Raw genomic sequence first — 55,111 nt, forward strand, 5'->3', positions numbered from 1 at the left:
ACCCCGGCCGGCGTATGAAGCTGTCGTTTCGACGTGGAAAGGCTGATTGCCGTTGACGCGCCATGCTGTGTTAGAACAGTGTGACGCCATGAGCCAGGATCGCCCCGTATATCTCCGCCTTCGCGACATCATCGCCGAGTCGATCCTTGACGGTACGTTCGGTGATGGCGACGCGCTGCCGTCGGTGCGCGTCTTTGCCGCGCAGCATGGCGCCAACCCGCTGACCGCCGCAAAGGCCTATCAGGGCTTTCAGGACGAAGGTTTCGTCGCGGTAAAACGCGGCGTGGGCATGTTCGTGGCCGAGGGCGCCAGCGCGCGCCTGCGCCGCGAGGCCCGCGAGGCTTTCCTGCGCGACGAATGGCCGCGCGTCATACGCAGCATGCGGCGCCTCAAGATCGATCCTGCCCACCTGCTCGAACGCGTCGACAGCTGATCCTTGCCCTTCTTCGCCGCGCGCTATAGCGGCGCGAAGGTGATCTCGACCCGCACCATCCCCGCAGACGAAGCCGGCATTGCCGAGGCCGCCGCGCTGATCAGGCGCGGCGTGCCGGTCGCGGTACCGACCGAGACCGTCTACGGTCTCGCTGGCGACGCGACATCGGGCGAGGCGGTGGCGGCGATCTATGCGGCCAAGGGACGGCCGAGCTTCAACCCGCTGATCGTCCATGTCACCGATCTTGCGATGGCCGACGGCATCGCGCTGTTTTCGCCAGTGGCATATCGACTCGCTGAAGCCTTCTGGCCTGGCCCGCTGACGATGGTGCTGCCCCTAGCCCCAGGCGCGCCGATCGCGAGCCTCGTTACCGCGGGACTGAGGACCGTCGCAATCCGGGCTCCGTCGCATCCCGTCATGCGCGCGCTGATCGCGAAGGTCGGTCACCCGCTTGCCGCGCCCTCGGCGAATGCCAGCGGCTCGATCAGCGCCACCCGCGCGGAACATGTCTCGCGCTCGCTCGACGCCAGGGTAGAACTGGTGCTCGATGGCGGCGCAACGCAAGTCGGCATCGAATCGACGATCGTCGCGGTCGAGAGTGGCAGGCTGAGGCTGCTGCGGCCGGGCAGCGTGACCGTGGATATGCTTGAGCGCGTCAGCGGTCTTGCCGTAGATACCGGTGATAGCGGCACGATCGAGGCGCCGGGGCAGATGCTCAGCCATTATGCGCCATCAAAGACGGTGAGGCTTGATGCCACCCGTGCCGCAGCGGACGAATTCCACATAGGCTTTGGTGCCGTGTCCGGAAGGATCAGCCTCTCTGAGCGAGGGGATCTGTCCGAGGCCGCCGCGCGGCTGTTCGAAATACTGCACGAGGCGGACCGATCGGACACGGCAGCGATAGCCATCGCGCCCATCCCGGCCGAGGGGCTGGGCCTCGCGATCAACGATCGATTGGTCAGGGCGGCCGCACCTCGACCACCCCGTCATCCTGAAACCCGTTCAGGATGACGGGGTAGCCTATGGTCAAGCCACCGCGTTCGCCTTGAGCCGCGCAGCATAGCTCTTGCGGAACTTCGCGAGCTTGGGCGCGACGACCATCACGCAATAGCCGTTGCTCATGCCTTCGCGCGCGAAATATTCCTGATGATAATCCTCCGCCACATACCAGGGTGCGTCGGACTCGATCGTGGTAACGATCCGCTGCGGCCAGTCCGCCTGCGCTCGCCCGATTGCAGCCTTTGCTTCGGCTTCCTGCTCGACGGAATGCGGGAAGATCGCCGAGCGATATTGGGTGCCGACATCATTACCCTGGCGGTTGAGCTGGGTCGGGTCATGGACATGGAAAAAGATATCGAGCAATTCACCATAGCTGATCACCTCGGGATCAAACGCCACGCGGATCGCCTCGGCGTGGCCGGTCGCTCCCTCGCACACGGCGCGATAGCTCGGGTCGGCAACATGCCCGCCAATATAGCCGCTCTCGACTGAACTCACGCCGATCACATCGTCGAACACCGCCTCGATGCACCAGAAGCAGCCACCGGCTAGCGTCGCGATTTCCTGAGCCATATTTCCTCCGAATGTCGACGAGAAGATAAGTCGTATCAGGCGCGATGCAATGATCCGTATCGCGGGCGCCTCTTTCGCATCAGGATAACCAGAGGGCCTGTAAGCCGGGTTCTGTCCACCAGCTCGCGCTGGATGGGCGATCATTCCTCTAGGACCGGCCTTGCGCCCGGCCTCCAGCAATCAACCCGGACGACCGGGCGGAGTAGCCCATATGCCGTCCCTATTCGATCTTGCTCCCGGTGGGGTTTACCATGCCGTTCCCGTTGCCGGGTCCGCGGTGCGCTCTTGCCGCACCCTTTCGACCTTGCCCGGAACTCCGAAAAGCCCGCCGGGCGGTTTGCTTTCTGTGGCACTGTCCCTGGGGTCGCCCCCGCCGGGCGTTACCCGGCACCGTTACTCCTTGGAGCCCGGACTTTCCTCCCCGCACCGCATAAACGATGCGCAGCGATCGCCTGGCCCTCTGGTATGGCGCTGTTAGGGCGTTTTGCCGCTCGGCTCAAGCAGCGCATCGCCCTCGCGGTGGAGCAGCAGCCTCAGGAGGATTCCGCGCGTCTCGCCGTCTGCGATGCCGTCAATCGTCTCGGGGCGGAATCGGCGCTGGAAGGCGGTCACGGCCGCCGGGCCGTCGCTGACGTCATAGCCGAAGCGCTCGAGCGCGAGCAGGAAACCGCCCGGAGTCCAATGCGGGTCCTGCAGTCCGTGCCTCGGCCGCTTGAGGGCCAGCCCCAGCTTGCCGAGCAGTTCCCAGTCGAACAGTTCGCCAGGGTCCTGCTTGCGCTGCGGCGCCACGTCCGAATGACCCACGACATTGGCCGGCGCGATGCCATGGCGCTTTGCCACATCGGCGATCAGCGGCACGAGCGCATCCATCTGCGCCCTGGGGAATGGTCGATAGCCCAGCTCGTGCCCCGGGTTGACTATCTCGATGCCGATGCTTGCCGAATTGACGTCGGTGATCCCACGCCAGAACGATTTGCCCGCATGCCATGCGCGGCGTTCCTCGGGCACCAGCCGAACGATCTGACCATCCTCGGCCACAAGATAATGGCTCGAAACCTTGGCATCGGCATCGATCAGCCGCGCGATCGCGGAGGCCGCATCCTGCATGCCGGTATAGTGGAGCACGAGCATGGAAATCGGCAACGCGCGCTCGTCATGATTCGGCGACGGGCAATCGATCATCTCGCTCATGACAGTGCCTTACGCCCGCACATCGGGGGTAGCAACGCGTCAGGCGGCGCTCGCGACAGCGGCGTAGGCGGCGGGGCGGTAAACGGTGTGCATCACCGGGTCACTGACGAAGCGGTTCGAATTGCCGAGCGCGGTTTCCCCCGCGCCGAGCAGCAGCGCGCCGTCGCCCGCGATGGCGAGCGCGAGGCCCTCGAGCATCTGGCGGCGGCGCTCGGGTGAAAAATAGAGCAGCGCATTGCGGCACAGGATGAGGTCGAAGCGGCCGCCGGCTGGCGGCGGGCCGAGCAGGTTGTGGCGGGTGAAGGTGACCAGCGATGCCAGCCGAGGCTTGGTGCGCCAGCCCTCGTCAAGCACCGGATCGAACCAATCGACCAGATGACGGATCGGCAGCCCGCGTTGCACCTCAAACTGAGTATAAAGGCCGTTGCGCGCCCTCCGGACCGCCGAACGGGAGATATCGCTCCCCAGGATCTCGATTTTCCACCCGTCCCAGCGCTCGCCCTGTTCGGCGAACAGCATCGCCAGCGAATATGCCTCCTGCCCGGTCGAGCATGCCGCCGACCAGATTCGCAGACGCTTGTCGCGCTGCCGCGCAGCGGTCAGGTGGGACAGCACCTCCTCGCTGATCAGCTTGAACACGGCTGCGTCCCGGAAAAAACTGGTTTCGTTGTTGAGCAGCGCATCGATCATATCGAGCGAAAGTTCGGGATCCGTGGAGCGCTCCAGCGCGTAAGCGAGATGGTCGAAACTCTCGATGCCGCGCGCTCGGCAAAAGGGGGAAAGGGTGGTTCCGATCCGCCAGAAGCGATCCTGCGACAGCAGCTGTCCGGTCGCCTTCTCGAACAGGCGAGCGATGACGAGCCCGGCGCGGGAGCTTACTTCCACGTTGAAGCGGCCGCGCGGTTGCAGACATGGCGCGCCAGACCCTCGGGCGGCATCACCATCGAGGCAAGCCCCGCCTGCGCGACCGAACCCGGCATGCCCCAGACCACCGACGTGGCAGCATCCTGGGCGAGAATTTCCGCGCCGCTGCGCACCATCGCCTCCGCACCGATCGTGCCATCCCGGCCCATGCCGGAGAGGACGACGCCGACTCCTTCGGCGCCATAGATTTCGGCCATCGCCTCGAACATCGGATCGACCGACGGCATGCACCGGCTGGGCGCCGTGGTGGTATCGATGCGGATAACAATGCGAGCGCCTTGGCGCGCCAGGCGGATATGGCCCTCGCCGGGGGCGACGAACATCTCACCGGGCCTTAGCGCGATCCCGTCGGCGGCCACAGATGCCGGCCGCCCGGCAATGTCGCGAAGTTGCGCCGCAAAATAGGGCATGAAAGGGGGCGGCAGGTGCTGAGTGATCAGAATCGGCGCAGCGAAGCTCGGCGGCAACTGCCGAAGGAAAGCCGACAGTGCGTGCAGCCCGCCAGTGGACGCCCCGATGGCGAGGCAGGATATCTTTCCAACCTTGGCCGGCCGCAACGATATCATTGGGGTCGGCGCGTTGGACCGCGGTGCCGCGTCGCGTGCCTTGCTTTCCAGCCTTTCGGGAAGATGGCGGGCGTGGCCGATCCGCAACAGCGCGTCGATGAACTTGTGGGAGAATTCGCCGGCGAAGTTCCCCGCAGTTGGCTTGAGCAGAGTATCCGCGGCACCCAGGGTCAGCGCCCGCACTGTCGCCGAAGCACCTGCCTCAGCTGCCGACGACACGATCAGCACCCGCGCCCCATGGCTGGCTGCAAGTATCTCGGGAAGGGCGGTAAGGCCGTCCTTGCCGGGCATCTCGACATCTAGGACCACGATGTCGATCTGGTGGCCGGCGAGAAATACGATGGCCTGGTCGGCGGTGGGCGCAGCGCCGGCTATCTCGAATTCGGGACGGGCCTCGATCAGGCGCGCCAGCACGGTGCGGGCGACGAGCGAGTCATCGACCAACAGCACGCGAATGGGCCGGACCGCCGCTCGGCTGCCATCCGCAACTCCATATCTGACGCTGGCATTGAGGCCCGCCTGCGACATGGCTCAGACGACGCCGACCAGCTGAAGCTTGCTTTCGAGCGTCTCGCGATCAAATGGTTTCATCATATATTCGTCCGCCCCCGCATCGATCGCGGCGCGAATATGTGCGACGTCGTTCTCGGTGGTGCAGAACACGACCTTGGGACGATTGGCGATGGCCGCATCGCCGAGCGAACGCAGAAACTCCATGCCGCTCATCACCGGCATGTTCCAGTCGAGCAGGATCACGTCGGGCACGTTGCCGGCGCTGCAACGATCGAGCGCCTCGCGGCCGTCACCAGCTTCTTCGACGTTGAAATGCAAGGCTTCCAATATGTGACGAGCGACCTTGCGGATCACCTTGGAATCATCAACCACCAGGCAGGTCTTCATCGGGATCTTCCGTCTTGGCTATGCAGTCGGGCGACTGTAGCGGGGAACTTGTAAGCGCGGCGTTAATGCCGGTTTCACGCCGCGAGATGGACCGGGCCGGCAACCATCGCCGGAACGTCGATCAACAATAACGGCTGGCCCTGATATTCGAGCACGCCCCGGGAAAACTGCACCCACGCTGCCGAGAGCAGCGCCCGCGGGTCGGCCGCCGCGCCTTCGATCGCAACGACGTCATCGACATTATCGACGAGCAGGCCGTACAGGTGCCCGTCCACCGTGACGATCACCGCCTGCTTCTCACCTGCTGTGCTACGATTGCCGCCGAGCGCCGCGATGGTGTCGATCACGGTCAGCACGCGGCTGCGCAAGGCGAACAGGCCGAACACGTGCGGCGGCGCGCAAGGAACCGGGGCAACGTCCTCGATCTCGACCACCGATTCGACGAAGGATGCCGGAAGCGCGGCGCGCTGGCCCGCTATTTCGACGATGAGATAGAGATCGTTCATCATCATGCGCTTCGCTTGCTCCAATGCCGCCGCAGCTCAGCGGTGAGGCCGGGCCGGTCATATCGCCACAGGCTGTCGGGCGAAGCGCCGCGCTCCTCGACCGTCGGCCGTAGCCGCAGGACGCTGCAGGTGCCGATGCTGTCGAGCGGCGCGCCATCGGGGACGATCACGAGATCGGCCGCAGCGGCTCCCTCATCGCCAGAATAGATGACATGGTAGCCCGCCGCTTCGACCAGCGGCGCCAGTACTTGCCGCGTCCACGGGTCTTCGTCGGCAAGCAGGCAAACCGGACGCTCGGCGAGCTTCGCTTCAGCGCCCGCACCTTGCGCGAACAGCCAGAAAGCGTCGATGAACTCGACCGGCCGCTCCTCGACCAGCATGACGCCGGAAACCGGCCCAGCGACGGTGCTGCGCTGCAGATCGATCGTGACCGGCACGATGTCGATCACGCTGTCGATCGCATAGGCGATTTCTTCCTTGCCGTCGTGCATTCGGAGCACGCGGATTTTCGAGTCCGAAATGGCCGCACCGCATGAAACGAGCGGCACCAGCCGCCCGTCGATATTGAGTCTGGAACGGCCCGCTGTCTTGCTGATCGAAGAGGCGAAGCAATCCTCGATGCGCTCGACGAGTCCCAGCGGTACGCCGCGTTCGATCCCATCGAGGTCGCGAAACAGCAGCACCGGCACCGCACCATCTTCCTGCTGCACTTCTTCGACATCCTCGACGACGGCTTCGACGCTGCCTTTCTCCTCGCGCCGGATGCCGGCCTTTTCAGCGACCCCCGCAACATCGAGGAGCAGCATCGGGCGGCTGTTGTCCGGCAAGGTGGTGCCGCCATAGATGCCGCACCCCATCACGACGGGCGCCGCCGGTTTGACCACCAGTTCCTCATGATCATGGACGGCCTCGACAGCGAGCGCGTAGCGCGCGCCGCCGGACAGCTTAAGCACGACCAGATTGGTCTGCCGCCCCTTATCAGCGAAGCCGAGCACATCGCCCAGCGATATGACCGGCAGACGGGTACCGCGAATGAAGACAATATCGGCGCCGCCGAGCTGACTCATCTTCACTGCGTCGCCGCCGATGCGGACTATCTCGTCGATCGCCGAGCGGGGAATGGCGAAATGCTGACCGCCGCTACTGATGGTGAGCGCCGGAATGATGGTAAGGGTGAGCGGCACGCGCAGGGTCAGGCGCAGGCCATTGCCGGGACGGCTGTCGATATCGACGAGACCGCCTATTCGTTCGACATTGGCGCGCACGACATCCATGCCGACGCCACGGCCCGAGATCGCGGTGACCTGCTGCGCTGTCGAGAGGCCCGGTTCGAAGATCAGTTCGAGCTTGCGCTCCCAGCTGAGCGTTGCAGCGCGCTCCTGGCTGATGATGCCGACCGCGACCGCCTTCTGAACGAGCCTGTCCGCGTCGATGCCGCGGCCGTCATCGATGACTTCGATGAGAATCTGGTTGCCGACCTGTCGGGCGCTGACATGGAGCCGGCCTGCCATCGGCTTGCCCGCCAGGATGCGGGTTTCGGACGGTTCGATGCCGTGATCGATCGCGTTGCGCACGATGTGGGTCAGCGGATCGCGGATCATCTCGATCATTTCCCGGTCGAGTTCGACGTCACCGCCATCGATTTCGAGCTGGACAAGCTTGTTCAACTCGGCCGAGATATCGCGCACCATCCGCGGGAGCGCCGTGAAGAGATGCTCGACCCGCGCCATCCGGGTGCGGGTGATCGCATCACGCATTTCGGCAATGCAGAGCGACAACCGCTCGAAGGCGACTTCGGTCGTCGAGTCGGTACCATCGTCGCGGAGCCGCCGGGCGAGTTCGTTGCGAGCGAGCACCATGTCCGAAACGCCGGCCATCATCCGGTCGAGGAGATCGACGGGGAGCCGGATCGTGCGCGCAACCGTGCGCGGAGTCGATGAAGCGCTGGCCGCCGCCATTTCGGCGGGCAGCTGCGTCTCCGGCTGGGGATCGACGGCGCCGGGCTGGAGCGCCGCGACGAGCAGGTGATCGTCGCCTTCGGGAACCACGTGGCCGGTCTCGATCGCATCGGCAAGCACTGCGATCCGGTCGATCACCGCGAGCACCGCGCTGACGAGCCTGTGATCGGGGCGACGCCGGTCTGCTCGGACGTCGGCCAGGACATCCTCTGCAGCATGACTGAGCTTTTCGAGCCGCGGCAGATCGAGGAAGCCGCAACTCCCCTTTACCGTGTGGACGAAGCGAAAGATCGCGTCGAGCCGCGAACGATCGTCGGGCGCGGCTTCCCACGCAACGATTTCGCCGCTCAGCGCTTCGAGCGTCTCGCGGGTTTCCGCGACGAAATCGCCGAGCAGATCGTCCATCTCACCCTTCCTGACCAGTATCTGGAAACGTGATGGCACCGCTTTGGTTAAAAGCGGGTTTACGACGACAATTCTCTCGCCGCGGGGCGGTCAGCCTCCGAAGTCGCTGGAAGAGACGGAAAGGAAGGTTTGGCCTGCGCTCAGGTGTTCGGCAGGTTGGCACCGATCATCAGCACCCCTTCCTGGGGCTGCGAAATCTGCACCGTCCCACCTTGATCGCTCACCAGCACATGAACAAGCCAGGACGCCGCAGCGCGCGGACTCAGCATATCGGGGTCGACCTCACCCAGCAGCGCATTGCGCAGTTCGGGATCCAGCACGAGGCGCGGGCCCTCTGCGCGAATGACGATCTCGCCTCCCTCGGCTGCGACATCGAGCTGGCCGCCGCGGACCAGCGCATCGCCGGCGATCAGGGCCAGGTTCAGCAGCACCTTGATCGCCCCCTTCGGCAGCGCGTTCGCCTGTACCATCCAGCCGAGCTTCACCTTGCCGTTGCCGTGCAGCCCCTCGACGGCAGCGCGTGCTTCACGTGTATCGACCAGCTCGCCAAAGCCGCCCGCCGCGCCGAATGCGAGCCGGAAGAATTTGAGCTTGTTGGCGGATGCCGCCGCGCTTTCGGCAAGCAATTCCATGCAGCGCGCCCGCATCTCGGGGTCGGTCTCGTCGGCCAGGAGTTCAAGGCCGTTGTTCAGCGCGCCGACCGGGGACAGCAGGTCGTGGCACAGACGCGAACATAGCAGGCTCGCAAACTCGGCCGAACGGTTGACCATGGGGCTATTCCTTAGTGCGCGAAACGGGTCGCGTCTTTTGACAAGGGCGGCGCGGTTTCGCAATCGGCGATTATGGAGCCTAGCCGTCAGGTGCGGCAATCGCGACGGGATCGAAGCGTCCGCCATCGGCGGCGCGCCAGCAGCGTAGATCGGTGCCGGCGATGATGATCCAGTAGCTGCCAGGCTCGGCGGCGGCGGAGTCGCGGGCCGAGGGCATGGCGACGCCATGCGGATGCGAATGATAATGGCCGATCGGCGCCGCTCCGCCGACGCGGGCGGCGCGGTGTGCCGATATCAGGGCGGCCGGATCGATCTCGAAGCTGTCGCGAGGGTCGCCCGCGACATTGGCGCAGGGCAGGACCGTCTCCACGACATCATCACGCCCGAGGAGCAGGCCGCAAATCTCCGCTTCGGGACTGGCCGCCGCAGCTGCGAGCAATTCGGCTATCAACGGACTTGATATCGTCAGGCGCATCGCCACATCGCTACAGGATGACCGGGGGGAAATCGATATTGCACGCAATCGTGCCTCCGAATGCCACAGGCTGGCGGCTCGACCGCGCATTGGCGGCGGCCCTGCCCACCCTGTCGCGCGAGCGGCTGAAGGCGCTCGTCTCCTCGGGTCAGGTGGCGGCAGCCAACGGTGCGCTCGCCCGCGATCCTGCGATGAAGGTCACGGAAGGCGCGGCGTTCGCCGTCACGGTTCCGGATCCGGCGCCCGCGCATAACGAAGCGCAGAATATTCCACTCATCATCGCTTATGAAGACGAGCATCTGATCGTGATCGACAAGCCCGCCGGACTGGTCGTCCATCCTGCCGCTGGCAATTACGACGGCACGCTGGTCAATGCGTTGCTCCACCATTGCCGGGGGAGCCTGTCCGGGATCGGCGGCGTCGAACGGCCCGGCATCGTCCACCGGATCGACAAGGACACCTCAGGGCTGATGGTCGCGGCGAAGACCGATCCGGCCCATGTGGGCCTGGCGGCGCAATTCGCCAAACATAGCATCGATCGCAGATATCGAGCGATCGTCGCGGGAATCCCCCGGCCCGCCGAAGGCACGATTGACGCGCCGCTGGCCAGATCGTCTTCCAACCGCAAGAAGATTGCCGTCGTCGAGGATGGGCGCGGCAAGCGCGCGGTGACTCATTTCAAAACCATCGAAAGGCTCAAGGCGTCGGCATTGGTCGAATGCCGGCTCGAGACCGGGCGCACCCATCAGGTTCGGGTTCATATGGCGTCGATTGGCCATCCGTTGCTCGGCGATCCAGTCTATGGCCGGTCTCGGCCGGAACACCGGGAGCTGCTCAACCGTTTGAATTTCAAACGCCAGGCACTGCACGCCGCGCGGCTGGGGTTCATCCACCCGGTGACAAGCGAAGCTTTATGTTTCGATAGCGAAATTCCGCAGGATATGCTCGATTTGTTCAGCGAACTGAAAAAGAACATGATATAGATGTTACAGATCGGTACGGAGGATGATTCGAACCTGGATCGCCGTACCCCACATTGGCAATGATTCGGATGGCCTCCGTTGGGCATCGAGATGGGGAGTAAAATGATCATGGCAAGCGGAAAGAACGTGCCCGCCACGATCCCCGCGCTGGGCGGGGAGCAGAGCCTCAACCGCTATCTGGCCGAGATCCGGAAGTTTCCGCTGCTGAAGCCGGAAGAGGAATATATGCTCGCCAAGCGCTTTCAGGAGCATGGCGATCCCGAAGCGGCGACGCAGCTCGTAACGTCGCATCTTCGCCTCGTGGCGAAGATCGCGATGGGCTATCGCGGCTATGGCCTACCGGCCAGCGAGCTCATTTCAGAAGGCAATATCGGCCTGATGCAGGGCGTGAAGAAGTTCGAGCCCGATCGCGGCTTTCGCCTCGCCACCTATGCGATGTGGTGGATCAAGGCGTCGATCCAGGAGTATATCCTGCGGTCATGGAGCCTCGTGAAGATGGGCACCACTGCGGCGCAGAAGAAGCTGTTCTTCAATCTGCGGCGGATGAAGTCCAAGCTTGACGCATTCGAGGACGGCGACCTCAAGCCCGAAGACCTTCGCAAGATCGCGACCGATCTCGGCGTGTCCGAGGAAGAGGTCACGAACATGAACCGGCGCATGTCGATGGGCGGCGATGCCTCGCTGAACATGTCGATGCGCGAAGACGGCGAAGGCGAATGGCAGGATGCGCTGGTCGATCAGGGTCCGCTGCAGGACGAACGGATCGCTGATGCGGAAGAGAAGAGCGTGCGTCACAACATGCTCAACGAAGCCCTCGCCGCGCTGAACGATCGCGAAAAGCACATCCTGGTCGAGCGTCGGCTGGTGGATGAGCCCAAGACTCTCGAGGAATTGAGCCAGGTCTATGGCGTCAGCCGCGAGCGGGTTCGCCAGATCGAGGTCCGCGCATTCGACAAGCTGCAGAAGGCGATGATGCGAATCGCGGGCGAAAAGCGCCTGCTGCCCGCGATGTGATAAAAAAGGCGCCCCGGAAACGGAGCGCCTTTTCTTTGCGTGCCACGCCGACAGATCGAGCGCGACCCCGCGCTCCGATCATTCCGGTAGGAAATCAGGCACCGACAGATAGCGCTCGCCCGTGTCGTAGTTGAATCCCAGTACGCGCGAGCCCGGTGCTTCCTTCAATTTCTGCGCGATCGCCGCCAGCGTTGCGCCCGAGCTGATGCCGACCAGCATGCCCTCCTCCCGAGCCGATCGGCGGGCATAGTCCTTGGCGTCGGCCGGATCGACCTGGATCACCCCGTCCAGCAGCTGGGTGTGGAGGTTCGCCGGCACGAAGCCGGCACCGATCCCCTGGATGGGATGTGGCCCGGGTTGCCCGCCCGAGATCACCGGTGACAAGGTGGGCTCCACCGCGAACACCTTCAGGCCCGGCCAGCGTGGCTTGAGCACCTGGGCGCAGCCGGTGATATGGCCGCCAGTGCCGACGCCGGTTATCAGGATGTCGATAGGGGCGTCCTTGAAGTCCGCGAATATCTCTTCCGCTGTGAAGCGGACATGCACGTCGATATTGGCCGGGTTCTCGAACTGCTGCGGAATCCACGCGCCCGGCGTCTGCGCCTGCAGCTCGAGCGCGCGCTCGATCGCGCCCTTCATGCCTTTCTCCCGCGGCGTGAGATCGAAGCTCGCTCCGTAAGCCAGCATCAGCCGACGCCGCTCGACCGACATGCTCTCGGGCATCACCAGCACGAGCCTGTAACCCTTGACTGCCGCGACGAGCGCCAGGCCGATGCCGGTATTGCCGCTGGTCGGCTCGATGATCGTGCCGCCGGGCTTGAGCTTGCCCGCCTTTTCGGCGTCCTCGATCATGGCCAGCGCGATGCGGTCCTTGATCGAACCGCCCGGATTGCTGCGCTCCGACTTGATCCACACCTCGGCGTCGCCGAACAGGCGGTTGACGCGAACATGCGGCGTGTTGCCGATCGTCTCCAGTATCGATGCAAAATTGGTCATGCTGCTTTCTCCTGACCTGGCACATCCTCCAACGCCGCGGGCGGATCCAGGGTTCGCGCGCGTAGTATCTCCGGGAATAGTTTCACCCACAAGGCCGCTATGGCGATCGTACCGAGGCCGCCGGCCACTACTGCGGCAACCGGGCCGATGATCGAGGCGAGAAAGCCCGATTCCGCCTCACCGAGTTCGTTGGAACCCGAGATGAACAGCATGGACGCCGCCCCGACCCGCCCGCGCATGGCATCCGGCGTGTAGAGCTGAATCAGCGACTGACGAACATAAACCGAAACCATGTCCGCGGCGCCCAGCAGCGTCAGGAACAGCAGCGCCAATGCCTCGGGATTGGTCGAGCGATAGGAAAACCCGAAGCCGATCGTACCGATGCCGAAGATCGCGACCGCCACCAGCAGCTTGATTCCGACATTGTGGCGCAGCGGTCGGCGGCTCAGCCAGATTGCGACGATCGCCGCGCCCGCTGCGGGCGCCGCTCGCAGATGGCCGAGCCCGGACGAGCCGATATGCAATATGTCGCGCGCGTAGATTGGCAGCATCGCAGTCGCGCCGCCCAGCAGGACCGCGAACAGATCGAGTGATATCGCGCCGAGCACCAGGCGATTCCGTCGCAAATAACCAAATCCCTCGATCATCTGCGCCCACGGATTTCGCCTGCCGTCGAGCGATGTGCGGGGCACCGGCCCGATCAGCATCAGCATTATGGACGAGACCACGAGCAGAAGCGTGCCTGCGGCATAGGCAAGTGGCGGATCGATCGCATAGAGATAGCCGCCCAGCGGCGGTCCTCCGATAGCGCCGACCTGCCACGCTATCGAGCTGGTCGCGATCGCCGCCGGCAAGAGCTGCTTCGGAACGAGATTGGGCGACAGCGCCTGCAGCGCCGGGCCCGCAAAAGCGCGCGCGACGCCCAGCAGCGCCGCCACTGTGAACAGCGCCGGCAAAGTCACCGAATCATACCAGGTCATCAGGCCAAGCGCGGCTGCACACAGCATCTCGAGCACCGTCGTCGAACGAGCGATCCAGCGGCGGTCGATGCGATCGGCTGTCCAGCCGCTGACCAGGGTCAGCAGCATGAGCGGCAGGAACTGCGCCAGGCCGACCATCCCCAACTGCACCGCCGCCTCGCGCGGGGCCATGGTGCGGCGAGCGACATCATAGACTTGCCAGCCGATCACTACGACCATCGCATTGAGCGCCAACGTCGAGCAGAAACGCGCCAGCCAATAATGCCGGAAGACCGGAATCGATAAAGGGCCGCGCGATGTCATGCCGCTCCCTCTAGGCGTTGGCGGATATCCTGGGCAACCACCCGAGGAGACACATCGCATCAGCTGCTACTCGAGAGACAGATATGTTGCTTCAGGGCAGGCTGACGAAACTGTCGAGCACCCGCTTGCGCCCGGCATGCTCGAAGTCGATTTCGAGTTTGTTGCCCTCGATCTCCACGACAGAGCCATAGCCGAACTTGCTGTGGAAGACGCGCTGGCCGAGCGATATGTCCTTCCGAGAGGGTTGGGCGAAGCTGACGGCGGAGGCCCGGGCTTCGACGACCCGCGCAGCGGCAGACGGCTGTCCCAGGCCGCCTGTCGCAGTCGCGCGCTGCCATCCAGGCCCGCGGCCGGTGGCACGGCCCACATGGGCGAAGGGATCGGCATGTTCCGACCACTGCGCCCGCCACAGCGACTCCCCGCCGGACATGGTAGTCTCCGCCTCGATATGCGCGGGGGGCAGCTCGGCAACGAAACGCGACGGGATCGAGGAGGTCCACTGACCGTAGATGCGCCGATTGGCCGCGTGGAGGATCGTGCAGCGCCGCCGCGCGCGGGTTATCGCCACATAGCCGAGCCGCCGCTCCTCTTCGAGACTGGCATTGCCGCCTTCGTCGAGCGACCGCTGCGAAGGGAAAACGCCCTCTTCCCAGCCGGGCAGGAACACCATGCCGAACTCGAGGCCTTTCGCCGCATGGATGGTCATGATCGTAACCTTGGCGGCCTCGGCATCGGCGTCGTTGTCCATCACCAGGCTGACATGTTCGAGAAAGTCGGAGAGATTCTCATACTCCTCCATCGCCCTGGCCAACTCGTTGAGATTCTCCAGCCGGCCATCGGCCTCGGTCGACTTCTCGTTCTGGAGCATGGCCACATAGCCCGACTCCTCGAGCAGCTGGCGGGCCACATCGGCATGAGGAAGCTGCCCCAACAGGTCGCGCCAGCGAGCGACATCGCCGACCAGACTGCCGAGCGAGCGCCGCGCCTGGGGGGTCAGCTCGTCGGTACCGAGAATGCGCGCGGCAGCAAGCGTGAGCGGAATACCCTCGCTGCGGGCCAACTGATGGAGCTTGGCCACCGCCTTGTCGCCGAGCCCGCGCTTGGGCGTATTGATGATCCGCTCGAACGCCAGGTCGTCGGCCGGCTGGCTGATCACCCGCATATAGGCAAGCGCATCCCGGATCTCGGCGCGCTCATAGAAGCGAAAGCCTCCGACGATGCGATAGGGCATCCCGATCGCGATGAAGCGGTCCTCGAATTCGCGCGTCTGGAACTGCGCGCGCACAAGGATCGCGACCTCGTCGAGCTTGCCGCCGCCGCGCTCGTGCCCCTCGATCTCCTCGCCGACCCGACGTGCCTCCTCCGGCCCGTCCCATATGCCGATGATGCGGACCTTCTCGCCCTCGCCCTCCTCGGTCCACAGCGTCTTGCCGAGCCGCCCGCCATTATGGGCGATCAGTCCGCTTGCCGCTGCCAGGATATGCGGCGTCGACCGGTAATTCTGTTCGAGCTTGATCACTGTCGCGCCGGGAAAATCGCGATCGAAGCGCAGGATGTTGGCGACCTCGGCGCCCCGCCAGGAATAGATCGACTGGTCGTCGTCGCCGACGCAGCAGATGTTTTTGCGCTCCTGCGCGATCAGCCTGAGCCATAGATATTGGGCGCTGTTAGTGTCCTGATACTCGTCGACCATGACATAGCGGAACCGCTGCTGGTAATTGGCGAGAACATCGCGATGGGTCTTCAGGATCGTCAGCATGTGCAGCAGCAGATCGCCGAAATCGCAGGCGTTCACCGCGCGCAGCCGATCCTGATATTGTTGGTACAGCTCACCGCCGCGACCATTGCCGAACAGCTCGCTTTCACCAGCATCCAGATCGGCGGGAGTCAGTCCCCGATTCTTCCACCGGTCGATCAGGCCGGCGAGCTGCCGCGCCGGCCAGCGTTTCTCGTCGAGATCGGCGGCGGCCAGCAACTGCTTGAGCAGCCGCAGCTGATCGTCGGTGTCGAGGATCGTGAAGCTGGGGGTCAGGCCGACCAGCTCGGCATGGCGGCGCAGCATCCGCGCCGCTACCGCGTGAAAGGTGCCCAGCCAGGGCATGCCCTCGACCTGCTGGCCGAGCAGCCGCCCGACCCGCTCGCGCATCTCGCGCGCAGCCTTGTTGGTGAAGGTGACGGCGAGGATCTCGGAAGGCCAGGCACGGCGCGTCGCCACCAGATGCGCCAGACGCGCCGTCAATGCCGCCGTCTTGCCAGTGCCCGCGCCGGCGAGCACCAGCACCGGCCCCTCGGTAGTGAGCACTGCCTCGCGCTGGGGCGGGTTCAGCCCGCGTAGGTAGCCGGGTTCTTCGACGGGAGCGTTCTGAGTCACCCGCGAACAGTTAGGGAACGCCGCGCGCCGGAGCAAGGCCCCGGAGCGCGGCGACCGCGGATTTAGAACTTATAGCCGAGCCCGGCCATGCCCTGATATCGGGTAAAGCCGAGTTCATAATTCGAATATAGGAATTCGGTTTTGATGTAGGCCTTGCCTACATCATAGCGCCAGCCGATCCCGACGCGCGCACCATCGAGATCGGTGCTGCCGCCGGGGCCCTTCAGCCTCGCGTTGGTATAGCCGCCGAGCACATAGATGCTGAGACTGTCGGTGACGCCGACGCCCAGCTTGCCTACCGCGCTAATGTCCCGGCCGGCCTTGATCCCGAAGAAGTCGCTCTTCGACGAGCTGTCGTCGATATCGCCTTCTACCGCCGCATAGACCTTGCCGCCGAGGGTGACTTCATAGCCGAGGCCAGCTCCATAGGCGATGCCGCCATAGGTGTTGCCGGCATAAGTGACGCCGTCATATCCGCTGTGCAGCTCGATATAGACGTTATCGGCCAGTGCTGGAGTCGCGAATAGCGCAACGGCGGCCGCCGCGGTCAGAAAACGAAACATGGAACCCCTTTCATAGGATCGAGCCGATCCATCGCCCTTATCGTTACGGGCGGTTAATGAAAGTGGTAGTGCAACTCAAGCCGATCGTCCCGATGGCGGCGGCAGATCGATCCATGATGGATCAAATTGCCGCCGCCATATTGGCCCCCGCCAGAAGATACGCACTGGCGAGGACAGCGGAAGCGTCGAAGGCCGGCTTACGAGGCCTTCATGTTGTTGCTGACGTTGCTGAACGTCGTCGACAGCTGATTGCCGAGCGCGCTCATCGCGGTGATTGCGGCGACGGCGATCAGCGCGGCGATCAGGCCATATTCGATCGCAGTTGCGCCGCGGCTGTCGCGGTAAAGTTTGATAAGCTTCTGCACTGGAGCATCCTTCCCATGAATATCCAAGATTCGTCTAATCCATCGCGCCTTAAAGTGGCGTAAGGAGCGAGGGTTAATGCTGCAGGAACCCTTGCGAGCGCTGAGCGCTTCAGCTCATCTATTCACTGGATGGGAGACCAACCATCGAGATCAGCTTTGACTGTTGGCAGTCATCGTACTGGCGCCACACGTTCCGGCCAAGAAATGCTCGGCAACTGGGGCCGTTCTGGTGGGTCCGCCGGGATTCGAACCCGGGACCTCTCGATTAAAAGTCGCTTGCTCTACCAACTGAGCTACGGACCCACCGACGCCGCCTCCCTATTGGGCGCGGCTGCCAGGGTCAACCCGCGCGACGGATAAGCCGGGCCCGCGCCTGCCGCACCGTCCTCGTTCCCGAGCCTACGCGCCACAGCGGCGCGACGCGCACCAGCGGCTGCAGCACGAAGTCGCGCGTTTCGAGCGACCGGTGGGGTATGACGAGGCGGCGCCCGCCATATCGCGGCCATCGGCCTTCCGACCACAGCACGATATCGAGATCGAGCACACGCGGACCCCAGCGCCGACCGCGCCGCCTGCCGAACGCGGCTTCGACAGCCTTGAGCAGCGCCAGCAAGGCAGGTGGCTGGCGAAGCGTTTCAACGATGATGACGGCATTGGCGAAACCGCGCCCGGCCGGCCCCAACGCCGGCGTGCTGATCACCGGCGACTCGGCGACCAACGCCAACCCTGCCGTTTCCAGCACGCCCATCGCTGCACGCACCACCCCAGCCGGCGCGCCATGGCGGCCGTGGCGCCGGTTGGATCCGAGCGCAATCGCGTAACGATAGGGCCGCATCGCCTGCGCCTATCCTGCGGGGCGCGAAAAAACCACCCCAGTCGGAGACGAGCGCCTGCGTCCCTTCTGCGGCCACGCGCGGGCCGACCTGATCTATCGAGTTTGTCGGTACCGAGGGAGCCACAATCCCTATTATCCGCGCAACAGGCACACTGTTCCAGGGTCGGGAATCCCCCTCCCCCTATTCTGCGAATCCGTCTTCGCGCAGACTTCGCGCCACCGATCCGGCTTCAGGGCGGTCTAATCGACAAAAGATATCCACTTTTCAGCACCCAAGGTCGTTTAAGACTTGATTGCAGGAGTCATCGGTGATTCTGTCTTCACATGAATCGCGCCCCTCTCCTTCAGATGGCTCGTAGTGCCGTACTCCCGGCGGTAGCGATTCTCATCATCGGCTATTTCGCCAGCGCGGCGCTGATCGGCCCGAACGGATTGCTCGCGCTGGGCGGCTACAAGAGCCAGCTCCAGGTGCGCATCGGCGAACTGCAACGGGCCCAGGCGATGCGCGATCGGCTGCGCCATCACGCAAATCTGCTTGACCCTGCCCGGGTCGATCCGGATTTTGGCGACGAGCTTGTCCGCCGCTCGACCGGCCAAGTCCGCCCCGACGAGATCATCATCCCGCGGGACTAAATCAACACGGTCTCCACAGCGCGTTGAAATACGCATCCGGCGACGCTTATAAGCGGGCGACATCCTCCCCGGGACAAGGAGCAATTTGCTTGGCGAAACCAGCACAGCCGCGCGCAACCACCAAGGCAGCGCCGCGCACGCCTGCCGCACCGAAAGCGAGGTCCGCCGCCGCACCGGCCGCGCCGAACCGGGAACGTCCCGGCGAACCGGTGCGGTACAATGCAACCAAGGCCGAGATGCTCGAATTCTACCGGCAGATGATGCTGATCCGGCGCTTTGAGGAAAAGGCCGGCCAGCTCTACGGCCTCGGCCTGATCGGAGGCTTCTGCCATCTCTATATCGGCCAGGAGGCGGTCGCGGTCGGGCTCCAGTCGGCACTGGAGGTCGGCAAGGACTCGGTGATCACCGGCTATCGCGACCACGGCCATATGCTCGCTTATGGCATTGACCCGAAGCTGATCATGGCCGAACTGACCGGCCGCGCCGCCGGCATCAGCCGCGGCAAGGGCGGCTCGATGCACATGTTTTCGGTCGAGCATCGCTTCTACGGCGGCCATGGCATCGTCGGCGCGCAGGTCAGCCTCGGCACCGGCCTCGCCTTCAAGCATAAATATTCCGGCGATGGCGGTGTCGCGATGGCCTATTTCGGCGACGGCGCATCGAACCAGGGCCAGGTCTATGAAAGCTTCAACATGGCCGAGCTGTGGAAGCTGCCGATCATCTTCGTGATCGAGAACAACCAATATGCGATGGGCACCAGCGTCAACCGTTCCTCGGCGGAGGACCAGCTGTTCCGCCGCGGCGAAAGCTTCCGCATTCCCGGCATCCAGGTCGACGGCATGGACGTGCTCGCTGTGCGCGGCGCGGCCGAGGAAGCCGTCAAATGGGTGCGCGGCGGGAAAGGCCCGATCCTGCTCGAACTGAAGACCTACCGTTATCGCGGCCATTCGATGTCCGATCCCGCCAAATATCGCTCGCGCGACGAGGTCCAGGCGGTTCGCGACAAGTCCGATCCGATCGATCATCTCAAGAAGGAACTGGAGGCCGTCGGGGTCAGCGAGGACGATCTCAAGAAGCTCGAGAAGGAGATTCGCGCGATCGTGACCGAAGCGGCAGACTTCGCCGAACAATCGCCTGAGCCCGAACCGGGCGAGCTCTACACGGACGTGCTGGTGGGACAATATTGAGATGGCTGTCGATCTGAAAATGCCCGCACTTTCCCCGACGATGGAGGAAGGCACGCTCACGAAGTGGCTCGTGAAAGAAGGCGACATCGTAAAGTCCGGCGACATTCTCGCCGAGATCGAAACTGACAAGGCGACGATGGAGTTCGAGGCGGTCGACGAGGGCACCGTTGCGCAGATCGTCATTCCCGAAGGCACCCAAGGCGTGAAAGTTGGCGCGGTCATCGCGCGCATCGCCGAGGAAGGCGAAGATGCATCGGCGGCCAGGGAGGCTCCACAACCCGCGAAGGCGCTCTCCGGCGACGCTGCCAGCGCCCGCCCAAAGCCGGAACCGAAGGACGAAGGGCAGCCGCCTCAACCTGAATCCGCTACACCGCACCAGATGGAAACCGGCGCCCGCGATCTTGTTGCCGCCGTGACCGATACGCGCGACGATCCCGAGGTTCCGGCCGGCACCGAGCTGGTCAAGATCACGCTGCGCGAGGCGCTGCGCGATGCGATGGCGGAAGAGATGCGCCGCGATGGCGACGTCTTCGTAATGGGCGAGGAAGTCGCGCAATATCAGGGCGCATACAAGGTTACCCAAGGCCTGCTGGACGAGTTCGGCGACAAGCGGGTGATCGACACGCCCATCACCGAATATGGCTTTGCCGGCATCGGCACCGGCGCGGCGATGGGCGGGCTGAAGCCGATCATCGAGTTCATGACCTTCAATTTCGCGATGCAGGCGATCGACCACATCATCAATTCGGCCGCCAAGACCAACTACATGTCCGGTGGCCAGATGCGCTGCCCGGTCGTGTTCCGCGGCCCGAACGGCGCCGCCGCGCGCGTCGGCGCCCAGCACAGCCAGAATTACGCCCCCTGGTATGCCAGTGTTCCCGGCCTTATCGTGATCGCGCCCTATTCGGCGGCCGATGCCAAGGGTCTGCTGAAGGCTGCGATCCGATGCCCCGATCCTGTGGTCTTTCTCGAGAACGAACTGCTCTACGGCCAGAGCTTCGAAATCCCGAAGCTCGACGATTATGTGCTGCCGATCGGCAAGGCGAGGATCTGCCGCGCTGGCAACGACGTAACGATTGTCAGCTATTCGATCGGCGTCGGCGTATCGCTCGAAGCCGCCAAGCAACTCGAAGCCGAGGGGATCGATGCGGAGGTAATCGACCTGCGCACCCTTCGTCCGCTGGACAAGGCGACCGTGCTGGCAAGCCTGAAGAAGACCAACCGGATGGTAATCGTCGAGGAAGGCTGGCCGGTGTGCTCGATCGCTTCGGAGATCATCGCGATCACGATGGAAGAAGCTTTCGACGATCTCGATGCTCCAGTTCGGCGCGTGACCAACGAGGATGTGCCGATGCCCTATGCGGCCAACCTCGAAAAAGCAGCACTGCTGAAGGTCGCCGACGTCGTCGCGGCTGCCAAGTCGGTAAGCTATCGGGACTGAACCAGGATAAAGCGAGCCATTACGGAATATTGCGGAGAGTATAGCCGCCAAAATATGTTACGATCCTTCTGAGTCGTGAGAGACTCGGGAGAGCAACCATGCCGGGCAGAGTGACATCTTCCACCGCGCATTATCGGTCCGCGGAATCGGGCGAATCTCTGTCGGGGCGCCTTCTCTACGTCGAAGACAACCCTCAGATCGCGGAATTGACCTGCATGATGCTCGAGGAGATCGGCCTCGAAATCACGCAGGCATCGTCCGCCGAAGAGGCGCTGCACGTCAGCGGCGATGGTGAGCGGCCATTCGATATCGTTCTGACCGATGTCGTGATGCCTGGCCTCAGCGGCGTCCAGCTGGCGCGGCGGCTTAGCCGACGCTGGCCTGAGCTTCCGGTGGTGCTGGTCAGCGGGTTCAGCGAAGAACTCGCCGCAGGCTATGGAGCGCAATTCGAACTCCTGCGGAAGCCCTTCACCCGCACCGCCCTGATCAATTGCCTGCAGCGCCATCTGGACGGCGTCGTCTATCAGGCTGCCTGATCGTCCCATTCTCGCGGATCCGGAACGGCAACTGGCCCTGAGCTATGCGCCGCGGGCGCGTCGGGCCGCGCTGGCGCTGCTGTGGCAGCTGGACGAGAAGATGGCCGCGATCGTTGCCGCTGCCCGCGAGCCGGCGATCGGCGCGATGCGGCTGATCTGGTGGCGCGACGCGCTCGCAAGGCTGGATGATCCGAACATGCTCGTGCCTGCGGAACCGCTGCTCGGCGCGATCGCTGCGACGCTGCTCCCGGCCGGTCTGACCGGTAAACAGTTGAGCGCGATCGAGGAAGGCTGGTCAGCTCTGCTCGATGCGGCGGAACCGGGCCAGGCCGAGATCGAAGCGCATTCCACAGGGCGCGGCGGTCGCCTGTTCGCGCTGTCCGCCGCCTTGCTCGGTGCTACTCCCGAAGATGCTGCGCGCGGCGGCGAAGGCTGGTCGCTGGCGGATCTCGGGCACCGGCTGCGCGATATCGAAGCACGCCGCTTCGCGAGGGCGCGCGCGGCCGAGCGGCTCCAGGGCGTGGACATCGCCCGCTGGCCCGCCATGCTCAGGCCGCTCGGGCTACTGGTCGTGCTGGCGCGGCAGGACGCCGCGCTGCCGGCCGAACAGCTCCGGCGGCAGGGCGCGCCAAAACGGTTGTTTCGGGCCCTCGCCTACCGGGCGACGGGGCGCTAGGCTGCTCCCCTCACTAGGGAGGGAGAAACCGGATGTGGCGATATCTGGCGGGCGCGGTGGGCGCGCTGTTGCTCGGCGGTGGCGGGCTGATCATGTGGCAGACGCTGGGCGCCAGCCCGCCCTTGACGCCGCCGGCCCCGATGCCCGTCGCAGCGGCTGCTTCGGTGGCGCTGGCCGAGCCGCCTGCGGCAACCGAGAAGACCCGCGAGGAAAAGCGCTTCCAGCGCTATGACAAGGATCGCGATCTCAAGATTACCCGCGAGGAATATCTCGCGTCGAGGCGCAAGGCCTATGCCAGGCTCGACACCAATGGCGATGGCAAGCTGGGATTTGAGGAATGGGCGATCGTCACCGCCACCAAGTTCGCCGGCGCCGACAGCGACAAGTCGGCCACGCTGACGCCCGCGGAGTTCGCCACCACGCGCATAATCCACAAGCCGGCGCGGCCTGCCCCGTGCATCCCCGACAGCGATGGCTAGGATCATCATGCGACCGATGACCGCCGTCATCCATATCCTGGCGATGCTGATCGTAACACAGGTGGTTCGCGCTGAGGGGCCGATATTGATCGAGCGCGAGGGCGCCTATGTTCATCGTGGCAGCGGGTTCATCTTTCCGGCGGCGGCGGGCGATTATCAGCGTACCAGCCTGATCGAGTATGACGTCGCGGCGACCGACGTCAGCGCCGGCTACCAGATCATGACGCCAGGCCGCGAAACGGTGATAACGATCTATGTCTATCCGGCACCCGAAGTGCCCGCCGATACGCCGGCGACGGAGCTCGAGGCAGTGCAGGACAGATTATGTGCGAACCACTTCGAGGAGGTGAAGGCCGACATAGTCCAGGCGCATGCTGGAGCGGCCTTGATCAAGGAAGGCAAGACAACAGCACCGGCTCCGGGCAGTTTTGCCCATGCGGGCCGCCGCGCAGTCTTCAGCTTCAGCAGCGGCTTTCGGGACAAGGAGCAACCGCTCCGGTCGGAGGCGGATCTTTTCTGCTATGTGGGCGGCAAGTGGCTGATAGCCTATCGCACGACCGCGCCGGCCGCCGTGCGCTATGAGGTGGAACTCGCAGCGCTCATACACTCGCTGCGTTGGCCCTGACCGATCGTCAGCCGGTTACTCGCGGCTCCACGCTCCTGGCGAAGGCCATATGCTCGCTTGGGCCGGCCTATTTGGTCGCGTACTGGCCCGCTTCGGCGTTGAATTGCTCGCGCGCGAACGCCCGGGCAGCGGCCATCGTCTTGAACGTCTCGTCCTGCATCGTCGCCGTGACGAGAGGATAATTATACATGTTGTAGCGCGTCACACGCACGGTGAGGCGGAAAAATCCGTTCTCGTCCTTGGTTATGAGGAAGGGCTTGACGGGTATGCGGGACATAGACTTTCTCCAATGGATGGCGCGACACGCGGTCGGCAGACCGCTGCCGCGACGTCACGCATATACGGACACAGGCGCCTAGCGCGTAGCGCCGCTCGCCTTCGCGGCTTCATTGACGGTCGCACGGGCGATCGTATCGGCAGCGCTGGCTGCCATGGCTTCCCAGCTTTCCGCCGAGCGTTCGTGCATCGCGCGGCGGTTGGGTAGGTTAGTGTTGGCGGCGGCGAGGCGCTGCGCCGCAGCATTGGCACGATACAGGTCGATGTTCGTCATGATCTCCCCTTCGGGACGGTTTAGAGCGGCGCAAGCCTGGTTGTCGGGAGAAGTTCGTTCTTGCGCGCCTTGATCTGAATGAGCGCGGAGAGATTGGCCGAGATCACCGAAACCGAGCCAACCGGATCGGCCTTGGCGTTCTCGACACCAAAATTCTGGAAGTCCGCGATGCTGACGGCGAACTTGCGCTCGTTGTCATCGACAAGAGCGCTAAATGCGATATTGCGTTTCTCGACTGTCGCGCTAGCGGCGTCGATTACTATAACAGCTTCGGTCATTCGAATGGTCCTGTCGCAGGCACCGGGGCATATCCTGCGGAACCGACCGCGATCTCGCCAAAGGCTTATTGGCACCTCCCCTAGCGCCTAACGCCAGAATCTCAAGCCTAGAGTCGCCCCTGACGCTAAACTGCCATGTTAAAGCCTGCCGTTTTGGGCCATTTGGCGCTGACAATCGCCATTGCCCGAAACAATGTTCCCATCTCCTCCTCGTCGGTCAGGCGACGATAGGCGGCAGCGATTTCCTCGACCCGGTCCGGATGATGCCGCCCGAGCGCCGCAGCGCGCGCGGCAATGCCGAGCGTTCCCAGGAAGTAGCTTTGCGAGACCGGCCCCTCGATCCGGGCGCCGGCAAGCTTCGCGGCGCGGCCGAGTGCGGTGAAATCGACATGCGCGGTGAGGTCGTTGGCACCGGGGTTGCTGAAGACATCGGCATAGGCATGGGCATTGAGCGCCTGCAGTGTATCGCCGGCATCGTAATTTTCATGGCCATAGTCGATCGCCAGCAGTGCTCCGCCCTGCCGTACGATCCGTCCGGCGAGGATGCGTGCGATGGCCAGCCCGGCCGGTGATGTCTCGTAGATGCTGCCGGCTACGGCACCATGGAGATGCCGGGGCACCAGATCGTCCGTCGGTCGGTCGCCCGGCACCGACTTGAAGCCATCGATATCATGGTCGACCATCCGCTCCCGCCAGCCGGCGTAGGTCTTGACGAACTGGCGATAGGGCAGCGCATCGAAGAACTCGTTTGCGATGATGATCAGCGGCGCGTCAATCGGCAGCGTCTCGATCCCGTCGTGCCAGGTGGCGTCGGGCAGGCGCTCCCTCTGGAGCTTGCGCAGCACCGGGCTGGTCTCGACGAAATGAACCTGCGGCTGCCGGTCCTGCGCCGCCAGCGCCCTCAACGCGTCGGCCGCAAGGGTTCCGCGGCCCGGCCCAAGCTCAACATAGTGGACGACGGGCGCCTGCGAGCGGTTCCACACATCAGCAAACCACAGGCCGATGAGTTCGCCAAACATCTGGCTGATCTCGGGCGATGTGATGAAATCGCCCCGCACCCCAAACGGATCGTGAGAAGCATAGTAGCAGCCGTTCGCCGCCTCCATATAGTCGGCGACGGGGATCGGACCCTTTTCCTCGATCCTGCAGATCAGCGCTGCGGCCAGCTCCGTGGGTGTCTGCATATCTCTCGATCAACGACGTCAGATTGGCCGGAGCTTAGTCGTTCTTGGTTAGCAAAGCATTACGCCATGGCCTTGCTGCCTTTTGGAAGGGCTCTGGTCCTCGATGTTCTAGGCTACCGGAACTGCCGTCCGCTTGGATGCCGAAGCGATCAGGTAAACGCCGCCGATCACCATCGGCAGGGTCAAGGTCTGCCCCATCGTCAGCCCCCAGCTCAGCGTGCCGAGCTGGACATCGGGTTCGCGGAAATATTCGACGATGAAGCGGCTGAGCCCATAGCCCAGCAGGAAGATGCCGACGAGCTTGCCGGGCTGGTTGCGGGCATTGGTCCGCCAGAAGAAGAAGGCCAGCACCAGCCCCAGCAGCAAGCCTTCGAGGCCCGCCTCGTACAGCTGGCTGGGATGCCGGGGCAGGCCGTCGGGAGCATTGGGGAAGATGATGCCCCAGCGAGCCGTGGTGGGGCGGCCCCATAGCTCGCCGTTCACGAAGTTCGCGATCCGACCGAAGAACAGCCCGAACGGCGCACAGCAGGCGATATAATCGTGGATGCGCAGCCAGTTCAGACCGTTCTTGCGGGCCATGTAGATTATGCCGGCCGATACGCCCAGCGCGCCGCCGTGGAAGGACATTCCACCCTGCCACAGCTTCAGGATGTCCAGCGGGTTGCGCAGGATATCGGGCTGGTAGAACAGCACATAGGCGAGCCTTCCGCCAACCAGGATCCCGACCGTCGCGTAGAACACGAAATCGTCGGCATGGCGTTTCGCCATCGGCGCATTCGGCTGGGCGATCAGCTTGGTCAGGTAATACCAGCCAAGCAGGATGCCCGCGATATAGGCCAGCGAATACCAGTGAATCTGGAGGAAGCCGAGATCGAGTGCGATCGGATCGAGATGCAGATCGTTGAAATGGATCGCTTGGGCCGCAGTGGCCAGGACAGGCAGGAGCAAGAGCATTCCCCGGGGACAGGACTGCGCCTGCCATAGCGGGACGAGCGGGCGAGCGGAAGGGCTTCGGATCGTCTCGGCACGTGGCGGCACGATCACCATCCGGCCGAGCGACGCAGCGCCTGTAAGAGATGGTGCTTTGAAGGTGGCCTCAGAGCCGCATTTTCAGAATCAGCCGGTTTCGCCCGCCGTGCGATCCATAGTCGACGATATCCGCCCACGCCCGCACCAGATCGATCCCCGCCCCGCCTCCCCGGTCCGGAATCACTTCTTCGGGGTGCGCATCCCGCAGATCGAACGCGACCCCGGTATCGCTCAACGCGATCGAAACCACGCCGTCCTGACGGGTGAGCACAAGCTCGATCACACCCTGTTCGTCCACGCCGCCATGCTCGACCAGGTTGAACACCAGTTCCTCGACGACGATCGCAAGTCGCGCCGCCTGCTTCTCCTGGAGCCCGCAAGCCTCGCTGAACGCGTGCGTGCTGGAGACCGTTCGATGAACGGCATCGAGGCCATTGCAACAGATTGTTACCGACAGCGATTCCGAGTCACCCGCGCCCATGTTTGCGCTATGTCACGTCTCCAGGGCTATGGGGATGTGAGAATGATGCGCAGCGTGATTTTGGCGTTGCTGGGCGTGGCGGTTGCCGCCCAGCCGGCATGGGCGGAGATCGGCCGCGTCAAGCGCAGCGTCGGCACCGCCGCGATCGAGCGCGGCAAGGCGAAGCTCGCGCCCGGGCCGGGCTTCCAGCTGCTCGCGGGCGATACTCTGGTCACCGGCAAGGACGGCCAGATGAGCCTCACCTTCATCGACGACACCCGCTTCTCGGTCGGGCCGAACAGCCGGATCTCGGTCGACCAGTTCGACTATAACCGCACCACCCAGACCGGTAGCTTCGTCACAAAGGTCAATCGCGGCTCGCTCGCGGTCGTGTCGGGCCAGATCGCCCATAGCAGGCAGGACGCGATGAAAGTCCGGACACCGACCTCGCTATTGGGTGTCCGGGGCACTCGCTTCATCGTCGAGGTGCCGAAATGACGCGGCTGGCCCTTTCGCCGCTGCTGTTCGCAGGCCTCCTCGCCGGCTGCGCGACCCCGTCACTGACCCTGCTTCCTGGCGAGGAGGGCCGCCCCGGAGCGCTGGCGGTGCTCGAAGAGAATGGCAAGCCGGCCGTGACGCTCGTCGACCAGCTCAATAGCAAGACCAACCTGTCGGGCAGGCCGCGCACCCGGGCGATCGATCCGTCCCGGCTGAGCGCCCGCCAGCGCTCCCTGCTGTCGGATCTGCCCCCGCCGCCGGTACGCCTGACACTGTACTTCAAGGAAGGCACGACCCAGATCACGCCGGATTCACAGCCGGGTCTCGACTTCCTCAAAGCCGAAATTGCGGGACGCCCAGGCGCCGAGGTGCAGGTTACCGGCTATACCGACACCGTTGGCAGCGACGAAGACAACGACCTGCTGTCACAGCGCCGCGCCGAGCAAGTGCTGGGTGCACTTGCCGAGCAGGGTATCGCCAAAGCCATGATGAACGCGGTTGGTCGCGGCGAGCGGGAGCTGCGCGAGCCGACGGCCGACGGCGTGGCAAACGCCGCCAACCGCCGCGTGGTGGTCATCGTCCGTTAGCCCAAGTAACGCACTGCCATCACCGTCAGATCATCGGTGGGATCGCTGCCATCCTCGAACATCCGCACTGCCGCGCATATCGATTCGCATATTCCGGTAGCACTGGCCTGGCCCTCGATCGCTGCAAGCAACCGCTCATGGCCGAACAGATCATCTGCTGCATTGAGAGCCTCGCTCACGCCGTCGGAGATCAGCACCAGCGTCTCTCCCGGGAGCAGCTTCATCGGCTCGTCGGGATAGGGGAAGTCGACGATGCAGAAGGGTGGGCCGCCGTCCAGCTTGCGCTCTGCCACGCGGCCATCGACGGCGACATGCAACGGATTCTCATGACCGGCGCTCATCAGCACCAGTTCTCCGGTGGCCAGATCGATGATGCCGATCAGCATCGTCACGTTCATCGACTCGCTATTGTCGCGCATCAGCTCCTCGTTGAGGATGAAGGCGGCCTCGGCGAGGCTGGGGACGCCGCGCAATACCACGCTCTTCGCCAGCGCCTTGGACAGGGCCATGAACAGGGCCGCGGGCACGCCCTTGCCGGTCACGTCGCCGACCAGGAAAGCGACGCGATCGGCATCGAGGCGGATGAGGTCGTACAGGTCGCCGCCAATCGACTTAGCCGGCTCGAGCAGCGCGTCGACGTCCAGGCGTGGATCGAAGCTGGCGAGGTCGGAGCGGGGCGGCACCATGCCGAGCTGGATGCTCCGCGCCGCCTGCAGTTCGCCCTCAATCGCCGCGGTGGCGATCCGCTCGACGGTGAGCGTCTCGCGCAGTCGCTCGCGCTCGCGGCGCGCGTCCACGAACATGGCGCACGCAACTGCCGCCGCGGTGGTGCCGCCGAGCAGCAAAGGCCGCAGCGGATCGAACAGCAGCGACGCGGCGGTAAAGGCCAGCCAGCCCAGCGCCGGGATCGTAGCCGCAAATACCACAGGAATAAGGAGGAGCCTCCGGCGGCGGCGTGCCACCAGCAGGATCGACAGCGCGAGCAACAGGCCGGCTACCCACTCCGCCGGTGCCATCCAGCGCGGCCGCTCCAGCCAGCCGCCTCGCAGGATCGCGTCGATCGCCTCCGCCTGCACCAGTGGCCCATAGGCTTCCACAGCGAGCGGCGTGGAGACGATGTCCACTGTTCCCTCGGCAGCAAGTCCGACCACGACGATGTCTCCGGCGAAGGCATCGGCTGGAAAATCCTGCCGCAACACATCGACAGCCGAGCTGATCCGATCCGCGGGGAAGTGGCCGAAATGAAGCAGCAGCCTGCCCCGCCCATCGACCGGGACATGCCGCTTGCCAAGCGCCACCGACGTCGGCTCGGTTGCGACTGCGTCCTCGCCCAGCCCGATCCGCGCCAGTTCGAGCGAGAAGCTGGGCATCGGCCGGCCGCCAAGGCGCATCAGCATCGGCAGATGCCGCACCACGCCATCGCTGTCGGGTTGGCCGTTCAGCAGGCCATGGCCGAGCGCAGCTTGCTCGAGCTCCGGGATGTTGGAGATTGCCCGCGGCTCGTCGATCAGCGCGGGCGGCAGCTTGCCGGTAATGGAAGCATCGACGATCAACTGCGCAGGATCGCTCCCGCCGGCCTGCACGCCGGCGCGCGCCAGCACAACCGGAGCACGTCCGATCACCTGCCCCCAAAGCCGGTCCATCGGCGGCAGCGCATGGACTTCGGCGGCGGCCGATGGGCTGAGTTCCGGATAGAGCGCCGCGAAGATGTCCGGGCGGACGCGGTCGGGCTCGGGGAACAGCATGTCGAAGCCGATCGCCTTGGGCCCGCGGGCGGCGATCTCCTCTGTGAGCCGCGCCATGTGATAGCGTGGCCAGGGCCAGGGGCCGACGGCGGCGATGCTGTCCGCGTCGATCAGCACGGCATGAACTTTGGTGCCGGTCAGGTCGCGCGGAGCGAGGCGTTGCCACAGATCGAACAGCGGCCGGCGCATCGCCTCTCCGCCCCAGGCGCTGACGATCGCTGCCAGCACCAGCCCGGCTATCCCCGCCAGCCAGATTCGGCGGCTGGAGCTAAAGCTCCAGTTCGAGGCCGTCATAGGCGCACAGCACGTCGAGCTGCTGCTCGCGCCGGGTCAATTCCTCATAGCGTATGCTCTCCAGGTGCATCCGCTGAATATCGTCGTCGCTGTAGATCGGCTCGTGGTGAAACAGCGCCAGCCGCTTCGCCCCTGCTTCATGGCACAGATCGACCGCAACGATGTTCGAGCTATGCCCCCAATCCTCCTTCATCGAGACGGCGTCGGCGAGCGAGTACATCGTGTCGCAGATGACCAGGTCGGCCGCGCGGAAGAAGTGCGCGACATCGGCCTCGCCTTCCATGCTCTCGATCTTGTGCTCGCTGTCGGTCGAGAAGATCGCGCTTTTGCCGTCATCGTCGGTGAAGCGATAGCCATAGCTCTTGTGCGAGTGATGCTGCTCCATCACCTCCACGTCGACGCCGCCGATCCTGTAGGTCTCGCCCGCCCTCAGGGTCACGAATTCGATCTTGGCGCGCAGCCAGTCGAAGGCGACGGGGAAGCTGATCTCCTCCTGCTGGCGGCGCAGCGCCTGCTCGGCATCCTGATGCCCTGAATGGATGATGATCCGCGCATTGGGATCGAACGCCGGCCCGAAGAAGGGGAAGCCGCAGATATGATCCCAATGGAGATGCGACATGAAGAAGTTGTACACGCGCTCATGTCCGGCGGCGCAGCGGCCAAAGGCGCTGATCCCAAACTCGCGCACACCCGATCCCATGTCACAGACGATGAACGAGCCGTCGCCCGCTTCGATCTCGATGCAGGTGGTGGCGCCGCCATAGGTCGCACCCGTGGCAAAATCGAGTTCGGCGTCGACGAATGCCGCCGCGTCGCCCTCATCGGCGAATTTTCGCCCATCCGCTACGACCAGCGCGCGCGCGATCTTGGTCCTGATGGCACTCGCGGGCTGCGCAACCGCGATGGAGCCACGCGTTCCCCAGAATTTCACGCGCATCGACGTGTCTCCTCGAAGGCGGCGGTCACGCCGACAGAGCTGCGTCGACGGTGTCGGTCACCCCGAACAGCTTGTCGTAGCGGCTAATAGCAAGAATCTCGCGGACGATGTCGTTCGGCGCGGCGAGCAGGATCTTGACCCCGGCGCCATCGGCCTTGCGCTTGGCCAGGGTCAGCGCCCGCAGGCCGCGAGACGACATGTAGGTGATGCCGCTGCAGTCGATTACCAGCTTGGCCGAAGCCGCCGCCGCACGCTCGACTGCCGCCTCGAGGCTGGCGCCGAAGCTCGCGGCCGTGCTTTCGTCGACCTTACCCGCAGGTGCCGCCACGGCCGAGCCGCCGCGCACCTCTTCCGACCAATCCATAAGCAGCGCCCCCTCTCCCGATCATGCTAGCCACTATTTGCGCCGCAGGGAAGTTGGCGGCTACGGTTCGATCCGGTCGAGCCAGTCGGCGATCATCTTCCGCCCCGCCGTGACGGCCGCGGGGCCGAACCGATCGTGCTGGGCGCGCAGTTCGTCCACGGTAAGCCCTGCTTCGGCGATATAGGATTCACCTTCCAGCCAAGCTTCGAAGCGAGCATCCTCGCCCATCTCCGGGTGGCACTGGAGCGCGAGCAGATTGCTGCCGCGACGAAAGGCCTGATGCGAATATCGATCGGTGGACGCGAGTAGTTCGACGCCGGGAGGGAGGTCGAAAGTATCGCCATGCCAGTGCAACACCGGCACATCCTCGATATGGCGAAGCGACGAGCCTAGCCCCGCGGCGTTGACCTTCACCGGCGCGAACCCGACCTCCTTTACCGGACCGGGATACACCCTCGCCCCCATGGCGGCGGCGATCATCTGGCTGCCCAGGCATACGCCTAGCGTTGGTCGGTCGAGCATGATGCGCCGCGACAGCCGCACGATCTCACAGGCGATCCAGGGATGCTGCGCGGTCTCGTAGACTCCCATGGGACCGCCCATCATCACGACGAGATCGGGTTCGTCGAAATCGATGTCGGGAAAGGCCGGGTCGGTGACGTCGACCCGGTCGATTACGAACCCAGCCTCCTCGACGGGCGCGCGGAAACCGGCGATGCCTTCATAGGGGGTATGGCGGACGACGAGCGCGGTTTTCATGCCGCGAGACTAGCGAGCGGCAGGCGAATGCCAAGGCTATGGGTTCTTGATCGTCGCAAAGGAACTCTACTTAGGAAGTAGAGTTCGCTCTGCTACCCGCTTCATCAATCGCCCGTGAGGATGCGATCGACGAGTTGCTTCACCGTCGGCACGAAACCATTCGAGTAGAACGGATCCTGCTTGAATTTGTAGGCGGCATGCCCCGCGAACATCAGGTTCTGGTCGATCGGACCGCCATGGGCGATATCCTGCAAGGTTTTCTGGATGCAGAAGCTCCGCGGGTCGGCGAGGCGGCCCGTCGAGTTGCCTTCGGTGTCGGCCCAGGCCGAGAAGCCGCACTGGCTGAGACAGCCCATGCAGTCGGCCTGATCCTTGCGAATCACCTTCATTTCCTCGGGGGTGACAAACACCAGCGTATTGTCCGGGGTCTTGAGCGCGCTGGTATAACCGAGGCCATACCATTCGCGCGCACGGCCAAGATCGCCCAGCGTCACCCAGAAGCTCTTGCCCTTCACGCCGACGTCGAGCTGGAACTGGTGGTCGCCCGCCGCTTCCATCGAAAAGGCGATCTGCCGCTCGGAGCGCGCTTCGAGGTTGCGCAGGAAGGGATTGCGCACCGCCGACGAATAGAAGCCGGTGGGCGAGAAGCGATGCAGCAGCACATCGCCCGGCTCAATCCTGGTCAGGTGATCCTTCCACCCCTGCGGGATGGGGCTTTCCTGAGTGAGCAACGGGCGTGTCCCGAACTGGAAGGCGATCTGGCCGAGCTCCGGATTGTCGATCCACTCATTCCAGTCGCGCAAGTACCAGACGCCGCCGGCCATGATGATCGGCACGTCGTCGGAGATGCCACCGCTGCGCATGGTGTCGCGCAGAGCCTTGACCCGAGGATAGGGATCTTGCGGAACCCTCGGGTCCTCAGCGTTGGACAGGCCGTTATGGCCGCCCGCCAGCCAGGGATCCTCATAAACGACGCCGGCCAGCCATTCGGCAGCCTTGGAATAGGCACGCTTCCACAGCGCGCTGAAGGCCCGCCCGGAGGATACGATAGGGAGATAATTTACGCCATAGGACGCCGCGATCTCGCTGAGCTTGTACGGCATGCCCGCGCCGCAGGTGACGCCGGCCACCATGCCGCGGGTCTTCTCGAGCACGCCGTGCAGGATGCGCTGGGCGCCGCCCATTTCCCACAGCACGTTGATGTTGATCGCGCCCTTGCCGCCGGCAATCTCGAACGCGCGTCGAACCTGCTCGACCGCGCCGTCGATGGCATAGGCGATCAGTTCCTCATGGCGCTCGCGCCGGGTGAGCGACTTGTAGACCTGAGGAATGATCTTGCCTTCGGGATCATAGCTGTCGGCGTTCACCGCAGACACGGTGCCGATGCCGCCCGCCGCCGCCCAGGCGCCGGAACTCGCATGGTTGGTCGCCGAAACGCCCTTGCCGCCTTCGATCAGGGGCCAGACTTCCCGCCCACCATAGAGGATCGGCCGCAGACCTTTGAACAACGAGACCTCCAATACCGCGCAACCTTACCTTCGGAATCCGCGCCCTATAGGACCAAGGATCATTAAATGCGCGCAAAATCGCAGCCTGCAAATCGATAGGGGCGCTGTTACCGTCTCACGCGATCCGCCATCGCTGTCCAATATAGGTTATAGTAGCTCGACAGCATCGCGTCTTCCGAAAAATCCCGGAGCGCGACAAGGCGGTTCGCTGCACCTATCGAGCGGCGCAGCGCTGGATCTGCAGCCAGCCTTTGCAGCGCGGCCGCCAAGCCGGCCTCCTCGCATGCGGGAAGGATGAACGGCCGATTCTCGGGCGCGACCATCGCGGCAATGTCCCCGACGTCGGTCATCACACCGGGCAGTGCGCAGGACATCGCCTCCACCAATGAGATAGGGAACTGCTCGCTGTTCGACGAGAGCACGAAGATGTCGAAAGCTGCCATCATGCGCACCGGGTCGCGCACGAAGCCGGGCAGGATGACCCGCCCCGCCACGCCTAGCCGCTCGGCCTCGGCGACGATCCTGCTGCGGTCGGGGCCCTCCCCCAGGATCACAAGCCGGGCGTCGACCGGCGCGCCTTCAGCGAACACCCTGACCAGGCGAGGGAGATTCTTGACGGGGCGCAAGCCGGCGACGGTGCCGATCACCAGTCCGCCGCCCGGCTCGACACCGGGGATAGGGCAAGGCTGTGCCATCTCGGACGGTTCCGGAAGACGGATGCCGTTCGGAATGCGCTGGACGCGAGTTCCGGGTTGCCTCCAGACGTCCCGCGCAATCGCCTCGAGCCGCTGCGACGGCACCACCAGCCGTTCGACGGCCGGCAGCATCAGCCGGCGGAACCAGACCCGCGCCGGCTTCTGCCGATCCGCCTCATCCTCGTTGAAGCCATCCTCATGATGAATCAGCGGCGGCAAGCCGCGCACCGCGCCGAACAGCCGGCGCGCACCTACAACGTCCATCCCGCCCCAATTATAGCTCAGCACGAGATCGAACCCGTCGATATAGTCGGCAAGGCGGGCATAACGGGCAAGACCCGGCTTGCCGTGCAGCGGCGGTGCCTCGGTGCCGGGGAAAGACACTTTGATTCCAGGATCGATCGCGTCGCGGGCGCCTAGCGCATCGGGCACCGCACTCAGCACCACATGCTCCGCCTCAGTTCCGAAGCCGTTCATCAGCCGCACGGCGCGCGCCTCCTTGCCGCCGAGCATGAAGGTCGAGTGGCAGTGGAGAATCCTTGCCGCGCGGGGCATCTTCGTCAGCCGGCCTTGGCGACGCGGGCGAGCAGTCGATCGATCCCCGCTTCGCTGGCCGGCTCGAACAGGGTGGGCGCATGCCCGATACGCGGAAGATCGACACGGTCCATGAGCGGCAAAGTCTGCACCATGCGGTCCGCGGTCTCCGCTGACAATATGTCCGAAATGCCACCGCGGACGAGCAGGCTGGGCATCGGCTTCATCGCGTCCAGCAGCGGCCAGAGATCGCCGCCTGCCTCGTTGCCCGCCACGCGGAACGGCTCGGCGATGCCGCCGTCATAGTCCATCACGATGCGCCCCGCGGCGGTCAGGTGGCAAAGACGCTTGGCCATGTCGAGCCACTGTTCCAACGTATAATCCGGATAGGCGACGCCATGCGCTTCGCTCAACGCCCGCGCGGCGTGCAGCCATGTCGGATAGCTGCCCGTCTTGCCGACATAACCCCGAATCCGCGCCAGCCCGGCAGGATCGATCTCCGGGCCGATGTCGTTGAGCAGCACGCCGGCCACCTTGCCCGGATGGGTGGCCGTAATCAGCATCGACATGATACCGCCCAGCGACGTCCCGAACAGGATGAAGCGATCGAGCGCGATCTGCGCGATCAGCACGGATAGGTCCTCGAGATAGGTCGCGGGCACATAGCTCATCGGATCCTTGGCAGGCGCGCTCTCGCCGCGCCCCCGCAGTTCGACGACAATGATCCTACGCTTGCCCGCCAGGCGAGCTGCGACCTTCTCGAAATCCCGGACGTTGCGGGTCAGGCCGGGAATGCAGAGGATCGGAAGCTGCCGGGATCGCGATGATGCCGGATAATCCCTGTAGTGGAGGCGCAGGCCGTCCTTCGACCACCAATAACCGTCTTCCCATTCCACCATGCATTCACCTCGGGGTCCCCGCACCCGTATCGCCGGATGATCATCGCCCCGCAAGCCGCTGACTGCGCAACGCGGACGCGCCCACACGCTCTCCCTACGGGAGCGCGACCAAATTGTCCGCCCAATAGCCGATGGCATTTTATATAAATGCTTTCATTCACAAGTAAATTACAGGATGAACAAGCATCTGATCCGGAATACCGGACATCACCGCACGATGAACCCGACATTAATGGACATGTTTGGAGACATGTTCTCAAGATGTTGAGACCAAGGTGGAGTATATATTTCTCGGCTCGTCGCAAGAGCGCCGCGATTCATCGGAATGAGAGAACCTTTCGCCGCCGTCCGGGTTTATTTGGCATGAGACATCAGCCCCACCCGCTCCGCCCCGGCCTGACGGCGATCGCCGCCGCCCTCGCCCTGTCCTCAACCCCATCCTTCGCGCAGAGCAGTGAAGCGTCAGCAGCGGCCGCACCGGTGCTCGTGGCGCCGCCTCCGGTTGTCGCGCCCGCGCCGGCGGTGACGACACAGAGCGCAACGTCCGCACCCACGGCTCCGCCGGCCACCGCCCCGTCGACCACCGCTACGGCCGCGCCGACGCCCGCACCGCTCGTGTTCGACGAGGAACCCGCCCCAGCGCCGGTCGCGCATAGTCGTAAGGCAACTGCCAAGCCCGCCCCTGCGGCGGCGGTCAAGGCGGCCCCCCTCCGCATGGAAGCTGCTCCCGCGTCGACACCAGCTCCGGCTCCCGTGGTCGCCAGCAGTTCTGCGGCCGAGCCGGCCGTCCCTGCCCCAGCGGTCGCCAACCCTATCCCGGTCGAAATGCAGAGGTCGGTGACGCACACCGATGGCAGTGACGACGTCCTTCCAATCGCCGGCGCTGGGGTTGCGATTCTTGCCCTTGCAGGCGGCGCGCTCGCGCTCGGCCGTCGCCGCCGCGATGCCGATGCAGACGAGTTGGCGCTGGCGCCCTTCAGGGAAATCGCTCCCCGCGAGCCGGGCCATATCGCGCCGGTAGCGGCTTCCGCAGTGCCCGTCATGGCAAGCGATGACCGCGCGGAAAGCTTTATCGACGATGCGCCGGTTACGGCGGTCCCCGCCGGGTTCGATCTGTCACGCTTCGGCCGCCATACGCGCGCCGCTTATCAGGGGCCGACGGCGAATAACCCCTCGCACTCGCTGAAGCGTCGCCTCAAGCGGGCCAGCTTCTTCGACCAGCGCGAGCGCGAAGGCCTTGCCACGCCGGTTCCCGCGCAGAGTGCATCGCCTGCTCCGGTCCGCGAGATGGCCCGAGCCGCCCAAGGCACCGATCATCTCACGGTGCGTGCACCCGCCCGGCCACGCCCCGCCTTCCGGCCAGCCTATCAAAGCTGAGAGTGACGCCGTCATAGACCAGCAGCGGGTGGGCGCCGGCTTCGCCTCTCGATCTCCGGATGGCGGAGATCGAGAGGCGGGGCCGGCGCCCTTCCCGTAGCCTCCGACCCAGTTCAGCCACAGTCCTGTCCGCGGACAGGACTGTGGCTGAACTCCTAAGAGGAGGGTTTGATAGGTTTCAGTCAGCCCAAGCCGGTTTTATTCGGGCGAGCTGATCGGACGCACCTTCACCGGGATGGCAGACATGCGCGGCATGGCGTTGATGGGCTCGACGTTACGATCCGTGCTGACAAGCAAATTGGTGTTTGCGCCCACCTGCGTATAGGGGAGCCCGTCCTCTGGCAGTCCGCCCCAGCAATGGGTCATCGATATCGATCCCTTGCCCACGGTGCCGTCAGGCTTTGCGATCGCCTGAAGCTGGCCATGGTCGGACGCGATTTCTATCCAGTCGCCTCCCTTGATACCGATCGCAGCCATGTCCTGCGGATGAAAATAGGCTGGATTATAGGGTTCGCGAGTGCGGCACACCGGGAAATTCAACCCCACCGTATTCAGCAATTCCCGCATCCTGCGCGAAATCAGCCGGTAGGGATATTCCTTTGATGCGGAATGTTCGACGCGGACCGCTTCCAGTTCCTCAACCACATCGATAGGCGCCACCTCGAACCGGGCAGCAGGATCGCCGCCGCCGGCCTGGACGACAGTCGGCGGCACCTCAATGAACGTGCCGCGAGGATGTTTTTTCAGATGATCGAGGGACAGCGGGCCATTCGCGATAATCTTTTCGAGCAGTTCTTCGCTGGTAGGCGTCCTTTCCATGTCCATCGGGCTTCCGCAGAACGTGAGCTCCTTGCCCAGCCGCTTTGCGAGTTCATAGAATATCCGCCAGTCCTCGATCAGGTCAGATCCGGCGGGGGGAGTAGCGACCGCGGACAGCAATTGCTGATAGGGTTCCGGATTGAGAGATTCGCCTTCATGCCCGAACAGCAGGTCCCACCGCTCATATTGCATGGTGGGGGGCAGGATATAATGCGCGAACCGCGCAGTTTCCGTCATGAAGGGTTCGATCGTGACCAGCAGGTCGAGCGCCTTCAATGCCTTGAGCGTCTTCAAGTGATCGGGAAAGGCTGCCGCCGGATTGCCGCCGACCACGATCAGGGATCGAACGCGGCCAGGTCCAGGCGTCAGTATCTCGTCGGGCAGCGCAGCGGTCATCATTTCGCCGTTCAGCGTGCCATAACCTGTCGCGCGCATTTTAGGCTCCCGCTCCCAGCTGCGCTTGGGCGGATAGACCTGCGCCACCATGGTGCGCGGGCGCATCAGCCCGGCTCCGCGCACGACATCGCCTTCCCTGTTATAACGGCCGCACACCACATTAAGCACCTGGAGCAGGTGTTCCGACAGGTTGGAATGCGGGGCCATGGACGGGCCGGTGCCGCTGAAAACGCCCCCGCGTCGCGCATCATGCGCGAACATGCGGGCCGCGGCACGAACGTCTTCAGCCGACAGCCCGGTTCGCTCGGACACCATGTCGATGCTGAACGGCGCGACTGCATTGCGCAGTTCCTCCATCTGGATGACATGAGCCGCGCAAAATTCGCTGTCTTCCCACCCGTTGGCTAGAACTTCGCGCAGTAATCCGGCGAACAGCGTGACATCCTCGCCCGGCTTGATCTGCAGGTGCAGGTCGGCAAGCGCCGCGGTTTCCGATCGCCGCGGATCGACCACGATCAGCTTCATGCCGCGCTCCTTGGCGGCCTTAAACTGCTTGGTGACGTTGGTGGGGGTGACCCCCATCATGCCGATCGACACGAGCGGGTTGCCGCCCACGATCATCATCACGTCGGACTCGAGCATATGATGCGGGTCGGCGCCCCAGACGCCCAGCCGTTCAGCCGCCACGAATTTAGCCGATTGATCGATCGTCCAGGTGGTGAACATGTACGGAGAGCCGATGCAATCCATCCATCGCCGCACCATTTCCAGCAACGGGGCGTGGCTGAATCCCTGCGTTCCTTTGTAAACGGCGACGGACTGCGGTCCATCCTCGGAGATGCCGATCTGCATTTTCGCCGCGATCTCGTCGAGCGCCTGTTCCAGGGGAATCTCGTCGAACCCGCCCTCTTCATTGCGCTTGAGCGGGCGTAGGATGCGATCCGGTGCATTGAGCGCATAGACGCCCTGAAGGCCCTTGATGCAGGCGTAACCCTTGGTCAGCGGGTGATTCCTGTCACCGCGGAGGTCGATCGCCCGGCCCGTTTGGACATCGACATCAACGATCACGCCACAGTTGCCGACACAATAACGGCATGCAGAATAGCGTTGCTCGATCTGTCTGTCCAAAACCTCGTTCATTCGACCCTCCCATAGCTGTTCCGGTTTGGCCTCGGGCCTTTTAGAACCGGCAGATCGCGGGGTAATAGCCGGTCTAAGGTGAATAGCCGAATAGTTTTTGCGCAAGAGTCATCATGGTCATCGAAAGCGTTCAGCGCCACGACAGCTCAACCTAACGACGATCCGCGGCATATGATTTCAACAAGCGAAGTGTCGCGACATTGTCCAAGGCGGTTCGTGTCGATCAAAGCAAGCCGGACGCGATTCAGTTCGATCTGAACGAAATCAAACAGCTAGTGCGCTACACTCTCGCCGCCCGCCATCTGGGCTGATACCGGCGGCGTCATCTCCAGATAGGCGTCGACAAGCAGGTTCCATATTGCGTAGCCGTCCGCATTCAGGTGGATGCGATCCTCCAGGAAATAGCGGTCGTCGGGCCGGCCGTCCGTGCCCAGCAAAGGCGTGCCGACATCGAGATAGTCGAAATCGGCTGCGGCCTCCGCCCGCGCCTTCACGGCCGCGTTCACCTGCTGCATCTTCGTCCATAGTCCCCACCGGGCGTTGCCGGGTTTGAGCGACAGGAAGACGATACGCGCCTGGGGCAGATCAGATCGCAGGCGGCTGAGCAGGGTCAGCACGTCGGCGGTCACCCGCTCTGGCGCTGCCCCATGCGCGATATCATTCTCCCCGATATAGACGACCACGACGGCGGGCCGATAGACCGACACTATCTGCGGGTAATAATACAGCACATCAGGCGTTTCCGAACCGCCGAAGCCGTGGTTGACCGGGGCGAATGCGGGAAAGCCAGCCGCGACATCCCAGCGCCTGATGCTGGAGCTGCCCACGAACAACGTGCCGCCGTTGACTGTTCCAAGGTCCTTGTCCTGCCGCTGGAACGCCGCGATCTCCGGCGCGAAGCGCGCATAGGAGTCCCTCGGTGCAGCCACCGGCGCGGACTGCTCCCCGGACGCGGCAGGCACCGGTTCGGTGGCCCATGCCGGGATGGCGGGCACGGCTGGCGCGAGCAGCAGCGCGAGCAGTCGGTTGAGCATTCGATTCATCTGGCGATAAGTCTCCGGCGTGTCGCACCTGCTGGTAGCGTGGGACGGATTAACCGCCGATTGCAGCTATTCCGCGGCGAGAAGCTGCTCCGCCGCGCCCAGATCGACCGAGACCAGCCGGCTGATGCCGCGCTCGATCATCGTGACGCCGAACAGGCGGTGCATCCGGCTCATCGTGACGGCATTGTGGGTGACGATCAGGTAGCGCGTGTCGGTCTCGTTGGTCATCGCCACGAGCAGGTCGCAGAAACGCTCGATATTGGCGTCGTCGAGCGGGGCGTCGACTTCGTCCAGCACGCAGATCGGCGCAGGATTGGTGAGGAACAGCGCGAAGATCAGCGCGACCGCGGTCAGCGCCTGCTCGCCCCCCGACAAAAGAGTGAGCGAGCTCAGGTTCTTGCCCGGCGGCTGCGCCATGATCTCGAGTCCTGCCTCGAGCGGGTCTTCGCTGTCGATCAGCGCGAGATGCGCCTCGCCGCCCGCAAAGAGCGTCGTGAACAACCGGCGGAAATGTCCGTCCACTGCCTCGAACGCCGCAAGCAGCCGCGCCCGCCCTTCGCGATTGAGGCTGCCGATCGAACCCCGCAGCCGGTTGATCGCCTGGTAGAGTTCGTCGCGCTCGGCGATGCTGCTGCCGTGCTGGCTCTCGATCTCGGCGAGTTCGCTCTCGGCAACGAGATTGACCGGACCGAGCCGCTCGCGGTCGGCGGTCAGCCGCTCAAGTCGCGACGACTCCGCCGCGCCGTCGGCCACCTCGTCGCTCTGAAAGCCGATTTTTTCGGGCAGTACCGGCGCCGGGCATTCGAAACGTTCGCCCGACAGGCGGCTCATCTCCACGCGGCGCTGTTCCTGGTTCTCGTGCCGCGCCTGCGCGCCGGCGCGCGCCTCGCGCGCTGCAGCAAGCGCTTCGCCGGCCTGCGCCACATCTGTCTCGATCGCGCGCAGTTCCGCCTCCGCCAGCCGCTCAGCCTCCCGCGCGGCATCGGCCGCCTGGTCAGCGGCGCGCGCATCTGCACCCACCGTCTCGATCAAAGCCTGCAGTTCCTCGGGGCGGCCATCGAGCGCCCTGGTCTCGGTCTCGATAGCGCGCGCGCGCGAATCCATCTCGGCGATGCGGTTTGCGGCATCCCCCGCCCGGCTTCGCCAGCTCTTCGCCTCGGCGCGTGCCGCTTGCTGGCGCTGCGCGTCGGCGGAGGCGGCCTGCGCAAGGGTCATCGCCTGCCCCCGCGCCTCGAACAGCCGCGCGCGCACCATCTCGCTGGCCCTGCGCAGCCGCTCGACTTCGCTACGGCTCGCTTCACCGTCGGGCAGGGCCAGCATCACCGCCATCTGCGCCTGGACCGCCTCGCCAGCCTCGTCCGCTTCGCCGGCGGCGCGCTGCTGCCGCTCGGACATGGCGCCGCGCTGGCCGGCCAGCCGCTCGATCGCCGTAGTGGCCTGGTCCTCGTCGCGGATCGCACCCCGCTGCGCGACTTCGGCCCGGCCGAGTTCCACGCGCGCCGCATCGATTGCCGCCTTCGCTGCCTGCACGGTCCCATTGGCGTCGGCCAGCGAAAACTGCGCCGCAGCCAGATCGGCACGTGCCTTCGGCAGGGCGGCGTTGAGTTCGGCGAGCCGATTTGCCCGCACCAGCCGTTCCGCGGCGGCGGCACCGACATTGGCGGCGACGAAACCATCCCAGCGCCGCATCCGGCCGCCACGCGTGACGAGTCGCTGCCCGGCTAACAGCGGGATCGAGCCGTCATCGCCTTCGACAACGCCCACCTGGGCCAGTCGCCGAGCGAGTTCTGCGGGGGCGACGACATGATCGGCAAGATTGTCCACACCGGTCGGAAGCTCCGGGTCATCGGCCTTGTCCGCGCCCGACCAGCGCAGCGGTCCGTCCCCGCCGACGGCCGCGTCGAGATCGTCGCCCAAAGCCGCCGCCAGCGCGCGTTCATAGCCTGGCGCGGCCTTGATCCGATCAATTGCGCGATTGCCCTGCCCGACCGCGCCGCCCGTCTTCTCCAGCGAGCGCGCTTCGGACTCCAGCGCAGCCAGGGCCGCCCGCGCCGCGCCGCTCGTCGTCTCCGCCTCCTCGCGCCGTGCGGCGGCGGCCGTGCGAGCTTCCTCCGCCGCGCCGATCGATGCCATCGCGTCCGCTATGGCGCGCTCGGCATGTTCTCGCGCGGCTATCGCCGCCGTCCTGCGGGCAATCAGCGGCGCCTCGTCGCCCAGGGCTGCGAGTTCGCGCGCAATCCTCTGGGCCTCGGCCTGCGCCCGTTCCAGCCGCTGGCGCGCGGCCGTGACATTGGCCTGCGCTACCCGCATGTCGGCCTGCTCCGCGGCATAGGCAGCCTGCGCCTTGGCCACGGCCAACTCGGCCTCGCGCGCTTCGTTCTCTGCGTCTCGCACCTGTGCGTCGATCGCCGACTGCCGCACCGTCGCCTCGTCGATCCGCCGGCCGAGTTCTTTTTCTTCCTGCCCGAGTGCGGCCAGAGCAGCCGCGGCGTCGATCGCCAGCCGATCCTCCCGCGCGCGGTCGCGGCCCAGCGTATCGCGCGCCTGTCCTATATCGGCGATGCGGCGGCGGACCCCTTCCAGGTCGGCGTTCAGCGTCGCGAGGCGATGGGCCAGCCCGGTCGACCGCTCGCGCGAGCTCTGCGCCGCGGCGCGTGCATCGCCGACCTTGCGGGTAATCTCCGCTTGCCGGGCCAACAGCGCTCGCTGGATATCAGTGGCCTGGCTGACCGTGGCCTCGGCAAGCGCAGCCTCCTTCTGAGCAGCGTCGGCCGCATTGGCGGCGTCGCGCCAGCGCGAGAAGATCAGCCGCGCCTCCGCGGTCCTGATCTGCTCGCTGAGCGCCTTATAGCGTTCGGCGGTCCGCGCCTGCCGCCGCAGCGATCCAGTGCGCGCCTCCATGTCGGCGATCAGGTCGTCGAGCCGCGCGAGGTTCACCTCGGTCGCTCGCAGCTTCTGCTCGGCATCCTTGCGGCGGACGTGGAGCCCGGCGATCCCCGCCGCCTCTTCGAGCATCTGACGCCGCTCGGCGGGTTTGGCGGCGATGACGGCGGCAATCCGGCCCTGGCTGACCAGCGCGGGCGAGTGCGCGCCGGTGGCGGCGTCGGCGAACATCAACCCGACGTCCTTCTGGCGAACGTCGCGGCCGTTCATCCGATAGGCAGAACCCGCGCCGCGCTCGATCCGGCGGGTGACCTCGACCTCCCGATCCTGGTCGCCCTCCGCATCGGGCCGCTCGGTGAACAGGGTGACCTCGGCGAAATCGCGGGCGGGCCGGGTGGTCGTACCGGCGAAGATCACATCCTCCATGCCGCCGCCGCGCATCGACTTGGCGCTGGATTCGCCCATCACCCAGCGGATCGCTTCGAGCAGGTTGGATTTGCCGCAACCATTGGGTCCGACGATCCCCGTCAGGCCGCGCTCGATGACCAGCTCCGCCGGCTCGACGAAGCTTTTGAACCCGGACAGACGCAGCTTGCGGATGCGCATCGGCGGCTCAGCCAGCCCCCGCCGATGCGCCCCCGCTGCTCATCTCAGCGGACGCGTTCGCGCAGCTTGGCTTCGAGGCCGGGCCAATCATAGACGCCTTCCTGGCGTTCGCCGTTCAGGAAGAAGTTCGGCGTACCGTCGACCTTGTCCTCATTGGCGCCATGGTCGCGGATCTTGAGCAGCTCCGCCAGCGCGCCCTTGTCGGCAAGACAGGCCTGGATGCGATCCGCCGGTACGCCATGGGCCTTGAAGAAGTCTTCGAGGCCCGACAGTTGCACCAACTGGATGAATTGCTCCTGCTGCGGCAGCGCACCGAGCGACTGGAGCTTCTTCTCGTCGATCGAGTTGAACTTGCCCACCCAGTCGGACTGCGTTGCGTAGAGCTGCTCGACGAACGGGAAGAAGGTGTCGGCCCCCTGGCAGCGCGCGACCAGCGTTGCCGCGACGTCAAGCGGATTGAGCACGAAATTACGATATTCCCAGCTCACCTTGCCGGTTCTGACATAATCGTTCTTGAGCGGCTCGGCGCCGGCCTTGGTGAAGTCGCGACAATGCGGGCAGGTGATCGAGGCATATTCGACCAGCTTTACCGGCGCGTCGGGATTGCCCATCCGGAAGCCGCCCTCGGGCGTCTTGGCGACGGTTCCGGTCCAGTCCTTGCCAGTGTAGGGAACCTGGGGGGCAGCGGTCGCAACATTGGCGGCAGCGCCTTCGTTCGCGTCCTTCTTACCGCAGCCGGTCAGCACCAGCGCTAAACCGATCGCCGCGAGGGTCAGCGTTTTCGTCATATTCTCATAGTCTCCGAGCAGCGCCTATGGGCTGTAGCGCACAGTGATAGCCGCGGCGGCGGAGCGCGCAAGAGAAGCTTGCTGCAGAGCGCCGGCGGCCGTCGCATCTCAGCCCGTCATGTCTCCCGCGGAGCTATTTCACTCCGGACGTCTCCGGCGGCTCGTTTGCATTGCCATTGAAGCCATAGATCCGCCACGGCCCCTCGATCTTCGGCGCCATGCCGGGCGCCAGGAACTGCACGCGATTTAGCCCGCGCGGGTCATAGGCGATCCTCAGATCGAATAGCTTCGCCAGACGCACCCTCGGATGTTCGGCCATGATACCCCCCATCGATCTGCCCCTCCGGATAATCGCCGCGAACCGCCTCTGAAATCAAGTTTATTTCGACGGCAGATGGGCTCCTCCGCCGCCACCCACTCGGCCGACCGCGCTTTTGCGTGCGCCCGTCAAAACTATCGAAATCCTTTCGGCGTCAACAGGAACAGGTCTTCCAGCTATTTGTTTATCGCACATCTCCGATGACATGGCCCTGAAGCACTTCTGGAAAATACAAAAATGGCAAATCGCGATCGCGTAGAAGTCATTCCGCTGGTGGAAGAGCAGATTTCTACTTCGAAGGAACGCTTCGAAACCGGAACGGTCCGTGTCAGAACTTTCACCACTGAAACAATAGAGCGAGTCACCGAAGAACTTCGGCAAGATCAAGTAGACATCCATCATGTTCCAGTAGATCGCCCAATCGAGAGCGTGCCCGATATCCGCGAGGAAGACGGTACGCTGATCATACCCGTCGTCGAGGAAATTCTGGTCGTGGAGAAACGGCTCGTACTGAAGGAAGAAATCCACATCCGACGACGCCAGACCGCCGAACGCTTCGAAAAATCTATACCTCTCAAGTCGCAGCAAGCGATCATCGAGCGGCACCGCAGCGACGGGACCGTATCACCACCAAGCAAGGAGTAGGACTATGTCGCGAACAGTCACGGCGCTTTTCGACAACCGCCATGAAGCCGAGGCTGCGGCCGACCGGCTGCGGCAGTCGAGGATCGATGCCGACCGGATCAGGATCATGGACCAAAACAGCCAAGGGTTCAGAACCGACCGTTATTCTGACCGCGAGGACCGCGGCATCTGGGCCTCGATCAAGGAGATGTTCCTGCCCGACGAGGATCGCTACACCTATGAGGAGGGCGTTCGGCGCGGCGGTGTAGTGGTCAGTGCCCAGGTCGACGAAGACGAGGCGAACGAAGCCGTCCGCATTCTCGAGGAAGCGAACAGCGTGGATCTGGATCGCCGCACGCAGGATTGGCGCAGCAGTGGCTGGACCGGGGGCTTCGCCGGTGCCGGCACCGGCGTGTCCGCCACCGATACCCGGTTTGGCGACAGCACATCCGAATCCAGATTCTCCGATCGATCGGGCTCGGTGGTCGACGAGGAGCGCATCCCGGTGATCGAGGAGCAGCTTCGCGTCGGCAAGCGTGAGGTCGAGCGCGGCGGTGCGCGGGTCCGTTCCTATATCGTCGAGCAGCCGGTCCATGAGCAGGTTACCCTTCGAGACGAACATGTCAGCGTCGAACGGCGCCCCGCGGATGAGACCAGCCGCGCCGGAGATATCGGCGACGCAGATCTGCTACGTGATCGCGACATCGAGATGACGGAGACGGCCGAAGAAGCCGTGGTGGCCAAGGAGGCGGTGGTCCGCGAGGAGGTCGTGGTCCGCAAGACCGCCGAGGAACGGGTAGAGAATATCGACGATACGGTGCGGCGGACCGAGGTCGAGGTTGACGAGGGCAATCGCGGCACGGTCAGCCATGGTGTAGACCGAGACCGAGACCTGGAAAGAGACCGCGACCGCGACGATCTCGCGGGCAACCGCAGGACCGATCGCGACACTTCCTTCTGATCAGATGACGACGTCGGGGGAGCAGCCCCACCTGTTCCCTCGACATTCTCCGCCTGTGTGGGCCTGCAGAGGTCGGGATGTGGAGAGTGGTGTGGCGAGTGATGGTCGTTGCCATCGTGGCAGTCAGCGCGGCCATTCTCGCCATGTTCGTGGCCGAACGTTTGAGCCCCAAAAGGCCAGTGCCGCCGCATGAAGCGCTCCCCATGGCTCCCGCCACCAAACACCAGCCCGCCAAGCCAGAACTGCCCTGATATTGCGTGATGAACGGAACAAGGCGGCCTCCGGCGCATTGGTACAAATCATGAACACAAGAGGCAGACATGGCTGATACGAGTCATAATCCGAAGCTGGACGACAATCCGGGTTCGAACACCGAGAAGGCGCCTGATGACTGGGTGTCGGGAGACGATCCGATGACCGGAGCGCAATCATCCTATCTTGCCACGCTGTGCGAGCAGGCTGGCGAGGAGCTGCCTGCCGATGATCTTACCAAGGCCGAGGCGTCCAAGCGCATCGACGAGTTGAAGCAGCGGCTTGGGCTTTAGCACAGGCTCAAGAGCGATATGCGCTACGGTTGATAGGCGCGCCTCGTGTGGCTCAGGCTGACCGCGTTTATCTGAAAGAAGATGAAGTTCAGCGGAACCGCATAGGCCATGGTCACCTCGACGAACTTCACGCCGTTCGCGGTGCCGTGGACGACCGAAGGGCCGGTGATCCGGCTATTGTCGAGTCCGAACTTGCTGCCGCTCACCTTTGCCAGGATCTGGGCATCGGAGGGGTTCGGATAGATCGTCGCGTAGCGCGCGCCGGTTTCAACCGCCTGCTGCAGCCCCGCATCCGCAAAGAACATGATCGCGATCTGGATGATGCCGATGATCATCGTCAGCAGCACCGGGATCACCAGCGCGAACTCGACCGCGGAGGCGCCGCGTACGTCGCCAGCGACATCCCCGCGCCGCGCGCTCACTGCACCCGCACCGACGAGTAGCCCGCCAACGGAATGGCGCCGCTGGCGGACAGCTGCACAATCGGGAACATCGGCCGATAGCTCGCGCTGATCGAGATCGACACGAAGCGTCCGACCTGCTGGCCGGTAAAGCAGCTGCCGTCGAACGATGCCTGCCTCACGCCTGCACATTCCAGCCACTTGTCGAGCGTGACCTGCGCCAAGGGGACCGACGCCGCACCGGCAGCCTCGGCCTGCAAAGCCTGGAAGGCCGCACTGTTCAGGCCACCTGCCGTGGCCATTTCTATGGTGCGCGCCGCCGCCTGCTGGACCTTCAGCTTCGCGGCAAAGCCCATCGCCAGATCCGACACGCCGGCAATCAGCATCACCAGCGCCGGGATCACGATTGCGGTCTCGATCACGCTGATGCCGCGATCGTCGGACGGCAGGTCGCGAAGCCGCCGCAAGCCCATCGTCAGCTCACCAGCTGGACGCGCGCGCCGGTGAAAGACGACGCGCCCGAACCGCTCGGGCAGTTGTTGGCGATCGTGGTGTTGCCGATGAAGGTGACGCGCCGGCTCACGATCTGGATGCATTCGGTGATCATGCCCGAATCGCCCGAGAAGCTTACCGCCTGCGACGCCATGTAAATCGCACCCTGCAGCTTCGAACCGGCATTGCCGTTGACCGTGTTGGTTCCCGCATCCTGCGCGCGGCGATCCTGGTAGAACAGGACACCCTTGTAGGTCCCGCTGGTCGGAGCGGTGAGCTGCAGGTTGGCGCCACCGTTGATATCCACCGTGGCGATTGTGCTCGGATTGGACGTCGCATTGCTGCTGGTGAGGATGAAGGTCACATCGGCGCCGGTGATCACCGCCTGCGATCCAGCGCTGAAGGAGCTTCCGTCGATAAGGTACACGCCGGGATCGAAGCTGACCGTGCCCTTCAGGTCCATGCCGCGATAGCAGGACACGCCCGAGGCATTAGTCACATGCTGGGTTGCGTTCGGCGCCACACTAAGCTTGCCGCTGCAGCTCGTTACCGATGGCGTCGGCAATCCGGCGAAGGGATCTGGCTGAGCGATCGAATAGGGCTGCAGCGTCGTGCCCGCCGCATAGTTGGCGCTGGCCAGAAGCCCGCCCACCGCCGCGACCGGCGTCGCAAAGATGCTGCTGCTTCCGCCCGCCGTCACGGCGTTGCTGGCGATCGAATTGGTGGCGATGCCGCAGCCCATCGTCACGCTTGCATTGCCTTGCATCGTCACACCGGTGGTGCTCGTCGGCTCCAGCGAGATTATGCAGTAATTGCCGTTGCTGATGACGGCCGCGGTTGCATCTGCGGTCAGCACGGGCGCCGAGCTCAGGAACATGCTCGAGAAGGGAAGCGCCTTCTGCATCTTGAGCACCACCCGGACGGCATTGACGTTTCCGGCATAGCTGCCTGCCATGGGGGCGCTTTCGATGGTGGGCGCTCCGAGCAATGTCACGAAACTGTGCCGGTTTATTTCGGTCGTAGCGCTCGCCGCCGGATCGCTGCCCTGGGCCTTGGCATAGGCTCCGGCGAGTGCTGCCGAGTCTGCTTGGCGCTGGATTTCCCTTTTCCAGACCGTCCACTGGACCGTGTCGGTCGCCAGCCCACCTGCGCCGATCAGAACAGGGAGCGACAATCCGACAAGGAACAGCGCGTTGCCCGATTCGTTGCGGACCAGGTCGAAAAATTTGTCGAACATCAGGCGCCGATCAGTTGCCCCCCAAGCGAGGGCAGGCCGATAAGCACGCAACAAGCTTGAAATCAGGATAAGCGAACTGGTTAGTCGGATTGAAAGGAAAGCCGCCCGCCTACCGCAAGGCGGTCTTGATCAAGGGTTCCAGATCCGCCCATGCGTGGACGTTCTCCTGCCGCTTACCGTTAAGCAGGATCAGCGGTGTCCCAGGAATAGCGTCGCGTTGCCAGCTGTTGCCGGCCATTTGCGTGAGCTGATCCTTGCCGGCTGTGTCGGCCATGCAGGCTGCATAGTCTCTCGGTGTCATCCCGCGTTTGAGGAAGAAAGCGTCAAAGCCCGCCGCCTTGGCGACAATTGCCATCTTCTCGTCGTTCGACTTGGTATCGAAATCGGGCGTGCCCGCCGCGCTCTCCCCCTTGGCCATCCAGTCCTGCTGGGTAACAAACAAGGCTTCGATCGAATCGAGATAACGCGTGGGCGGCTCGCAGCGCAGCAGCAACGATGCGACGAAGTCATAGCCGTCGCGCACCGCATGGCGCACCTCGAGGCTGGCGACGCCCCTTGCAATATAGTCGCGCTTCAGCGTCGGCATCGCCTCCTGCGCCAGTGCGGCGCAATGCGGGCAGGTGAGCGAGAGATATTCGACGAGCTTCACCTTGGCCGCGGGGTTGCCGACGACGATCGCGCCTTCGGCGGTGCGGCTGGTCGTCAGCAGCCAGTTGCGCGCGGCGGGCGCCGCCTTCGCGGGTGGCTTGGCGGCTGGCTTTGTGGCGGACAAGCCAGACGGCATCAACAGGACGAGCAGCGCAGCCGCTGCGGCCGGCAGCGTCTTCACTGATCGGCGTCTCCGGAAGTAATGACCGGCGGCCCGCTGGTAGCCGCAAGCGCGCCCGCCAGCGATTCCAGGCAGGCGCGAAGTTCGGGATCGCCGACCGTCCTCAAGCTCTCGCCGAGGTCGACCGGCAGCATCTTGAGCGAGGGCGGCGCAACTCGCGGCGCTGGCGCGGCCGGCGCAGCGCAGACACCCTGCTTGATCGCGATGCGTGCGACCGCGGGATAGCCGAAGAAGCGGTTGACCCGCTCGATGATGGTGGGCGCGACATGCTGGAGCATCGTGCCGTGCGCGCCGTCGACCAGCAGCGCCAGCACACCCTCGGAGCGGCGACCCTGCGGGAAGCGAATCGATTCGGGAACGGACACCCTAGCATAGCGCTCGCCGACGATCTCCGCCCAGCGGCTGACCACCGAACTCTGCACGAAGCCGAAGCGGCGAAAGGCCGCGCGGCCGACATCGGGCAGCATATCCGCGACCGAACGCGCCGAACCGCCGCGCGGGCGCGGCTCGCTCGCCTGCGCGGGCTTGGCGGATTTGGCTCGCGCCGATTTCACTGTCTTGCCGGTTTCGCTCATTGCGCGCTTCATGCCATAGGCGCCCCATGCGCGTCGATGCCGTAGCTGAAAATTTGCTTGCCTGGTACGACGCCCATCGGCGGCGCCTGCCCTGGCGCGCCGAACCGGGATCGCCCCCGCCTGATCCCTATCGCGTGTGGCTTTCCGAGGTGATGCTGCAGCAGACCACCGTCGCGGCGGTGAAACCCTATTTCGAGCGATTCACCACGCGCTGGCCGGCGGTGACCGACCTCGCGGCGGCCGACGAGGCCGAAGTGATGGCCGCCTGGGCGGGGCTCGGCTATTATGCCCGCGCCCGCAACCTAATCGCCTGCGCCCGCGCGGTTGCGCGCGACCATGGCGGCCAATTCCCGGACGACGAGGCCGGCCTGCGCACCCTGCCCGGCATCGGCGACTACAGCGCCGCCGCCATTGCCGCGATCGCTTTCGGCCGGCGTGCAGTCGTGATCGACGCCAATGTCGAGCGGGTCGGCAGCCGCCTGTTCGCTTTCGATCAGCCGCTGCCGCAGGCGCGTCCAGCGCTCCGCCTGATGGTGGATCGCATCACCCCCAATCACCGCGCAGGCGATTTCGCCCAGGCGATGATGGATCTGGGGTCGGGCATCTGCACCGTCCGCTCCCCGCAATGCCTGCTTTGCCCGCTGAGCCCGCTCTGCACGGGACGAGCGTCGGGCAATCCCGAGAGCTATCCTGTCAAGGTGACGAAGCGCGCCAAGCCGCAGCGGCACGGCACCGCCTTCTGGATCGAACGCGGCGAGCATGTCTGGCTGGTGCGGCGACCGGCGAAAGGCCTGCTCGGCGGCATGCGCGCGCTGCCTAGCGGTCCCTGGATCGATACTGACCCTGGACTTGCCGGCGCACCGACCGGCGGCGCGTGGCGCGACGCCGGAACGGTTGCCCACATCTTCACCCATTTCGCGCTCGACCTGCGGGTGATGGCGGCCAGTTGCTCGGACGATATCGGCGACGGCGAATGGTGGCCGATCGACCGAATCGAGGAGGCGGGCCTCCCCACCCTCTTCGCCCGCGCCGCGGCCCGCGCTATCGCTACGCGTCAACCCATGGAGAGATGATGGCCGACTTCCCCGCCCCCGGCTTCACTGGATCGCCGCTCGTCCGCATCGACATCGAGCGCGAGAACCAGGCTTATTTTGACGAGCAATGCACCAGCCTGTCGGCGCGGCTGTTGCGGCTGGAGGGGCTCAATCCGGTGATAGACCCCGACGGTCGGCTGAGTTGGGGCTCGCTGGCCGAAGCAGATCCCGACGCGCCGCTGGCATTGCTTGGCCTGATCGACGGCAAGCCGCGCTTTGTGTCCCTGACGAGGATAGATCCGGCTAGCGACCAGCGCGCTGGCATCATGGCCGTGCGATCGATGACCGAGCATGGCGACGCCGGCACCTATGCCGCCGCCCGCGCGCTCGTCGATTGGCACAGCCGTCATGGCTGGTGCGCCAATTGCGGCCACGTCACCGCGGTAGGGCGCTCGGGATGGGCGCGCTTCTGCCGCAAGGAGGATGGAGGCTGCGGCACCGAGCATTTCCCGCGCACGGACCCCGTGGTGATCATGCTAGCGGAATATGGAGATCGCGTGCTGGTCGGCCGCAATATCCGCATGCCCCCGCGCTTCTATTCGGCGCTCGCCGGCTTTCTGGAAGTCGGCGAATCGATCGAGGACGCGGTCGCTCGCGAGCTTCATGAGGAGGCCGGCGTCGTCGTGACCGAGGTCCGCTACATCGCCAGCCAACCCTGGCCGATGCAATCCCAGCTGATGATCGGCTGCATCGCCAAGGTGGAGAGCGACGTGCTCAAACTCGATCCCAAGGAGATTGGCGACGCGCTGTGGGTGAATCGGGAGGAGGTCCGCGCAGCGCTGGCCGGACATCCCGACGCGCCGTTCGACATGAGCTTCCCGATGGCGATCGCCTATACGCTGCTCACCGCCTGGGCGAATGGGGCTTAGCGCGCCGCAGCTGTGGCGATTCGGATCAGACCAGCACCCGTCCGCGGGCCTGCGGATATGTCCCGAGCAGGCGCACCCATTTGGTGTGGAAGGCAAGTTCCTCAAGTGCGCGGCGGACATGCGGCTGGTCGGGATGGCCCTCGATGTCCGCGTAGAATTCGGTCGCTGCGAAGGTCGCGCCGCGCTGATAGCTTTCGAGCTTGGTCATGTTGACGCCGTTGGTCGCGAAACCGCCCAGCGCCTTGTAGAGCGCCGCGGGAATGTTCTTCACCTCGAAGATGAAGGTGGTCATCACCGGCGTACTGTCGAGCGGCACGTCCGGAGCGGCGCGGGCCAGCACAACGAAGCGCGTCGTGTTGTCCTCCGAATCCTGCAGATCGTCCTTCACCACCTTCAGCCCGTAGATCGGCGCTGCGAGCGCGGGCGCGAGCGCGGCGACATGGCTGTCGCCGGCTTCCGCCACCGCGGCCGCGGCCCCAGCGGTATCCGGATAGGAGATCGGGGTGATGCCGTTGGCGCGCAGCCAGTGGCGGCACTGCCCAAGCGCCTGCGGATGGCTCATCACCTCGGTGATCTTGCCGTGGTTCGGCAGCGCCATCATCGTATGACTGATCCGCATGAAATGCTCGCCGGTGATCACCAGCCCTGATTCGGGCAGCAGGAAATGCATGTCGGCGACGCGGCCGTGCAGCGAGTTTTCGATCGGGATGACCGCGCAATCGGCGCGGAAGTCGCGCACGGCGTCCAGCGCATCTTCGAAACTGAAGCACGGCAGCGGCAGGCAGTTCGGAAATACGGCGAGCGCGGCGATATGCGAATTGGCGCCGGGAGCTCCCTGAAACGCCACGGCGCGGCCCGGATCGGCGGCGCAGGCGGCGGACATTTCGGCGACGAGCACCCGAGCGGGAGTGGGATAGTTCTGCATGCTGCGCAGCCGATTAGGCGGGCCTCGGGCCGATCGCAAGTCGCACCGCAGCATATTCGGGTGTCGGGACGCTTGCGGAGCCCTCCAACCGATTATAAAGGGAGCGCGATTTCGGCGTGGGTTCCATCTCCCACGTTACCAGGGAGCTTGTGGGGCACATGGACGATCGCGCAAATACGATTGCCGGCTGGGCGCTGGCTGGCGGTATCGCCGCACTGGGCCTTTCGATCCTCAGCGGCGAATATTTCAAAGCTGAGCGGCCCGAGAAGATGGGCTATGTCGTCGAGGGCGTTGAGGAAGAAGGCGATGCCGGCGGCGCTGCTGTCGCGGACAAGCCGATCGCATTCTATCTGGCGAGCGCCGATCCCGCCAAGGGCGCCGACGTATTCAAGAAGTGCGCCGCCTGCCACAATGCGGAGAAGGGCGGTCCCAACGCACTCGGCCCGAACCTGTGGAACGTGGTCGGTGAAGGCATCGGTGTCGGCGCCAACGGCTTTGCCTTCTCCGATGCGCTCAAGAGCGTCGGTGGCACATGGGATTTCGACAAGCTCAACGCCTGGCTGAAGAGCCCGAAGGCTTTCGCTCCCGGCACCAAGATGACCTTCGCGGGCCTCTCCAAGCCGGAAGACCGGGCGAACGTCATCGCATATCTCAACAAGCAGAGCGATGCGCCGAAGCCGATGCCTGCGGTTCCCGCCGAAGCGGCTCCGGCTGCCGGCGCTCCAGCCGACAATGCTGCGGCTCCGGCCGCCGGCAACGAAGCGGCTCCGGCGAAGTAATAATCTGTCGACCACATGGAAGAGGCCTCGGGCGTCGCTCCGGGGCCTTTTTTACGCCTGCCGTCATTCCAGCGAAAGCTGAAATATCAGTAGCTTGACGCGCGCTTTTGCCGAACGAGATTCCAGCTTTCCCTGGATGACGATCTCGTCAGAACTTCGCATCACGCATTGACTTGTCACCACTCATCTTTAGAAGCGCCGGCGGGCCACGCTGTCCCAACGCAGCGCGTGCTCTCTGTGAGGAGAGTCTTAAATGACTGATTTCGAATACCCGGCCTCCAAGCCGGCACGCCCCCATTTCTCTTCCGGTCCCTGCGCCAAGCCGCCGGGCTGGGCTCCTGAAAAACTCGCCACCGGATCGCTCGGCCGCTCACATCGCTCGAAGCTCGGCAAGGCGCGGA

At 64.6% G+C, this 55,111-nt stretch carries 61 protein-coding genes, 1 tRNA gene and 1 other RNA gene (2 of these 63 only partly in view); 22 read left to right on the forward strand and 41 right to left on the reverse strand.

The window, feature by feature from the left end; all coding sequences use genetic code 11:
- The 3 genes in view from AAC645_RS08595 to AAC645_RS08605 are tightly spaced (at most 42 nt apart) and all read left to right on the forward strand, a layout consistent with a single transcriptional unit that may run on beyond the window.
- A protein-coding gene (locus AAC645_RS08595) for a nitroreductase family protein (protein WP_340315282.1) crosses the window boundary here: on the forward strand, positions 1-46 show its final stretch. It extends 536 nt beyond the left edge of the window; only the last 46 of its 582 coding nucleotides appear in the window; its start codon lies off the left edge, out of view; it ends in the stop codon at positions 44-46.
- Positions 47-88: 42 nt separating this feature from the next.
- Entirely contained in the window at positions 89-433 is a 345-nt protein-coding gene (locus AAC645_RS08600; protein WP_340315283.1) for a GntR family transcriptional regulator, read from the forward strand.
- A gap of 39 nt (positions 434-472) precedes the next feature.
- On the forward strand, positions 473-1,444 hold the full coding sequence (locus AAC645_RS08605) for an L-threonylcarbamoyladenylate synthase (RefSeq protein WP_340315481.1): 972 nt from the start codon (positions 473-475) through the stop codon (positions 1,442-1,444).
- A 15-nt stretch (positions 1,445-1,459) separates the two neighbouring features.
- Here AAC645_RS08605 and msrA read toward each other — a convergent pair whose 3' ends face one another.
- The 10 genes from msrA to AAC645_RS08655 form a co-directional block, all read right to left on the reverse strand.
- Entirely contained in the window at positions 1,460-2,005 is a 546-nt protein-coding gene (msrA, locus tag AAC645_RS08610; RefSeq protein ID WP_340315284.1) for a peptide-methionine (S)-S-oxide reductase MsrA, read from the reverse strand.
- An 84-nt stretch (positions 2,006-2,089) separates the two neighbouring features.
- Positions 2,090-2,469, reverse strand: an RNA gene (gene rnpB, locus AAC645_RS08615) — RNase P RNA component class A.
- Positions 2,470-2,479: 10 nt separating this feature from the next.
- The gene (locus AAC645_RS08620) at positions 2,480-3,196 is read right to left on the reverse strand and encodes an N-acetylmuramoyl-L-alanine amidase (protein WP_340315285.1); all 717 of its coding nucleotides are present in this window, start codon (positions 3,194-3,196) and stop codon (positions 2,480-2,482) included.
- Positions 3,197-3,235: 39 nt separating this feature from the next.
- The gene (locus tag AAC645_RS08625) at positions 3,236-4,081 is read right to left on the reverse strand and encodes a CheR family methyltransferase (RefSeq protein WP_340315286.1); all 846 of its coding nucleotides are present in this window, start codon (positions 4,079-4,081) and stop codon (positions 3,236-3,238) included.
- Complete coding sequence (gene cheB / locus AAC645_RS08630; RefSeq protein WP_340315287.1) at positions 4,072-5,214, reverse strand: chemotaxis-specific protein-glutamate methyltransferase CheB; 1,143 nt, start codon at positions 5,212-5,214, stop codon at positions 4,072-4,074. Before cheB ends, AAC645_RS08625 begins: the two co-directional genes overlap by 10 nt.
- Positions 5,215-5,217: 3 nt before the next feature.
- A complete protein-coding gene (locus tag AAC645_RS08635) occupies positions 5,218-5,586 on the reverse strand; it encodes a response regulator (RefSeq protein WP_340315288.1) in 369 nt (122 codons plus the stop codon).
- A 74-nt stretch (positions 5,587-5,660) separates the two neighbouring features.
- On the reverse strand, positions 5,661-6,098 hold the full coding sequence (locus tag AAC645_RS08640) for a chemotaxis protein CheW (RefSeq protein ID WP_340315289.1): 438 nt from the start codon (positions 6,096-6,098) through the stop codon (positions 5,661-5,663).
- Positions 6,095-8,455, reverse strand: a complete 2,361-nt coding sequence (locus AAC645_RS08645) for a chemotaxis protein CheA (RefSeq protein ID WP_340315290.1) — start codon at positions 8,453-8,455, stop codon at positions 6,095-6,097. The genes AAC645_RS08640 and AAC645_RS08645 overlap by 4 nt, the downstream gene beginning before the upstream one ends.
- A 140-nt stretch (positions 8,456-8,595) precedes the next feature.
- On the reverse strand, positions 8,596-9,225 hold the full coding sequence (locus AAC645_RS08650) for a histidine phosphotransferase family protein (protein WP_340315291.1): 630 nt from the start codon (positions 9,223-9,225) through the stop codon (positions 8,596-8,598).
- Positions 9,226-9,304: 79 nt separating this feature from the next.
- Positions 9,305-9,700, reverse strand: a complete 396-nt coding sequence (locus tag AAC645_RS08655) for a M67 family metallopeptidase (protein ID WP_340315292.1) — start codon at positions 9,698-9,700, stop codon at positions 9,305-9,307.
- Between the two features lie 17 nt (positions 9,701-9,717).
- Here AAC645_RS08655 and AAC645_RS08660 point away from each other — a divergent pair, with 17 nt between their 5' ends.
- Entirely contained in the window at positions 9,718-10,683 is a 966-nt protein-coding gene (locus tag AAC645_RS08660; protein ID WP_340315294.1) for an RluA family pseudouridine synthase, read from the forward strand.
- Between the two features lie 108 nt (positions 10,684-10,791).
- Complete coding sequence (gene rpoH / locus AAC645_RS08665; protein ID WP_340315296.1) at positions 10,792-11,697, forward strand: RNA polymerase sigma factor RpoH; 906 nt, start codon at positions 10,792-10,794, stop codon at positions 11,695-11,697.
- 78 nt (positions 11,698-11,775) lie between these two features.
- On the opposite strand, the gene cysK is transcribed toward rpoH, so the two are convergent.
- The 7 genes from cysK to folK all read right to left on the reverse strand — a co-directional run bounded on the left by cysK (position 11,776) and on the right by folK (position 18,110).
- Entirely contained in the window at positions 11,776-12,693 is a 918-nt protein-coding gene (cysK, locus tag AAC645_RS08670; RefSeq protein ID WP_340315298.1) for a cysteine synthase A, read from the reverse strand.
- A complete protein-coding gene (locus AAC645_RS08675) occupies positions 12,690-13,976 on the reverse strand; it encodes an MFS transporter (RefSeq protein WP_340315299.1) in 1,287 nt (428 codons plus the stop codon). The genes cysK and AAC645_RS08675 overlap by 4 nt, the downstream gene beginning before the upstream one ends.
- Before the next feature lie 91 nt (positions 13,977-14,067).
- Positions 14,068-16,347: an ATP-dependent helicase gene (locus tag AAC645_RS08680; protein WP_340315300.1), complete on the reverse strand. Its 2,280-nt coding sequence runs from the start codon at positions 16,345-16,347 to the stop codon at positions 14,068-14,070.
- A gap of 62 nt (positions 16,348-16,409) precedes the next feature.
- Positions 16,410-16,910 carry an outer membrane beta-barrel protein gene (locus AAC645_RS08685; protein ID WP_340315301.1) on the reverse strand — a complete coding sequence of 167 codons (501 nt, stop codon included), beginning with the start codon at positions 16,908-16,910 and terminating at the stop codon, positions 16,410-16,412.
- Positions 16,911-17,107: 197 nt separating this feature from the next.
- A complete protein-coding gene (locus tag AAC645_RS08690; protein ID WP_340315303.1) occupies positions 17,108-17,275 on the reverse strand; it encodes a Flp family type IVb pilin in 168 nt (55 codons plus the stop codon).
- A 227-nt stretch (positions 17,276-17,502) separates the two neighbouring features.
- Positions 17,503-17,578, reverse strand: a tRNA-Lys gene (locus AAC645_RS08695).
- A 37-nt stretch (positions 17,579-17,615) separates the two neighbouring features.
- The gene (gene folK / locus AAC645_RS08700; protein ID WP_340315305.1) at positions 17,616-18,110 is read right to left on the reverse strand and encodes a 2-amino-4-hydroxy-6-hydroxymethyldihydropteridine diphosphokinase; all 495 of its coding nucleotides are present in this window, start codon (positions 18,108-18,110) and stop codon (positions 17,616-17,618) included.
- A gap of 324 nt (positions 18,111-18,434) precedes the next feature.
- Between folK and AAC645_RS08705 the strand changes: the two genes are divergently transcribed.
- The 7 genes from AAC645_RS08705 to AAC645_RS08735 all read left to right on the forward strand — a co-directional run bounded on the left by AAC645_RS08705 (position 18,435) and on the right by AAC645_RS08735 (position 23,687).
- Positions 18,435-18,743 carry an FtsB family cell division protein gene (locus AAC645_RS08705; RefSeq protein ID WP_340315307.1) on the forward strand — a complete coding sequence of 103 codons (309 nt, stop codon included), beginning with the start codon at positions 18,435-18,437 and terminating at the stop codon, positions 18,741-18,743.
- Positions 18,744-18,832: 89 nt separating this feature from the next.
- Positions 18,833-19,930, forward strand: coding sequence for a pyruvate dehydrogenase (acetyl-transferring) E1 component subunit alpha (gene pdhA, locus AAC645_RS08710; RefSeq protein ID WP_340315309.1), 1,098 nt, complete (start codon positions 18,833-18,835; stop codon positions 19,928-19,930).
- A gap of 1 nt (position 19,931) precedes the next feature.
- The gene (locus tag AAC645_RS08715) at positions 19,932-21,371 is read left to right on the forward strand and encodes a pyruvate dehydrogenase complex E1 component subunit beta (protein WP_340315311.1); all 1,440 of its coding nucleotides are present in this window, start codon (positions 19,932-19,934) and stop codon (positions 21,369-21,371) included.
- 98 nt (positions 21,372-21,469) lie between these two features.
- Positions 21,470-21,907 (forward strand): response regulator, encoded by a 438-nt coding sequence (locus AAC645_RS08720; RefSeq protein WP_340315313.1) that lies wholly within the window; start codon positions 21,470-21,472, stop codon positions 21,905-21,907.
- Between the two features lie 7 nt (positions 21,908-21,914).
- Complete coding sequence (locus AAC645_RS08725) at positions 21,915-22,583, forward strand: squalene/phytoene synthase family protein (RefSeq protein WP_340315483.1); 669 nt, start codon at positions 21,915-21,917, stop codon at positions 22,581-22,583.
- Between the two features lie 32 nt (positions 22,584-22,615).
- Positions 22,616-23,062, forward strand: a complete 447-nt coding sequence (locus tag AAC645_RS08730) for an EF-hand domain-containing protein (protein WP_340315315.1) — start codon at positions 22,616-22,618, stop codon at positions 23,060-23,062.
- Positions 23,063-23,078: 16 nt separating this feature from the next.
- Positions 23,079-23,687: a hypothetical protein gene (locus AAC645_RS08735; protein ID WP_340315317.1), complete on the forward strand. Its 609-nt coding sequence runs from the start codon at positions 23,079-23,081 to the stop codon at positions 23,685-23,687.
- Between the two features lie 67 nt (positions 23,688-23,754).
- On the opposite strand, the gene AAC645_RS08740 is transcribed toward AAC645_RS08735, so the two are convergent.
- From AAC645_RS08740 to AAC645_RS08765, 6 genes are all read right to left on the reverse strand, one after another.
- On the reverse strand, positions 23,755-23,964 hold the full coding sequence (locus AAC645_RS08740; protein WP_340315318.1) for a hypothetical protein: 210 nt from the start codon (positions 23,962-23,964) through the stop codon (positions 23,755-23,757).
- Between the two features lie 78 nt (positions 23,965-24,042).
- Positions 24,043-24,237, reverse strand: a complete 195-nt coding sequence (locus tag AAC645_RS08745) for a hypothetical protein (RefSeq protein WP_340315319.1) — start codon at positions 24,235-24,237, stop codon at positions 24,043-24,045.
- Positions 24,238-24,257: 20 nt separating this feature from the next.
- Entirely contained in the window at positions 24,258-24,515 is a 258-nt protein-coding gene (locus AAC645_RS08750; RefSeq protein WP_340315320.1) for a hypothetical protein, read from the reverse strand.
- A 125-nt stretch (positions 24,516-24,640) separates the two neighbouring features.
- Positions 24,641-25,699, reverse strand: a complete 1,059-nt coding sequence (locus tag AAC645_RS08755; protein WP_340315321.1) for a class I SAM-dependent methyltransferase — start codon at positions 25,697-25,699, stop codon at positions 24,641-24,643.
- 108 nt (positions 25,700-25,807) lie between these two features.
- Positions 25,808-26,653, reverse strand: a complete 846-nt coding sequence (lgt, locus tag AAC645_RS08760; protein WP_422785814.1) for a prolipoprotein diacylglyceryl transferase — start codon at positions 26,651-26,653, stop codon at positions 25,808-25,810.
- Between the two features lie 142 nt (positions 26,654-26,795).
- Positions 26,796-27,209: an ATP-binding protein gene (locus tag AAC645_RS08765; protein ID WP_340315323.1), complete on the reverse strand. Its 414-nt coding sequence runs from the start codon at positions 27,207-27,209 to the stop codon at positions 26,796-26,798.
- Between the two features lie 42 nt (positions 27,210-27,251).
- Between AAC645_RS08765 and AAC645_RS08770 the strand changes: the two genes are divergently transcribed.
- On the forward strand, positions 27,252-27,686 hold the full coding sequence (locus tag AAC645_RS08770; RefSeq protein ID WP_340315324.1) for a FecR family protein: 435 nt from the start codon (positions 27,252-27,254) through the stop codon (positions 27,684-27,686).
- The gene (locus AAC645_RS08775) at positions 27,683-28,273 is read left to right on the forward strand and encodes an OmpA family protein (RefSeq protein ID WP_340315326.1); all 591 of its coding nucleotides are present in this window, start codon (positions 27,683-27,685) and stop codon (positions 28,271-28,273) included. Before AAC645_RS08770 ends, AAC645_RS08775 begins: the two co-directional genes overlap by 4 nt.
- Here the strand turns inward: AAC645_RS08775 and AAC645_RS08780 are convergent.
- From AAC645_RS08780 to AAC645_RS08810, 7 genes are all read right to left on the reverse strand, one after another.
- Positions 28,270-30,312 carry a CHASE2 domain-containing protein gene (locus AAC645_RS08780; RefSeq protein ID WP_340315327.1) on the reverse strand — a complete coding sequence of 681 codons (2,043 nt, stop codon included), beginning with the start codon at positions 30,310-30,312 and terminating at the stop codon, positions 28,270-28,272. The genes AAC645_RS08775 and AAC645_RS08780 overlap by 4 nt on opposite strands.
- Positions 30,287-31,249 (reverse strand): MBL fold metallo-hydrolase, encoded by a 963-nt coding sequence (locus AAC645_RS08785; RefSeq protein WP_340315328.1) that lies wholly within the window; start codon positions 31,247-31,249, stop codon positions 30,287-30,289. The genes AAC645_RS08780 and AAC645_RS08785 overlap by 26 nt, the downstream gene beginning before the upstream one ends.
- A gap of 25 nt (positions 31,250-31,274) precedes the next feature.
- Complete coding sequence (locus AAC645_RS08790) at positions 31,275-31,613, reverse strand: STAS domain-containing protein (protein WP_340315329.1); 339 nt, start codon at positions 31,611-31,613, stop codon at positions 31,275-31,277.
- Positions 31,614-31,673: 60 nt separating this feature from the next.
- A complete protein-coding gene (locus AAC645_RS08795; protein ID WP_340315330.1) occupies positions 31,674-32,372 on the reverse strand; it encodes a glutamine amidotransferase in 699 nt (232 codons plus the stop codon).
- A 104-nt stretch (positions 32,373-32,476) separates the two neighbouring features.
- Complete coding sequence (locus tag AAC645_RS08800) at positions 32,477-33,880, reverse strand: NAD(P)H-dependent flavin oxidoreductase (RefSeq protein WP_340315331.1); 1,404 nt, start codon at positions 33,878-33,880, stop codon at positions 32,477-32,479.
- Between the two features lie 107 nt (positions 33,881-33,987).
- Positions 33,988-35,130, reverse strand: a complete 1,143-nt coding sequence (locus AAC645_RS08805) for a glycosyltransferase (RefSeq protein WP_340315332.1) — start codon at positions 35,128-35,130, stop codon at positions 33,988-33,990.
- 5 nt (positions 35,131-35,135) lie between these two features.
- Positions 35,136-36,008, reverse strand: coding sequence for an alpha/beta fold hydrolase (locus AAC645_RS08810; RefSeq protein WP_340315333.1), 873 nt, complete (start codon positions 36,006-36,008; stop codon positions 35,136-35,138).
- Positions 36,009-36,371: 363 nt separating this feature from the next.
- On the opposite strand from AAC645_RS08810, the gene AAC645_RS08815 reads away from it, so the two are divergent.
- Positions 36,372-37,385 (forward strand): hypothetical protein, encoded by a 1,014-nt coding sequence (locus AAC645_RS08815; protein WP_340315334.1) that lies wholly within the window; start codon positions 36,372-36,374, stop codon positions 37,383-37,385.
- Between the two features lie 198 nt (positions 37,386-37,583).
- On the opposite strand, the gene AAC645_RS08820 is transcribed toward AAC645_RS08815, so the two are convergent.
- The 5 genes from AAC645_RS08820 to AAC645_RS08840 all read right to left on the reverse strand — a co-directional run bounded on the left by AAC645_RS08820 (position 37,584) and on the right by AAC645_RS08840 (position 45,379).
- Positions 37,584-39,740, reverse strand: coding sequence for a molybdopterin-containing oxidoreductase family protein (locus tag AAC645_RS08820; protein ID WP_340315336.1), 2,157 nt, complete (start codon positions 39,738-39,740; stop codon positions 37,584-37,586).
- A 272-nt stretch (positions 39,741-40,012) separates the two neighbouring features.
- Positions 40,013-40,783 carry a GDSL-type esterase/lipase family protein gene (locus AAC645_RS08825; RefSeq protein ID WP_340315337.1) on the reverse strand — a complete coding sequence of 257 codons (771 nt, stop codon included), beginning with the start codon at positions 40,781-40,783 and terminating at the stop codon, positions 40,013-40,015.
- 66 nt (positions 40,784-40,849) lie between these two features.
- Positions 40,850-44,272, reverse strand: a complete 3,423-nt coding sequence (smc, locus tag AAC645_RS08830) for a chromosome segregation protein SMC (RefSeq protein ID WP_340315338.1) — start codon at positions 44,270-44,272, stop codon at positions 40,850-40,852.
- A 44-nt stretch (positions 44,273-44,316) separates the two neighbouring features.
- A complete protein-coding gene (locus tag AAC645_RS08835) occupies positions 44,317-45,060 on the reverse strand; it encodes a DsbA family protein (RefSeq protein WP_340315340.1) in 744 nt (247 codons plus the stop codon).
- A 133-nt stretch (positions 45,061-45,193) separates the two neighbouring features.
- Complete coding sequence (locus tag AAC645_RS08840) at positions 45,194-45,379, reverse strand: hypothetical protein (protein ID WP_340315342.1); 186 nt, start codon at positions 45,377-45,379, stop codon at positions 45,194-45,196.
- 237 nt (positions 45,380-45,616) lie between these two features.
- Between AAC645_RS08840 and AAC645_RS08845 the strand changes: the two genes are divergently transcribed.
- The 3 genes from AAC645_RS08845 (at position 45,617) to AAC645_RS08855 (ending at position 47,509) form a co-directional block, all read left to right on the forward strand.
- The gene (locus AAC645_RS08845; RefSeq protein ID WP_340315343.1) at positions 45,617-46,024 is read left to right on the forward strand and encodes a YsnF/AvaK domain-containing protein; all 408 of its coding nucleotides are present in this window, start codon (positions 45,617-45,619) and stop codon (positions 46,022-46,024) included.
- 4 nt (positions 46,025-46,028) lie between these two features.
- On the forward strand, positions 46,029-46,964 hold the full coding sequence (locus AAC645_RS08850) for a YsnF/AvaK domain-containing protein (protein WP_340315345.1): 936 nt from the start codon (positions 46,029-46,031) through the stop codon (positions 46,962-46,964).
- 320 nt (positions 46,965-47,284) lie between these two features.
- On the forward strand, positions 47,285-47,509 hold the full coding sequence (locus tag AAC645_RS08855; RefSeq protein ID WP_340315347.1) for a DUF3072 domain-containing protein: 225 nt from the start codon (positions 47,285-47,287) through the stop codon (positions 47,507-47,509).
- Between the two features lie 23 nt (positions 47,510-47,532).
- Here the strand turns inward: AAC645_RS08855 and AAC645_RS08860 are convergent, their stop codons facing one another.
- From AAC645_RS08860 to AAC645_RS08880, 5 genes are all read right to left on the reverse strand, one after another.
- On the reverse strand, positions 47,533-47,931 hold the full coding sequence (locus tag AAC645_RS08860) for a TadE/TadG family type IV pilus assembly protein (protein WP_340315348.1): 399 nt from the start codon (positions 47,929-47,931) through the stop codon (positions 47,533-47,535).
- Entirely contained in the window at positions 47,928-48,383 is a 456-nt protein-coding gene (locus AAC645_RS08865; RefSeq protein ID WP_340315350.1) for a TadE/TadG family type IV pilus assembly protein, read from the reverse strand. Before AAC645_RS08865 ends, AAC645_RS08860 begins: the two co-directional genes overlap by 4 nt.
- A gap of 2 nt (positions 48,384-48,385) precedes the next feature.
- Positions 48,386-49,639 (reverse strand): pilus assembly protein TadG-related protein, encoded by a 1,254-nt coding sequence (locus tag AAC645_RS08870; RefSeq protein ID WP_340315352.1) that lies wholly within the window; start codon positions 49,637-49,639, stop codon positions 48,386-48,388.
- A gap of 109 nt (positions 49,640-49,748) precedes the next feature.
- On the reverse strand, positions 49,749-50,468 hold the full coding sequence (locus AAC645_RS08875; RefSeq protein ID WP_340315354.1) for a thioredoxin domain-containing protein: 720 nt from the start codon (positions 50,466-50,468) through the stop codon (positions 49,749-49,751).
- Entirely contained in the window at positions 50,465-51,055 is a 591-nt protein-coding gene (locus AAC645_RS08880) for a DUF721 domain-containing protein (protein ID WP_340315355.1), read from the reverse strand. The genes AAC645_RS08875 and AAC645_RS08880 overlap by 4 nt, the downstream gene beginning before the upstream one ends.
- Before the next feature lie 14 nt (positions 51,056-51,069).
- Between AAC645_RS08880 and AAC645_RS08885 the strand changes: the two genes are divergently transcribed.
- Both AAC645_RS08885 and nudC read left to right on the forward strand, forming a co-directional pair.
- Positions 51,070-52,116: an A/G-specific adenine glycosylase gene (locus AAC645_RS08885; RefSeq protein WP_340315356.1), complete on the forward strand. Its 1,047-nt coding sequence runs from the start codon at positions 51,070-51,072 to the stop codon at positions 52,114-52,116.
- Positions 52,116-53,006 carry an NAD(+) diphosphatase gene (gene nudC, locus AAC645_RS08890; protein WP_340315357.1) on the forward strand — a complete coding sequence of 297 codons (891 nt, stop codon included), beginning with the start codon at positions 52,116-52,118 and terminating at the stop codon, positions 53,004-53,006. Before AAC645_RS08885 ends, nudC begins: the two co-directional genes overlap by 1 nt.
- 25 nt (positions 53,007-53,031) lie before the next feature.
- Here the strand turns inward: nudC and AAC645_RS08895 are convergent, their stop codons facing one another.
- Positions 53,032-53,931, reverse strand: coding sequence for a prephenate dehydratase (locus AAC645_RS08895; protein ID WP_340315359.1), 900 nt, complete (start codon positions 53,929-53,931; stop codon positions 53,032-53,034).
- A 158-nt stretch (positions 53,932-54,089) separates the two neighbouring features.
- Between AAC645_RS08895 and AAC645_RS08900 the strand changes: the two genes are divergently transcribed.
- Together AAC645_RS08900 and AAC645_RS08905 are read left to right on the forward strand one after the other, a co-directional pair.
- A complete protein-coding gene (locus AAC645_RS08900; protein WP_340315360.1) occupies positions 54,090-54,710 on the forward strand; it encodes a c-type cytochrome in 621 nt (206 codons plus the stop codon).
- 253 nt (positions 54,711-54,963) lie between these two features.
- Positions 54,964-55,111 carry the 5' portion of a phosphoserine transaminase gene (locus AAC645_RS08905; protein WP_340315361.1) on the forward strand. 1,013 nt of this gene lie beyond the right edge of the window, so 148 of the gene's 1,161 nt are visible here — the first part of the coding sequence; it begins with the start codon at positions 54,964-54,966; the stop codon falls past the right edge of the window.

It is taken from the genome of Rhizorhabdus argentea (genome assembly GCF_037861105.1).
Taxonomy (GTDB): Bacteria; Pseudomonadota; Alphaproteobacteria; order Sphingomonadales; family Sphingomonadaceae; genus Rhizorhabdus; species Rhizorhabdus argentea.

Coding starts and splice junctions, on each gene's coding strand:
- AAC645_RS08870 (WP_340315352.1), bottom strand. CDS start 49,639: ATGTTCGACAAATTTTTCGACCTGGTCCGCAACGAATCGGGCAACGCG.
- AAC645_RS08650 (WP_340315291.1), bottom strand. CDS start 9,225: ATGGTCAACCGTTCGGCCGAGTTTGCGAGCCTGCTATGTTCGCGTCTG.
- nudC (WP_340315357.1), top strand. CDS start 52,116: ATGGCCGACTTCCCCGCCCCCGGCTTCACTGGATCGCCGCTCGTCCGC.
- cheB (WP_340315287.1), bottom strand. CDS start 5,214: ATGTCGCAGGCGGGCCTCAATGCCAGCGTCAGATATGGAGTTGCGGAT.
- AAC645_RS08620 (WP_340315285.1), bottom strand. CDS start 3,196: ATGAGCGAGATGATCGATTGCCCGTCGCCGAATCATGACGAGCGCGCG.
- AAC645_RS08780 (WP_340315327.1), bottom strand. CDS start 30,312: ATGACGGCCTCGAACTGGAGCTTTAGCTCCAGCCGCCGAATCTGGCTG.
- AAC645_RS08885 (WP_340315356.1), top strand. CDS start 51,070: ATGCGCGTCGATGCCGTAGCTGAAAATTTGCTTGCCTGGTACGACGCC.
- AAC645_RS08715 (WP_340315311.1), top strand. CDS start 19,932: ATGGCTGTCGATCTGAAAATGCCCGCACTTTCCCCGACGATGGAGGAA.
- AAC645_RS08835 (WP_340315340.1), bottom strand. CDS start 45,060: ATGACGAAAACGCTGACCCTCGCGGCGATCGGTTTAGCGCTGGTGCTG.
- AAC645_RS08755 (WP_340315321.1), bottom strand. CDS start 25,699: ATGCAGACACCCACGGAGCTGGCCGCAGCGCTGATCTGCAGGATCGAG.
- AAC645_RS08770 (WP_340315324.1), top strand. CDS start 27,252: ATGATGCGCAGCGTGATTTTGGCGTTGCTGGGCGTGGCGGTTGCCGCC.
- AAC645_RS08750 (WP_340315320.1), bottom strand. CDS start 24,515: ATGACCGAAGCTGTTATAGTAATCGACGCCGCTAGCGCGACAGTCGAG.
- AAC645_RS08785 (WP_340315328.1), bottom strand. CDS start 31,249: ATGCGCGTGAAATTCTGGGGAACGCGTGGCTCCATCGCGGTTGCGCAG.
- lgt (WP_422785814.1), bottom strand. CDS start 26,653: ATGCTCTTGCTCCTGCCTGTCCTGGCCACTGCGGCCCAAGCGATCCAT.
- AAC645_RS08645 (WP_340315290.1), bottom strand. CDS start 8,455: ATGGACGATCTGCTCGGCGATTTCGTCGCGGAAACCCGCGAGACGCTC.
- AAC645_RS08795 (WP_340315330.1), bottom strand. CDS start 32,372: ATGAAAACCGCGCTCGTCGTCCGCCATACCCCCTATGAAGGCATCGCC.
- AAC645_RS08745 (WP_340315319.1), bottom strand. CDS start 24,237: ATGACGAACATCGACCTGTATCGTGCCAATGCTGCGGCGCAGCGCCTC.
- msrA (WP_340315284.1), bottom strand. CDS start 2,005: ATGGCTCAGGAAATCGCGACGCTAGCCGGTGGCTGCTTCTGGTGCATC.
- AAC645_RS08685 (WP_340315301.1), bottom strand. CDS start 16,910: ATGTTTCGTTTTCTGACCGCGGCGGCCGCCGTTGCGCTATTCGCGACT.
- AAC645_RS08640 (WP_340315289.1), bottom strand. CDS start 6,098: ATGATGATGAACGATCTCTATCTCATCGTCGAAATAGCGGGCCAGCGC.
- AAC645_RS08635 (WP_340315288.1), bottom strand. CDS start 5,586: ATGAAGACCTGCCTGGTGGTTGATGATTCCAAGGTGATCCGCAAGGTC.
- smc (WP_340315338.1), bottom strand. CDS start 44,272: ATGCGCATCCGCAAGCTGCGTCTGTCCGGGTTCAAAAGCTTCGTCGAG.
- rpoH (WP_340315296.1), top strand. CDS start 10,792: ATGGCAAGCGGAAAGAACGTGCCCGCCACGATCCCCGCGCTGGGCGGG.
- AAC645_RS08845 (WP_340315343.1), top strand. CDS start 45,617: ATGGCAAATCGCGATCGCGTAGAAGTCATTCCGCTGGTGGAAGAGCAG.
- AAC645_RS08895 (WP_340315359.1), bottom strand. CDS start 53,931: ATGCAGAACTATCCCACTCCCGCTCGGGTGCTCGTCGCCGAAATGTCC.
- AAC645_RS08820 (WP_340315336.1), bottom strand. CDS start 39,740: ATGAACGAGGTTTTGGACAGACAGATCGAGCAACGCTATTCTGCATGC.
- AAC645_RS08775 (WP_340315326.1), top strand. CDS start 27,683: ATGACGCGGCTGGCCCTTTCGCCGCTGCTGTTCGCAGGCCTCCTCGCC.
- AAC645_RS08765 (WP_340315323.1), bottom strand. CDS start 27,209: ATGGGCGCGGGTGACTCGGAATCGCTGTCGGTAACAATCTGTTGCAAT.
- AAC645_RS08730 (WP_340315315.1), top strand. CDS start 22,616: ATGTGGCGATATCTGGCGGGCGCGGTGGGCGCGCTGTTGCTCGGCGGT.
- AAC645_RS08705 (WP_340315307.1), top strand. CDS start 18,435: ATGAATCGCGCCCCTCTCCTTCAGATGGCTCGTAGTGCCGTACTCCCG.
- AAC645_RS08810 (WP_340315333.1), bottom strand. CDS start 36,008: ATGGTGGAATGGGAAGACGGTTATTGGTGGTCGAAGGACGGCCTGCGC.
- AAC645_RS08855 (WP_340315347.1), top strand. CDS start 47,285: ATGGCTGATACGAGTCATAATCCGAAGCTGGACGACAATCCGGGTTCG.
- AAC645_RS08720 (WP_340315313.1), top strand. CDS start 21,470: ATGCCGGGCAGAGTGACATCTTCCACCGCGCATTATCGGTCCGCGGAA.
- folK (WP_340315305.1), bottom strand. CDS start 18,110: ATGCGGCCCTATCGTTACGCGATTGCGCTCGGATCCAACCGGCGCCAC.
- AAC645_RS08740 (WP_340315318.1), bottom strand. CDS start 23,964: ATGTCCCGCATACCCGTCAAGCCCTTCCTCATAACCAAGGACGAGAAC.
- AAC645_RS08840 (WP_340315342.1), bottom strand. CDS start 45,379: ATGGCCGAACATCCGAGGGTGCGTCTGGCGAAGCTATTCGATCTGAGG.
- AAC645_RS08880 (WP_340315355.1), bottom strand. CDS start 51,055: ATGAAGCGCGCAATGAGCGAAACCGGCAAGACAGTGAAATCGGCGCGA.
- AAC645_RS08815 (WP_340315334.1), top strand. CDS start 36,372: ATGAGACATCAGCCCCACCCGCTCCGCCCCGGCCTGACGGCGATCGCC.
- AAC645_RS08660 (WP_340315294.1), top strand. CDS start 9,718: ATGACCGGGGGGAAATCGATATTGCACGCAATCGTGCCTCCGAATGCC.
- AAC645_RS08825 (WP_340315337.1), bottom strand. CDS start 40,783: ATGAATCGAATGCTCAACCGACTGCTCGCGCTGCTGCTCGCGCCAGCC.
- AAC645_RS08805 (WP_340315332.1), bottom strand. CDS start 35,130: ATGCCCCGCGCGGCAAGGATTCTCCACTGCCACTCGACCTTCATGCTC.
- AAC645_RS08675 (WP_340315299.1), bottom strand. CDS start 13,976: ATGACATCGCGCGGCCCTTTATCGATTCCGGTCTTCCGGCATTATTGG.
- AAC645_RS08865 (WP_340315350.1), bottom strand. CDS start 48,383: ATGGGCTTGCGGCGGCTTCGCGACCTGCCGTCCGACGATCGCGGCATC.
- AAC645_RS08600 (WP_340315283.1), top strand. CDS start 89: ATGAGCCAGGATCGCCCCGTATATCTCCGCCTTCGCGACATCATCGCC.
- AAC645_RS08735 (WP_340315317.1), top strand. CDS start 23,079: ATGACCGCCGTCATCCATATCCTGGCGATGCTGATCGTAACACAGGTG.
- AAC645_RS08790 (WP_340315329.1), bottom strand. CDS start 31,613: ATGGATTGGTCGGAAGAGGTGCGCGGCGGCTCGGCCGTGGCGGCACCT.
- cysK (WP_340315298.1), bottom strand. CDS start 12,693: ATGACCAATTTTGCATCGATACTGGAGACGATCGGCAACACGCCGCAT.
- AAC645_RS08655 (WP_340315292.1), bottom strand. CDS start 9,700: ATGCGCCTGACGATATCAAGTCCGTTGATAGCCGAATTGCTCGCAGCT.
- AAC645_RS08900 (WP_340315360.1), top strand. CDS start 54,090: ATGGACGATCGCGCAAATACGATTGCCGGCTGGGCGCTGGCTGGCGGT.
- AAC645_RS08850 (WP_340315345.1), top strand. CDS start 46,029: ATGTCGCGAACAGTCACGGCGCTTTTCGACAACCGCCATGAAGCCGAG.